Source organism: Enhydrobacter aerosaccus, assembly GCF_900167455.1.
Taxonomy (GTDB): domain Bacteria; phylum Pseudomonadota; class Alphaproteobacteria; order Reyranellales; family Reyranellaceae; genus Reyranella; species Reyranella aerosaccus.
This window is the reverse complement of sequence record NZ_FUWJ01000001.1, coordinates 1-56,835: the sequence shown is the minus strand read 5'-3', so window position 1 is coordinate 56,835 and position 56,835 is coordinate 1. Positions and strand designations below refer to the sequence as shown.

Sequence of the window (56,835 nt, the reverse complement as noted above, 5' to 3'; positions counted from 1 at the left end):
GAGATCGCCGACATAGTCGCGGTCCGTGGTGCCGATCAGCGTGAAGTCGCGCTCGAAAGGGATTGCGAAGACGATGCGGCCGTCGGCGTTCTGGAGAATGTAGCACTTGTCGTGGTCGAACAGGCGGCGCACCACGATATGCGAGCCCTGCACCAGCCTGACCTTCACGGGCGCCTCGCTGGGTAGCGTGCCGGCGAGGATGCTGCCAACCCACGGACCGGCGGCATTGATCAAGGTGCGGGCGCGAATGTCGCTGCGCGCCCGGCTGTGGCGATCCTCGACCACCACGCGCCAGCCGCCTGGCCCACGCTCCGCCGACACGCAGCGGGTCCGCGTGCGCACGACGGCACCGTGCCTGGCAGCATCGAGGGCGATCAGGACCACGAGGCGGGCATCGTCGACCCAGCAGTCGGAATATTCGAACGCACGCGTGAACGAAGGCTTCAACGCAGCACCTGACACATCACGCGTCAGATTCAAGGTCTCGGTCGCCGGCAACAGCGCCCTCCCCCCTAGATGGTCGTAGAGGAAGAGGCCGAGCCGCAACATCCAGCCCGGCCGCAATCCCGAATGAAGCGGCAGCACGAAGCGGAGCGGCCTCACTATATGCGGCGCCATGCGCCACAGCACCTCACGTTCACGCAGAGCTTCTCGCACCAATCGGAACTCGTAGTGCTCCAGATAGCGCAGGCCGCCGTGGATCAGCTTGGTCGAGGCCGACGAGGTGCCCGACGCGAGGTCGTCCTGCTCACACAGGAAAACCGACAGGCCGCGGCGCGCGGCTTCGCGGGCGATGCCGCAGCCGTTGACGCCGCCGCCGACGATGGCGAGGTCGAACTCGGCCGACACGAGCGTTTCCTCTTCTTTCGTTATTATTTCTTTTTCGTATGAAAACGAACTCTAAATGAATGTTTTCGCACTCGCAATGCGGGCACCGCGCGGCTCGGTGAATATTTTGTGCTGGATGGAAAAGGGTTCGGACCGCCCTGCCCTGCCGGGTTGGCTTGTCACCCCAAGCAGAGCCCGGGATTTGGGCGCCACTCGGAATGACAGCGGTACTGCTTAGGATGATGAGGCCGCCGCTCGATGACAGCGAAACGCAGGCCTACTGTCCGACAGCCTCGGCGGCAGAGGTCTCGATAACGTCGACGGCGTGCTCGGCACACACCGCACGCAGGCGGGCCGAGGGCAGACGGTCGGTCACGAAGACCTGGATCTGCGAGATGTGGCCGATGCGGACCGGCGCCGTACGCTCGAGCTTCAGGCGGTCGGCCACCAGCACGACGCGGCGGGCGTTCTCCATGATGGCCTGGCTGACCCGGACCTCGCGGTAGTCGAAGTCGAGCAGGGCGCCGTCTTCGTCGATCGCCGAGGCGCCGATCACCGCGGTATCGACCTTGAACTGGCGGATGAGATCGACGGCGGCGGCGCCGACGATCGCGCCGTCGCTGCGCCGTACTGGGCCGCCCGCCACGATGACCTCGAAGCTGGGAAACGGGTAGAGGGTGCGCGCCACGTTGAGATTGTTGGTGATGACCAGCAGGTCCTCATGGGCGGTGAGCGCGCGCGCCACCTCCTCAGTCGTCGTGCCGATGTTGATGAACAGCGAGCTCTGGTTCGGAATCAGAGCCGCGGCCCGTGCGCCGATCGCCCGCTTCTCCAGAGCGGCGATCAGCCGGCGCGCCTCGTAGGCGGTGTTTTCGACTGCCGACGCGATGATGGCGCCGCCATGGATACGGTTCAGCAGCCGCCGCTCGCAGAGGTCGTTGAGGTCCTTGCGGATGGTTTGCGGCGTGACGTCAAATTTCCCGGCAAGGCCCTCGACGCTGACCCGTCCCTGCACCCGGGCGAGCGCCATGATCTCCTTCTGTCGGGCCGATGTCGTCTGCATGCCGGGCAATTCTAGGCACCGACCGGCACGGAACAAGCCCGGGCGCTTCCGATCCCGAAGCGAATGGTGGCGAAGGCCTTGGACCGGTGCCTCAAGGCGCTCGTCGAAACTCGACCTCCCGGCCGGGAAAGCCTGGAAAGCTGCTCGATCGGCATACGGCAACATTGTCGCCGACTCGGCGGGGGAAGTCGAAAATCAAGCTCATACCGCACCGGGCTTCGCCTTCGGATGGCCGGAGCGGCGCGGCCTCGATCGGCAGGAGCACTCGCGGCGCGAAGTCCTGGCGATGCTCCGGTTCCGTTAGCGGTCGCCTAAACCCGAGTGGTCCAGATCCCTGATCGCCTCGTGACAGTGTTGCGTCACGGATGGAAATTCGCATGCCACCATTTCGCGATATCCACTCGCCTTTGGAAGCTTACACCCGGTGTCTTGTGGCAGTACTCGAGAAACCTGGCCAGAGCCGTGCTGCGCCCGGGGCGTCCAATGATGCGACCGTGTAGTCCGATGCTGAGCATTTTCGGCACCGTGCGGCCTTCCTTCAGCAGACAGTCCACGCTGTCGCGCAGATACTCCCAGAACTCTCCGGCGCCAGACCATCCCGGCCCTCTGAAGAACTTCGCGTCGTTGGCATCGAGCTGATAAGGCACGACCAGGTGATGCCTGTCATCGACCTTCACCCAGTAGGGAATCTCGTCGGCATAGGAATCGCAATCGTAGAGGAAGCCGCCCTCTTCGATCAGGAGGCGCCGCGTATTCACGCTGGGAGCGTATCGGCAATACCAGCCAACGGGACGCTCGCCAGTCGTCGCCGCAATCGATGCTACAGCGAGGTTGATTTGCTCGCGCTCCTGGTCGGGATCCATTCGGAAATGGTCGACCCAGCGATAGCCGTGTCCTGCCACCTCATGTCCGCGCGCCGTGAAGGCGCGGGCGACCAGTGGATTGCGCTCGAGCGCTCTCCCGCAGCCAAATATCGTGGACTTGACCCCATACTCCGCCATCAGGTCCAGTACGCGCCACGTGCCGACGCGAGAGCCATACTCGAACGTCGATTCGACGCCGAGGTCCCGGGTCTTCGAATCCATCGTCGGATAGACAAATTCGCCGACGCGCTCGCCATCAGGATCGCCGTCGCCGACGCAAAGCTCCGATCCCTCCTCGTAATTGAGAACCAGCGAGACGACCACGCGCGCATCGTCTGGCCACCGGACCTTGGGATAGTTCCAGCCGTAGCCAACCAGATCCCGCATCACTCTCCTCCCTCCCCTACAAGTCTTCGAAGGTATCGCCGCTGTCTCCGGGCAAGGCATAGCTGGACTCGGAGAGCGCCTTTGCGATCACATCATGAGCGCGCCTCATGAGCTGCTCTGCCCTGCGCCGTGCCAGAGGCACATCCCCCGCCAGGACCGCATCTGCAACACCGCTATGACCTTCAAGCGTCATCGACAGCATCTCGCTCGACTGCAGATGAGCCAGGTAACGGTAGCGCATCGCCTGCTTCTCGATGCCAGCCACGATGCGGATGAGGGTCTGGTTTTGCGAGGCCGTATGGATCGCCCTCGTGAAGCTGACATTGTGATTGAAGAAGGTCGGAACATCCTTCGCCTTGAAGGCCTGTCCCATGCCGGCAATCAAGGCCTTGACCTGCTTTCGGCCTTCGTCGTCGATGTGGCGCGCGGCCTCCGCTGCGGCCAGCCCCTCGAGACCAACGCGGCAGGCGTAGACCTCGTCGAGATCGCGCCGGCTCATGGGCGTCACCCTTACTCCTTTGCGTGCCGTGCGAACGACGAGCCCGTCCGCTTCGAGCATTCGAAAGACTTCGCGAATGGGCGATCGGCTGACGCCAAAGCTTGCTCCGACCTCCTCTTCGAGAATGCGGGTATCCGGGGCGAGTTCGAGGAACACGATCCGATCCGACAGCACTCGCGCCACCTCGATCGCAATCACGGACGGAAGTTGGAATCCGGCAGGTGCTGTAGCGGGCTTCGTGGACCAAGGGGCCACGGAAGAGCCTTTCTTAGCCAATGACATAGCCACCATCGGCAATGACGGTTTCGCCGGTCACATAAGAGGCCGCATCCGACACCAGGAACATTGCCAGCTTGGCGATCTCCTCTGCAGTTCCCCATCGCCCAAGGGGAACACGCGCCAGCCCCCTGTCGCCCGACTGCCCCTCCTTCACGGTCTGACGGGAAAGTCGTGTTAGCGATCGTCCTGGGGCCAGACACAGAACCCGAACGCCATGGGGGCCCCATTCCACGGCAGCGGCCTTCGTCACCTGCGAAATCGCGGCCTTGGCGGCGGCATATATGGCTCGATTCTCTCCGCCCGAAAAGGCGGTCTGCGACCCGATCGAGAGGATCACCCCCTGACGACGCCTGACCATGCCGGCACCGACGAGCTGCATCAGCCGCACCGCACCGATCAGATCGACATCGATCACCCGTCGCATCTCCTCGAGGCCTGTATCGAGCAGCGGCTTTGCCACCAGGACACCAGCATTGTTGATCAGGATATCTACGGCTCCAGCCGCCTCGGCAAGCGACCCGACGGAAGCAGGATCCGCCTGATCGTAAACATGGACCTCGGCATTACCGCAACGCTGCGCGACCTCAGCGAGTGGCTGATCTTCGATGTCAGCCAATACCAGGTCGGCACCGGCGGCATGGAAAAGACCGGCCATTGCCGCACCGAAGCCGTTGGCCGCACCGGTTATAAGTATGCGGCGGCTATGGAAATCGAGATCGTCAGCGAGCGTCATGATCCAGTGCGCTCCAGAACCCAGTTACGCGTCGCAATCGCTCCTTGGGCGAGCGGCACCGTCGGCACGAAGCCGAAATCGCGGCGTGCGGCATCGATCGCGAGAGGGCCAAGGCCGAAGGTGTTCCAAGCAAGTCCCTTGGGATCGATTTCGATCGTCGCCGTCGGCACGGCCTCGCGCACCTGCTCCAATATCTCCTGCAGGTCTTGCGAAATCCCCGGACCAATATTGTAGATACGCCGATCGAGTGTCTCCGCATCCAGTGCGGCGCGGACAGCCGCCACGACGTCCCCGACGAAGATATGCTGCCGAGTCACCCCTACGGCAGGAGCAACGATGGTCGGTCGGCCGGCGAGACCGTCCTCGACAAGGGTGCGGATGAGGCACGAAGTCGTACGTCCGGGGCCGTAACAGGAGGCGACCCTGAAAGCGACGGCATCGACGCCATGCTCCAGATGATACGCGTGGATCAGGGCCTCCCCCGCAGCTTTGGTCGCACCATAGACCGTATGCGGGCGCAGCGGTTCATCCTCGACGACCGGCAGCAGGTCGGACCGCTGCCCATAAGCCATGATCGAGGAGAACCAGACGATGCGACCCAGCCGGTGCAGGCGCGCGGCTTCCAGCAGTGCGGCCAGCCCGGATAAGTTCACATCGCAGACGCGACTCGGATTGTCAGGCAAGACCATGGGCCCCGAAATCCCGCCGGCATGCACGACGCGGCGAATGCCAAACCGCAAGATCGCCTCATGCCAGCGCGCGGGATCCGGCAGGTCGTGAGTCAAGAACGGTATGCCGTGTCCCTCGAGGTCGATGCCGGGTGGCGGCGATCGATCCGAGGCGACGACGGAAACACCTTCTGCCACCAGCCTGCGAAGGACCGCCGCACCGATGAGGCCGCCCACGCCGGTGACAAGTACAGCGCCGTCCTTCATTCGGCTGCCTCGGCGAGACGGATCTGGGGCATGACGACGGTTGCGATACTCCGAATCTCCAACCGATCCCCCGGGGTCGCTTTCAATATCGCCAGGCCGGCGTCATCAATCGGCACGGTCCCCGGGGCAGTCGACGGATCGATGCGCAGCCACGCCCTAAGGGGTGCAGCGCGACGGGAATCAATCTCGACCAGGTCGTCGGCCTGAAGGCCCGCCGCGGCTGCGTCTTTCGGATGCAGGCGACAAACCCGCCGCTTGCTGACGGCGCCGCTCTCATACGAATCAGCGGTCAGGACCGCCGGCAGGGAGAAGCGTGCTTCGCCCAATCGCTTTCTCAGGGCATTGGTCGTACGCCGATCAACCTCGCCCTTCGGCCCGAGTACCACTCCGTAAAGGTCATGAGCGGCCTGTCGGGAGACATAGCCTTCGCTTACGTCCTCGGCGACGTGAGCTGGATCGCGCTGCAGCGGATCGCCATAGCCACCGCCGCCCGCCGACCGAATCACCACGACACTGCCGTCGCCCACCGGATGTCCGGCGACCTTGCCCGGTGTATCGAAACTCTCGATGGTCCCGTCACTTTCGAGCCAGGCCCCGACCTGTACGCCGGAAAGCCCTCCCAGAACGCCAAACGCCGGGACAACGGCTCCATCGGACAGCAGCGAATAGCGCGCGCCGCTCGCGAGGACCTTGATCGAGCGCTGCATGGAGAGCCCTCCTCGGGTTGTGCCGGCTCCGCCCGAGTCGATGGCGAGCCGCGATGTCTCGACCATGAGGGGCATGCGCGTCTCGATGACTTCCGTTGATTGCACCGTTACGAGATCGCCCCAGTCGATGGTTGCCATCGCGCTTGGCCCGTCGCTTTCACGGAATGCGCCATTGCCGCCGGCCGACCATTCGTAGTGGACCCATTCGCGTTGACGCTTTGCGTCGTATCCGCCGATCAGGTTGTGAAAGGATGTTCGGCAAAGATCACCGGCCACAAGATCAGGGACCACTTGCGACAGGGCGCCGACCATCGTGGCGATGACACGCTTGCGAATCTCGCCGTGGGACCCTGCCGGAGCGGGTCGCTGTACGTTTACGATCGACGCGGGAGGTGCGATGACCTCGATGGGTCGGAAGGAACCCTGGTTCAGGGGTGCGGCGGGATCGAAGATCGACTTCACGGCGATGAAGACCGATGCAGCCGTGACGGCTGCCGTCGAGTTGACGGGGAAAGGCACCTGCGGTGATGCGCCGGTGAAATCGGCCAGCATTCGATCGCCCGTGACGGTGAGCGCGAGCGGCAGAAGCAACGGCTCGAAAGTGCCGTCCATGTAGGTTTCCAGATAGTCCTCGTAGCGATAGGTCCCATCCGGAAGGTCGGCGATGCAGGCACGCATCCGCGCCTCGGAGCGATCGAGGTCCAAACGCACGGCCTCGAGCAGCGTATCCACACCCCAGCGCGCGCAGATCTCGTGGATTCTCTTCTCGGCAACACGGCAGGACGCCAGGCTCGCTTCCAGGTCACCAAGGCGCTCCTCCGGCACCCGCATGTTCGAAAGCAGAATATCCAACGCGGCCTGATTGAAGCGGCCGCGCTCCTGGATCTTGATTGGCGGGATACGGACTCCCTCCTGATAGATCTCCGTCGCCTTGCCGGACATGCTTCCCGGCACCATGCCCCCGACATCGGCCCAGTGCGCACGAACCGCCGGAAAGAAGATCAGCCGATCGCCTGCGAATACCGGGAAGATGATGGTCACGTCATTGAGATGGGTACCGCCGGTGTAGGGATCGTTCGACAGGATAACGTCCCCTGGCGCGATATCGCCGCCCAACTTGTCCATCGCCGATCGTACGGACCACGGCAGCGGCACGACATGCGATCCAATATCTTCCGACTGCGCCACGACCTGGCTGTCCGGCGCGAAGAGGCCGCATGAGAAATCCTTCGCATCATAGATCGCAACCGAGCTCGCCGTCCGGCAAACGGTCGCACGCATCTCACGCACAATGGAGATGAGCCCCTGCGTCAGGACTTCGAGAGTAATCGGATCGATGCTCATTGGAGGTCTCCTCCGCGCCGCCGCAGCACGAGGCATCCCACCCGGTCACGCTCGGCGGACCAGCCTGGCGGGACCACCGTCGATGACCCGGCCTCTTCGATGACAGCCGGACCATCGATCGCCAGGTTGGGCGGCATTCGCTCACGATCCACAATCGGAGCGACATGCGCCACGTCGTCAAATATCACAGGGCGCACTCCCCGCCGGGCGCCGTCCATCGTCGTGCCGCATGCTTCCACCGGCGGCAGACCGGGTTTGTCAGCCAGTCCCCAAGCAGCCACGCGGTAGCTCACGATTTCGATGGGCGCTCCGGTCGTGCCGCCATAGCGAGTCCGGTACACGGTCTCAAAGCTCGTCACGAGCTTCGCCATGTCGGTAAAGTCCACCTCGACAGGAACCGAGAGTTCGAAGGACTGTCCCGAATAGCGCATGTCGAGAGTTGCGGCGAAGCGTCGTTTGTCCGAAGGGAAGCCGGCGGCTTCCAGTTCCTCATCGCCCAGGGCCACCAGGCCGGCGAGCATCTCCCGCACCTCCGCCGGATCGAGCCTGTCGATCGTCGCCACCCTGGTACGGACGAAGTCGCGGCGCACGTCGGCCACCAACAGCCCGAAGGCCGAGAAGTTGCCGGGCATGGGCGGCACCACCACTGTGCGCATGCCCAGTTCGTCGGCTATTGCCGCTGCTTGCAGCGGCCCGGCTCCGCCATAGGCCAAGAGCGCAAAATCGCGCGGATCGATTCCGCGCAATACCGACACTTCCTTGATCGCCCCCGCCATCGAGGCAACGGCAATGCGCAGGATTCCCTCTGCCATCCGCTCTGCCGGAAGCCCGAGCTTGGCGCCAAGACGTTCCACCGCCGCCACCGCGGCCGCGCGATCGAGGCGGATCTCACCGCCCAGAAGCTGATCGACGCCGAGCCGCCCAAGGGCGACGTTGGCATCCGTTACGGTCGGTTCGGTGCCGCCGCGGTCGAAGCAGACCGGCCCTGGATATGCCTTTGCCGAACGCGGTCCGACAGTCAGGAAGCCGCCGGAGACAGCGGCGATGCTTCCGCCCCCGGCGCCGACGGTATTGATGTCGATCTGTCGGATCTTCACCGGAAATGCCGCGACACGGCCTTCGGTCGTCATACCGAATTCACCGCCGCGCACCATGCAGACATCAGTCGATGTACCGCCCATGTCGCAGGTAATGATGTCGGGGAAACCTGCGGCATGCCCGATGAAACCGGCAGCGATTACCCCCGCGGCCGGCCCGGACAACATCGACAGTACCGGCATCGATTCCACGCGCTCGGCGGGCAGTGTTCCGCCGTTCGACGTCATGATGGAAAGAGGTGCCGCAATACCGGCGCTGCCCAACCGGTTGCGTAACTCGCCAAGATACCGGCGCATGCGCGGCGCGACATAGGCGTTGAGCGCCGTGGTCGAGAAGCGCTCGTATTCCCGATATTCCGGCAACACCTCCGACGAGGTTGTAATCACCGCATCCGGCAGGTGACGGGCCAGGATCTCGGCCGCCTTCCGCTCGTGATCGGCATTGGCATAGGAATGAAGAAAGCAAACCGCGACGGCTTCGACGCCGCTCTCGGCCAGGCGACGACCGATCTCGGCAACGTCGTTCTCGTCGAGTGCGGTAACGACACTGCCGTCGGCTCTTAGTCGTTCGCGCACTTCGAAGCATCGGGAGCGCGCGACCAGCGGCCGGTTTGGCGGCGCCTTTATATTATAGATGATCATGCGATTGCCTCGGCCGACGACAAGCACGTCGCCATGGCCCCGGGTCGCCAGCACGGCCAGATTGGCGCCATCGCTCTCCAGTGCCGTATTGGTCGCGACCGTCGTCCCGTGAACGATGCGCTCCAGATCATCCGGCTCGAGCGACAGTTTCTCGATACCGGCCAATATGCCTTCCGACTGATCCGCAGGCGTCGAAGGCGTTTTCAGGATCTGAAGACGGCCACTCCCTCGATCCATGAGGACCAGATCGGTGAACGTGCCGCCAACGTCGACGCCCAGCCAGTTCATCGTTTTGCCACTCCCAAATTCTGCATTCATCAGCGCCCCAGGAATCGGGGTGACCGCTTTTCGGTGAAGGCCGATGCACCCTCGCGATAATCTTCACTGTCCATGGCGCGGGCGATCGCAGTTTCGATCTCGCCAGCACGCCCTTCAGCCGTTCCAGAGGACAGCGCCTCAAGGACAAGCTTTGCGCCGGCAAGCGACAGGGGAGCGTTCTTGGACAGATCGCTTGCGAAGGCATGCGCTGCCTCCAGTGCACTACCCTGCTCTGACACCATGTCGAGCAGGCCGAGTTGACGACAGTCTTCGACGTCGAAGGCCCGGCCGGAAAACAGTATGCGCTTGGCATTGGAGAGCCCGACCTGCCGCAGCAGGAGCGAGCAGTCCAGGGGACCATAGACAATGCCAAGCCGGGCCGCAGGAATGCCCATCCGCGCGCTTGCATCTCCGATCCGGAAGTCGCAAGCGAGCGCGAGGCCGCATCCGCCGCCCATCGCATAGCCAGAGATGGCCGCAATTGTTGGAACCGGGCAATCACGTACGGCGCGTGTCGCGGCGTCTGCAGCCTCCTCATATATCTTGCCCATAGCTGCATTGGCGCGAACCGTCGGGAACTCCGAGATATCGGCGCCAGCGCAGAAGTGGCCACCCGCTCCGGTCAATATCGCGGCCCGAGGTCCATCTTGTCGCCCGAAGTCGGAGAAGATCTCCGCGAGGCGACTCCACATCGCCAGCGAAACCGCGTTGCGCTTTGCGGGACGGTTGAGCGTTACGGTGGCAATCCCTTCGACGGTCTTGACCAAAATCTCTGCGGCAAGATTGGCCACGTATTCACCCTGTCTGCATGGTTGATAGGTTGGCGAACTTGTGTACTGTATACACGACTGGCTGCCGACAAGGGAATGGAAGTTGCTTCAGGCCTTCCAGGGATGTCTGCAGACCTTGAGCGGAGGGGGTTATGGCAGTGAAACAAGGGGTTCAGCTCGCGGTCATCAGCCTGCTGGCGTCCGTCGCTATCGCACAGACCAGTGCGGCACAGGTTCCGGGCGTGACCGCAGATACGATCCGGATCGGCTCGTTCGGAGCCCTCACCGGCCCGGGCTACCTTTACGGCAAGCTGCCAATGAACGGCATCGAGGCGGTCTTCGACGAGGTCAATGCTGCCGGGGGTGTCAACGGCCGTAAACTTCAGCTGGTTCGAGAAGACGACCGCTGCGATCCGGCAGCTGCAATCGGCGCGGTGAAGAAGCTGATCTCCGAAGACAATGTCTTTGCCCTGATCGGCGGCGGCTGCAGCAACGCCACATTTGCTGCCCGGGATGCTCTCGACGAGGCAAAAATCCCGCTGGTCGTGATGGCGTCTGTACATGATGGAATCACGACACCGGTTTCTCCCACGATCTTCAGCGCAGCGCTTACCTCGACCATCGAAAGCGAAGCGCAGCTCCTCTACGCGATTTCGCAGAAGGCCAAGCGTATTGCCGTCATTTCCATGCGCGATGCTTGGGGTCGGGCTCGCTATACCCCGTTGATGGAAGCCTTCAAGAAAAGAGGCATAACACCGGTTGCAGATGAGGAGATGGCGCCCGACGCCAATGACGCGACGGCTCAGGTCCTGCGACTCAAGGCGGCCAATGCGGATGCAGTCCTCATCGTCCTCTACCCCAAGCCCGCCGCCATCTTCATGCGCGATGCGCAGAAATTGGGCTACAAGCCGCTGGCCATTGGCCAGACCGGCATCGCCGACCCCGCCGCCTTCGAAGAACAGGTTGGTTCACCTGGAGCCACCGCGCTTTTCAGAACCATTTCGATGGTGCGCTACACGCCGGAAGATCCTGCCATGGACAAGTGGCGCAAGGCGATCGAGACCAAGTTTTCGGGCGACCGTCTGTCGGTGTTCAACCTGTTTGGGATCGGCAGTGCGCAGGTCATGGTCGAGGCACTCAAGCGTGCTGGCCGAGATCTCACTCGTGAAAAACTGGTGGCCGCCCTCAATCACCTGACGAACTTCCCAACCGACGTGTATGGGGCAGGCATCACCTGCACCGAGACGGATCACCGCTGCAACAAAGCCCCCGTCTGGATCGCGAAGGAGCCCGGCAAACCGGTGCGAGTCCTGGAAGTCACCAAGGTCGAGTAGAGGTCCTTGATCCTTCTTACGTATCTGCTGTTGAGCGGGCTGACGACGGGCTCGCTCTATGCGCTGATCGCCCTCGGCATTGTCGTCGTCAACAAATCCACGGGCGTCATCAATTTCGCCCACGGCGAGCTCTTCATGTTCTCCGGACTGCTCGCCTGGACGCTGCACGTCCAGCTTGGCGTCAGCTATCTTCCGTCGCTGGCGATCGCGGTAGTGCTTGGCTTCGCCCTGGGCGTCGCCACCAACCTGATCGCCTTTCGGCCGATCAAGAACGCAGACGTCGTCAGCCTTGTGCTGGCCACGATTGGCCTGGCCTTCGTGGTTCGGGGCGCAGCGCGGGTCATCTGGGGCGGCAAAGGCGACTATCTATCCTTCCCGCCCATCACCTCCCCGGACCCGATCTCCTTTGGTGAGATCATGGTGATTCCGCAACAGATCGCGGTCCTCGCCGGTGCCATCGTTATCATGCTTGTCTTCGCAGCATTCTTCAGGCTCACCCGTGCCGGCAAGATGATGCAAGCGGCCGCCGACAACGCCAAGGCATCGAAGCTCGTCGGGATCCGTGTCGACCGGATCTACATGCTGTCATTCGGTACCGGAGCCGCCATCGCCGCAGCGGCGGCAGTGCTTATGGCTCCCCTCACCTTGCTCTATCCCGACATGGGCTTTTCATTCTTCATCAAGGGCTTCGCGGCCGCGGTTCTGGGCGGTCTCACGAGCCTGCCCGGCGCCGTCCTGGGCGGCTTCTGCATCGGCGTCATCGAGGCGCTCGCGGGTGGCTACATCAACTCGAGCTTCATGGAAGTCTCGGCCTTTATCGTCATCATGTTCGTTCTGGTAGTGCGCCCGACCGGTTTGCTTGGGCTTAAAGGGATGCGGCGGATCTAGACATGACGCTTTTCGGTCGGCGTAACGTCCTCATGGTCCTGGCCCTGACTGCCGCCATAGCGCCCTCTTTCGTCAACGACTACTATCTCTTCGTCGCCAACACGATCCTGATCTACGTTCTGTTGTCGATCGGACTCAATATACTGCTCGGCTACACGGGACAGTTGGCCTTCGCCAACGCCGCCATGTTCGGCATTGGCGCCTATGCCACCGGCCTGCTGCAGGTTCGCGTTGGCTGGCCTTTCTGGCTGGCCTTCCCGTCCGGCGCCCTGATCGCGACAGCCGTCGGTCTTGCGATCTCGTTACCGGCTCTTCGCCTTCGAGGGCTGTATCTCGCGGTCTCCACGCTGGCCTTCGCGCAGTTCACGCAATGGGTGTTCCTGAACTGGGAATCGGTGACCTACGGCGCGGGAGGTTTCAAGACGCCGCCGATCTCCTTCGCACCGCTGCCGGTGTCGAAGCAGGCTGGCCTTTACTATCTCACCCTGATCCTGGTGGTCGTGCTCTATGTCCTGGCGCAAAATGCCGTCCGCTCTCGAATTGGGCGCGCCTTCATTGCTGTACGGGACAGCGAAATAGCCGCTCAGTCCCTGGGCGTCGATCTCTTGCGCTACAAGGCCCTCGCCTTCGGGATCAGCGGATTTTATGCCGGCGTAGCCGGCGGTCTCTATTCGGCATTGCTCAACTTCGTATCCCCCGAGGGCTACGACCTGTTCCAGATGGTCCTGCAGAAGGCAATGGTGGTCGTGGGCGGGCTCGGCTCGATCGTCGGATCGCTCCTGGGCGCGGGCGCCATCATCACGGCCCTGGAGGCCTTACGCACCGTGAAAGGGCTGCAGGAGATCGCCTTCGGTGCAATTCTTCTCGGCTTCATCCTGTTCATGCCGAACGGGATCATTGGCGCGCTGAAGGCAAAAGTCCGGGGCTGGGAAGAGCCCGTGCACAGATCACGACGCCGGAATTCCCCTCCCGGCCCTGCAGCCGTGACGACGCCACGCAGCGAGGTCCGGCCATGACCGCGCCTTTGCTGTCCGTTCGCAACGTTTCCGTGAGTTTCGGCGGCGTGAAGGTCCTTGATGGCGTCAATCTCGATGTCCAACCGGGCGAAATTCGTGGCCTTATCGGACCGAACGGTGCCGGCAAGACGACGATGCTCAATGTCATCTCGGGCATCCATGCTCCGAATATCGGGGACATTCTGCTCGACGGCGTTTCCATCGTCGGCCGCAAGCCCAATGAGATTGCGCGACTGGGCCTCGGTCGCACGTTCCAGACCTCCCAGCTGTTCCGCGGCATGACGGTGCTCGAGAACCTGATGACCGGATTGCACCACCGGACGTCGGCGGGCCTGGTGGCAGCAGCGTTCAACCTGCGAGGCTATCGGGAAGAAGAGGAAGCGGCCGAAGAGGAAGCCCGACTGGCACTCGAGTTCGTCGGCATGTCTGCCTTTGCGGATCGGCCTGGCTCTGCCCTGTCGTTCGGTCAGCAACGCGTGATCGAGATCGCGCGTACCCTGATCGGAGCGCCCAAAGTGGTACTGCTGGACGAACCCGCCGTAGGTCTCAGCCTGAACCGCCTGGCCGAGTTCGACACGCTTCTCCGGCGAATTCGCGACGAGAAAGGTGTCACGCTGATCTTGATCGAACACGTGATCCGTCTCGTCATGGATGTCTGCGACCAGGTAACGGTGCTGAGCTCAGGGCGGCAGATAGCCGAGGGCCCACCCGACGCCGTCCGCAACGACAGTCAGGTCATCGAGGCCTATCTCGGGAAAGAACTCCGTGCTCGCCATTCGGCATCTTAAAGTCTCCTACGGCATCACGCAGGTCTTGCGCGACGTGACCTTCGACGTGCCCGCTGGGAAAGTGGTCGCACTGCTGGGCGGCAATGGTTCCGGCAAGACGACAATGCTGAACACCTTGTCCGGTTTGGTGCGGCCCAGTGACGGTTCGATCGTGTTCGAAGGCCATGAATGCGCCGGACTCTCTCCAGACAGCATCGTGCGGCATGGCATTGCCCAGGTACCGCAAGGCCGCGAGGTATGGCCGAGCATGTCGGTTCAGGACAATCTCGAACTCGGTGCCGCGACGCGACGCGACTGGGCCGGCATTCGGTCGGACATGGACGAGATCTACACGATGTTTCCCAAGCTGGCTGAAGGCCGCAGGCGCCGAGCCGGCAGTCTGAGCGGTGGTGAGCAGCAGATGGTCGCGATCGCGCGGGCGCTGATGGCGCGGCCTCGCTGCCTGCTGATGGATGAACCTTCTGCCGGTCTCGCCCCCTCGATCGTGGGCGATATGGTCGATGTCATCCTCGCCCTCAACAAGCGGGGTCTCACCATTCTGCTGGTCGAGCAGAACATCGGTGTCGCTGCCGCCGTCGCGGAGCAGGCACACATCCTGCAGGGGGGCGAAATCACCTTCTCCGGTCCAGCTGCGGGCCTGGTCGACAATCCCGAGGTGCTGCGGTCCTATCTGGGGCGTTAGCGTTCCTGAGCGCTTCGCACCCACACGGCGGTATCATGGAAGGCGGCACCGCCGTTCGGCGGCACTGCGTCGGATCCGATCAGCACATTGACACCCACGCCGTCGAGAAAGGCATTGCTTGGCCAGTTGCCTTCGACGATGACGACGCCGGTCCGGGCTGTCTGCTCTATCCGGGCACGCACTCTGATCTGGCCGCGGTCATTACCGACTTGCACCAATGATCCCTCGACAATACCGAGCCTGTCGGCGTCGGCAGGATTCACCAAGGCCCGCGGCTGGCCCTCGCGGGCGACGGAACTCGACGTCTCGGTGAAGGTCGTATTCAGGAACGTTCGAGCCGGGGGCACGACCAGTCGGAACGGAAAGGCCGCAGTAGGACGTTCGAAGTTCTCGCAATGCTGCGGCAACGCCACCATGCCTGCGTGATATGGGCCGATGGCGGCCCAGTCGGGCTTGAAATGGAAACGGCCATCCGGGGTCGGAAAGCCCTTCAAGAAGTGCGATTCTTCGAACTCCTGCGCGCAATCCATCCAGCCCCGTCGTGCCAGATCCTCCCACGTTCCTTTCCCGGACGCTCGAAGTGTGGCGTCCAGTAGTTCGACCGCTGTCATCTCGAAGCTCGGGTGGTTGGCGCCCAGCCGACGGCCAAGCTGACACACGACCTCGTGATTGCTGCGGCATTCTTCATACCGATCCAGCACACGCGGACCAGCGCTCAGGTGCGTTTGTCCGAAGCCGTAGTAGATATCATCGTACTCGAGAAACATTGCCGCCGGCAGGACGATATCGGCGTATCTTGCCGTTGCGGTCATGAACTGCTCGTGTACGCACAGGAACAGGTCGCTGCGCGATAAGCCTCTCGCGACAACGCCGCTGTCCGGGGCGACATTGGCGGAGTTCGCATTCTGCATCAGCATGGCCGTGACGGGCGGCCCGCCGGCAAGAGCAGCCGGCTCACCGCACAGCACCGGACCGATGCGCGATTGATCGAGGATGCGCGTCGCCGGATTCACCCAGTCAAGTCCATGGGCAAGCGCTAGATCCAACGACCAGATGTCCCAGTTGATGAAGAAGGCTCCGCCGCCGGCATACCTCCAGGCGCCCGTGATGGCCGGCAGACAACTGACGGCGTGCATAGCGGAGGCGCCATTGCGCGAACGCGTAAAGCCAAAGCCAAGCCTGAGAAAGGACTTGGGTGTGCGGCCGTAGAGCCGCGCAAACTCGACGATCTCGTCCACGGAAAGACCGGTCAGCTGCGCCGCCCAATCGGGCGTCTTGTCAGCGAGATGCGCTTCGACATCGGCGTCGAAATCAGTGTACTGCGTGAGGTAGTCGCGATCGGCCAAGCCCTCGGCGAGCAAGACATGCATCATCGCCAACGCAAGGGCTCCGTCCGTACCCGGCCTCAAGACCAGGCCGATGTCCGCGGCCTCTACCGTCGGCGTGCGGTAGACGTCGATCACGGCGAGTTTGGCCTGGCGCTGCTTCCGGGCCTTGGCGATATGCGTCATCGCATTCACCTGCGTCGAGACCGGATTACCACCCCATACGACGATCAGGTCCGACTGAGCCATTTCACGAGGGTCCGCGCCGGTAAGCTTGCCGACACCAGCGCGCCAGCCGGACTCGGCTGGCGTCATGCAAATGGTGCTGTGTTGCCGCGAATAGCCGAACGCGTGGCGCAGACGCTCGATGCCGTAGCGCTGCACGACGCCCATCGTCCCTCCGGAGTGATAGGGCCAAACCGCCTCGGGTCCGTACTGCTCCGTTGCCTTGGCGAACGCGCCGGCGATCTCGTCCAAGGCCGCGTCCCAGGAGATCGGACGAAACTCCCCGCTTCCCTTCTCGCCAATGCGCTGCAAGGGCCGCTTGAGACGGTCAGGATGGTGCACCCGCTCGGCGTAGCGAGCGACCTTCGCGCAGACGACGCCATCCGTGTAATCATTCGCTGCGGCACCCCGTATACGTCCGATGCGACTTGAGGAGAGTCTTTCCACCTCGAGCGCGCAGCCGCTCGGGCAGTCGTGGGGACAGGCCGACTTCCAGAACTCCTTGCCCATTGCCTCGCCTCCCGGTTCTCCGCTGGAAGATCAGACGCAGAGCGTCATTTGGACATTATCCAGCGTCTGCGCTTCGCGATGACTCTGGACGAACGCGACTCGTATTTTCACAAGGATGCACGTGGTGTTCAACAATGGAAGTCTGCGGATTTCGCGCCGACACATCACACATCGGTCTGGTCAGTCCGAACAGTCCGCCCGCGCATGAGGCATTTTATGTAAAGGAAGCGAAGGCCTTCAAAGGCGCCCGCATCACGCCAACGATGGGCCCTCCCCTCGTAAGGGCGAGCTCGACAGTTCAATCCTGTCCGACAGCCACTCCCGCAACGCCAGCCAAACCGGGCTGTTGCAGATGGCAAGCTACGAAGTGATCCTTGTCCGATAGCCTCAACTCGGGGTCCTCCACGCGACAGCGATCGAAGGCATAAGGACAGCGGGTGTGGAAGCGGCAACCAGAGGGAAGATTGATCGGGCTCGGAACGTCGCCTTTGAGAACAACGCGCCGACGGTCGGTCGCAGGCTCCGGCACCGGCACCGCTGAAAGCAGCGCGCTCGTATAGGGATGCCTCGGTGCGGCGAATATTTCGCGCTTGGGTGCCATCTCAACGATACGCCCCAGATACATGACCGCGACGCGATGCGTCATGTGCTCGACCACGGCCAGATCGTGGCTGATGAAGAGAAGTGCCAATCCCAACTGCTTCTGCAGCTCTTGCAGCAAATTGACGATCTGCGCCTTCACCGAAACGTCGAGGGCGGACACCGCTTCATCGCAAATGATCAGATCCGGTTCCGCCGCCAAAGCCCGGGCGATGCCGATGCGCTGACGCTGGCCTCCCGAGAACTCGTGCGGCCACCGACCCAGGGCGTCCTGAGGCAAGCGAACCAATTCCGCCACGGCCCGGATCTTGTGCTCCAAATCCGCTTTGCTCGTGGCCAAGCCGAAATTCCGAACAGGCTCGGCGATGATGTCGCGAACCTTCATGCGCGGATTGAGACTTGAGAACGGATCCTGGAACACCACCTGCATTCGCCGCCGAAGAGGGCGGAGCACGCGCGCCGAGAGCTGATCGATGCGCTTGCCGTCCAGCACCACCTGGCCAGCCGTGATGTCAAACAATCCCAGGATCGCACGACCGACTGTCGACTTGCCACAGCCGGACTCGCCGACAAGGGAAAGCGTCTCCCCTCGGGAGACATGGAACGAGACGCCATCGACGGCGTGCACCTGGGCCTTGATCCCGCCGAGCAAGCCACCCTTGATCGGGAAATACTTCTTGAGGTCGTTGACCTCCAGTAACGGCCTGCTCATGCAGCCGCCGGTTCTGTCGCCGCATGGTGACAAGCCGCGATATGGTTCGGCGCCTTGACGTCAAGGGCAGGCATCGCCTCCCGGCAGATATCGGTTGCGTGAGGGCAGCGCCCCGCGAAGACGCAGCCCACGATTCGTTGCTTAAGGCTGGGAACGACTCCTGGAATTTCCAGTAGCTTACTTTCGGCGTCCAACAACGAGGCGCCGAGCCTCGGCACCGCTCCTAGAAGGCCCTGCGTATAAGGATGCTTGGGCGCGCGAAACAGGTCGGCAACCGGTGCTTCCTCGACCTTGCGGCCCGCATACATCACCATCACGCGCTCTGCGACCTCCGCCACGACGCCGAGATCATGCGTGATCAGAACGATCGCGGCTCCGATGCGTCGCTTCAAGTCTGTCATCAAATCGAGAATCTGCGCCTGGATGGTGACGTCGAGGGCCGTCGTAGGCTCATCGGCGATAAGCAGCTTTGGTGAACACGCCAGCGCAATAGCGATCATCACGCGCTGGCGCATTCCGCCAGAAAGTTGGTGCGGATACTCGGACATTCGCCGGCGCGACTCTGGAATGCCCACGAGATCCAGTAGCTCGATGGCGCGACGTTCCGCAGTCCTGCGATCGACCTTCTCGTGCAAGCGCAACGTTTCCCGCAGCTGGAAGCCAATGGTGAGCACCGGATTGAGGCTCGTCATCGGCTCCTGGAAGATCATCGAGAGCTCTTTGCCACGGATCGCTTTCATTTCCCTTTCGGTCAGGGCTAGCAGGTCTCTGCCCTGGAACAGGATGCGACCCGCGATCTTTCCCGGCGGCTCCGGAACCAGGCGCAGCAACGACATCGCGGTGACCGACTTACCGCAGCCAGATTCGCCTACCACAGCGAGGGTCTCCCCCGCCTTGACGGTGAACGAAACGCCATCCACGGCTCGATTGATACCGTCGGGGGTACGAAAATGCGTTTGCAGGTCCACCACCTCCAGCAACGGCAAGCTATCGGGCATGGGAGTCACGCCGCTTTCGTCATCCGCGGGTCAAGGGCATCGCGCAATCCATCGCCGAGCAGATTGACCGCCAGCACCGTCATCGAGAGAAAGATCGCTGGAAAAAGCACGATGTAGAACTTGACCTGCCAGAGCGCCCGCCCCTCGGCCATGATGTTTCCCCACGACGGAATGAAAGGCGGAGTGCCTGCTCCGATGAACGACAGGATCGCTTCGGTAATCATGGCGCTGGCGCAGACGTACGTGGCCTGGACGATAATGGAAGCGAGCGCGTTCGGCAGGATGTGCTTGAGCACGATCACGGGAGTGCGTGTGCCACAGGTGATCGCCGCATCGACATAAGCTTGCTCGCGCAGGGACAGCACCACCCCGCGCACCAGTCGAGACACCCGCGGCGTTTCCGCGATTGTAATCGCAATGATGACGTTGCCCACGGAGCCACGCGTCAGGGCCATCAGCGCTACCGCAAGCAGGATGGAGGGAATCGACATGATGCCATCCATCACCCGCATCACGACCGCATCCATCGCACGGAAGAATCCCGAGAACAGACCGATGGCGAGGCCCCCGATGGACGATAAGGCCGCGACCGAAAAGCCTACGATCAGTGAAACTCGCGCACCGTAGAGCACACGCGAATAAAGATCGCGCCCAAGCATGTCGGTCCCGAACCAGTGCAATGCCGACGGTTCCCGCGTCCGAAGACGCGCGGCAATAGCGGTCGGATCCACGGTCCCCAGTATGGGCGCGAAGAGCGCCACGAATATCATCACGCCAAGCAAACCGCCGCCTACGGCGATCGCCGGATATCGGCGCAGAAATCCGATCGCGCCTGTGGGGCGCCTGACATCCGGGAGGATATCTGGAAGCGGAGTGGCAATCGCCAACCCATTCGTTGGCCCGAGGCGAGGAGCGTTCAATATCTGATCCTCGGGTCAACGACTGTGTAGAGAAGGTCAACGGCGAGGTTCACGAGCACGTACACAAGTGAGAACAGCAGCACGAGGCTCTGAATGACGGGATAGTCACGCCGGAGAATGGCATCGACGGTCAATCGTCCCAACCCTGGGATAGCGAACACACTTTCGGTCACCACCGCTCCGCCGATCAGCAGAGCAACACCGATGCCAATCACGGTGACGACTGGAACCGCAGCGTTCTTCAGGGCATGCAGGAAGAGGGTAGCAATCTGCCCCACCCCCTTCGCGCGCGCGGTTCGAATGTAATCCTGGCGAAGCACTTCGAGCACGGCAGTGCGCGTCGTGCGGGCGATCAGGGCAATGTAGACACAGCCGAGTGTGGCGGCCGGAAGCAACAGCCCCTCGAGCCAGTGGCCTATGCCCTGAGCGATGGGCGAATAGCCCTGCACGGGCAACCAGTCGAGTTCGAGGGCAAAGACGTAGGCAAGGACATAGCCGACGACAAAGACCGGCACCGAGAATCCGAAAACGGCGAAGGTCATGATAATTCTGTCTAGCCAGGCCCCCGCTTTCCAGGCAGCGAGAATGCCCAGCGGTATCGAGGTGATGACGGCAAACAGCAGCGTTATGACCATCAGCGACAGCGTTGGCTCGATACGTTGGGCAATCAGCGTCGACACCGGCTGCCCGGTGAATATCGATGTCCCCAGGTCGAAATGCACGATCTGCCAGATCCACTCGGCGAAGCGGACGAAGAACGGACGGTCCAAGCCCAGGCCCTGCCTGATCTTCTCGACATCTTCTGGCGTAGCCTGGTCACCGGCGATAACAACCGCTGGATCGCCCGGTGACAAATAAAGCAACAAAAAGACAAACATCGCCACCACGGCCATGACAGGAATGATGGCTAGGACGCGTCGGGCGATGTAAGCGACCAAGATCTCCTCCTACCGGTGTTGACCGAGGCGCTGACGGTGACGATGGCTTGCTCGGGACGGCATGGTCAGGAGCCCTTTGCCGGCATGGTGCATGCCTGGTCCGTCACGACCCGAGTGCCGATTCCTCTCCCGCACTCCTAGGCACGCTTCACATTGTAGAAGAGAGGAAATCCCTTCAGAACGCCCTGCAAACTCGTCCTGTAGGCCGTCGGCTGGTAGAACACTCCCAACGGGATGTAGGGCAGATCCTGGAATGCCTGAACCTGCATCTGTTTGCAGATCTCGACCCTGGCGCTTTCGTCGCCAGCGTCCAGCCATCCAGAACGCAGCTGTTCAAGCGTCGGGCTCGTCGGCCAGCCAAATGTGCCGCTGCGGCCCAGCCCGCGAAGATAGGTGTGCGCTGCCGGGTTCACGGCGCTGATACCTGTTGAATAGTTGCACCAGATATTCCATCCGCCCTTATCGACGGGCTGCTGCGACGCCACCCGCTGAAGCACCGTTCCCCAATCCAGCGCCTGATAGTCGAGATTGATTCCAGCCCGCCGCATCATGTCACCGGCGACTTCGCTCATGGCGTTGAGGGCAGGAAAGTCAGTCGGTACGGGAAAGACGATACGCTCCCCTGAGTAACCTGCAGCCCGGAGCGCCTGCTTCACGCGATCGACATCAGGACGCGACGGCAAAGCATCCAGTCGCGCATCGTTCGCCATCGAGGAGCCAGGCGCAAAGAACCCGACGCCATCCTTCCAGTAGGCACGATCCTCTCCTGCCACCGCGATCATGTACTCGTCCTGCTTGATGGCCCCGAGCAGGGCTTGTCGCATCTCCGGCCGGTCGAATGGAGGCAACAGGTGATTGAAGCGGATCATCGCTACCGCACCAAACCTGTCGAGCACCTCTACCTTGAGGTTCCGGTTGGACTTCAAGCGCGGGATCAGATCGGAAATCGGTTGCTCCCACCAATCGACCTCGCCTGTCTGGAGCGCGGCAGCGGCAGTCGCAGCGTCGGGAATGGTGCGCCATTCGACGCGATCGAAGTTCGCGATCTTCGGCCCCGCCAGGAAGCTGGTTTCTCCGGAAGATCTGGGGACATAGTCCGTAAACTTCGCGTAAACATTCAGCGATCCTGGAACGCGTTCGCTCGCGACGAAGCGAAAAGGCCCGCTGCCGACCATCTCGTTCACACGCTGCATCGGATCGGTTTGCGCCAGACGCTCCGGCATGACGACGCAGATATTGGTTCCTGCCTTACCAAGGACATCCGGCAATAGCGGGAACGGGCGTTTGAGGCGGAACTGGATCTCGTTGTCGGAGACGGCGGAGAGGTCATCCACGACCGCCATCAAGGAAAGCCCGTAGGAATCGCGCACGCCCCAGCGCTTGATGGAGGCGACGCAATCTCGCGCCAGCACTTTTTGTCCGTCGTGGAACTTCAACCCCTCCCGCAAAGTGAGTCGCCACAGCAGTCCGTCGTTCTCCACGACATGCCCCTGCACCATCTGTGGCTGGGCCCGTTGCTGCTCGTCCACCCCGTAGAGCGTATCAAAGACCAGCAATGCATGATGACGAATGACCAGGCCCGTTGATTGAACCGGGTCCAGCAGCGCCAGATCCGCCTGCGGGACAAATCGCAGGGTCTTGGAGGATTGGGCGGAAGCGAGATTTGGAGCAGCCAGGGTGGCCGCTGCCATGGAAGCGACCTGACTCATCAACCTTCGGCGTGAAAGCATTCGGTCCCCCTAATCTCGAGTTTCTGCAATTGGCGGGCGATGGTGCTGCCACGGTCGCGCTTCCTCAAAAGCGGCAGAGGCCTGCAGCACCCCGAGATCATCGAAGCGTCGGCCGACAATCTGCAACCCGACGGGCAACCCCGAAGAATTGAAGCCGCAGGGAATGCTCGCGGCGGGATTGCCAGAGAAATTGAACGGATAGGAGAACTCGGCCCACATCAGCCAATCCCAAGGATGCTGTGGCCAGGTCGGTGGCTGGAGCAGATGCGCCGGAAAGGCCGCCGTGCTGACGGCAGGGGTGATAAGCAGATCCCAATTCTCGAAGAATCGATGGATCTCTTCCACATAGGCCAGCTTGCGAGCACGCATGACATGGAATTCCACGCCAGTGATGCTTTGTCCTTCATCGAGCATTGCGACGAGGCCTGGATCCATCTTCTCGCGCCATTCAGGGAGATAGAGCGCACCCCGCGCCAGATACCCTGCTTTCCAGAAAAAGCGAGCAAGTTCCGGGCCGAGCGTTCCCCAGCTGGGCGTGACGACCTCAACAACGGCGCCCAGCTCCTCAAAGGTGAGCACCGCGCGATCGACGAGGTCTTTGACATCGAGGTCGACGCGGGCATGACCAAGGTCAGCGCTGAAGGCAATCCGCTTTCCTTTGAGACTTGCCTTGAGGCGCTCCACATAAGGCTCTGGCGGCGATTCGCAGCTCGTATGATCCCAAGCATGAGGACCCGCCATGGCCTCGAGCATCAAGGCGCTATCGGCGACAGTTCGCGTGAGGGTCCCCATGTGGGTGGCGTAGTCGTTGTTCGGGACAGGCCAATAGGGAATCCGGCCATATGTGGGCTTGAGGCCATAAACACCGGAAAAATGTGCCGGCATCCGGACAGAGCCGCCGCCATCGGATCCCAGATGAAGCGGCCCAAAACCAACAGCCGCTGCCACGGCAGCGCCCGCAGACGATGCGCCGGCATTGTATCCGCGCTTCCAAGGATTGTGCGTAATGCCGGTGAGCGGGCTTTTACTCACTCCCTTCCAGCCGAACTCCGGCACGCTCGTCTTGCCGATGACGGCGCCACCGGCCCGATAGAGCCGCGAGATGCAGGGAGCGTCCGTGTCCGGTATCCATTCTGCACTTGCCCACGATCCTTGCGCCGTCTTGAGACCAGCGGTGGGGTGCATATCCTTGAGAGTTACCGGAATGCCTTCGAGTAATCTTGGAGTCCGCGCGCCCCTATAGGCCTGTTCTGCCTTCGTTGCCGCCTCGAGAGCCAGTTCAGGAGTGACCATCGTCATCGCATTCAATAACGGGTCGATGGCCTCCACGCGCTGAAGGAGCGATCTGACAACCTCAACGGGAGAAACCTCGCCTTTCGCATAGAGGTCTTTCAGTGAGGTCGCGCTCAGAAATGCCAGTTCAGCGTGATTCATCGATATCGTCTCTTCGGGGATGCGAATGCCAGAGAATGGATTGAGGCTTGGGACTCCAGCCTGTAGAGGTCATTCAGTGACAGCAATTCCAATACGGTGCGTCTCGTATGTCAATACCTAAACCGGGCCCCGTTGCTCCAGCCTCGAATGCCGCCCGACTCGGACGGCCCCGAAATCCGCTCGTGCAGCAACGGATCCTTGATGCAGCTCAGGCGATCATTCGTGAGAGCGGCAGCACAGCCCTATCGATGGAGGGGGTAGCGGCGCGTGCGGGTGTGTCCAAACAATCCGTCTATCGCCGCTGGTCTTCGCGCGGCGATCTGCTCGTGGACCTCTATATCGGCACGAGTACGGACGAGAACCCGAGTTTCTCCGGCGCGCGCTTCAAGGATCGTTTCGAAAGTTATCTGCGGTGGAGTGTCCAGCGTCTTTTCGATCCTGCACGGGCGAACATCCTGCGCGCCCTGGCAATGGAAGGACAGGCCGATGCCGCTGTTCGCGACGCACTGATGACGCGTATTGTTCAGCCTCGGCTTGCCCAAGGCCGCGAGTTGATCTTGCATGGCCAGAAGCATGAAGAGGTGCGCCGAGACCTGGACGTCGACACGGCGCTCGAACTCCTCTTCGGATCGGTCTGGTTCAATCTCCTCATTACGGGAAATCTCATCGACCCGACGTGGGAGAAGCGCACTCTCAAGCTGTTTTTTCGACTGACGGAGAATTCCCCTAAACGCCGCTAGAACAGTCTGGAGATTTGCGCCGAGGCCGGAACAAAGGTCAGGGCGCACAGCATCGGGTTACCGGCCTGGAGCACGTCATCGCCATCGACGATCGTCAGCGATGGCGGATGATGTCGTGACTGATCCCTTGCTCGATCTCGTGCGCCACACGCCGAGGCGCGGTCCCAGCGCACAGCCCCGCCTCCATGGCAAGCGCTGTCAAGCTGGATCGGCTCAAAGTTCTTGGGCAACGCTGGGGGCAGTAGCCAACAAACCGCTTGAAGTCTCACAGGCGCGCCGTCCATATCCGCGGCCCGACCGCTGTCCCTCCCATTCGCTCGAAGAGGTGTTTCTCGATGGTTTCCATCCAGGCACGCATTGCCCAGGAACTCGGCGTCAGGGAACAGCAGGTCCAAGCGGCGGTCGAGCTGCTCGATGGCGGAGCGACCGTCCCCTTCGTCGCGCGCTATCGCAAGGAAGTCACGGGATCGTTGGACGACGCGCAGCTTCGCACGCTCGAGGAGCGGCTGAGGTATCTGCGCGAGCTGGAAGCGCGACGCAAGGTCATCCTCGATTCGGTCCGCGAGCAGGGAAAGCTCGATGCGACGCTCGAAGCGGCGATCATGGCCGCGGACAGCAAGGGACGCCTGGAGGACATCTACCTCCCCTACAAGCCCAAGCGCCGCACCAAGTCCGAGATCGCCAAGGAAGCGGGGCTGGAGCCGCTGGCGGACCTGCTGTTGCGAGAGCCGCACATCGTACCCGCCATCGCCGCCGAACCCTATGTATCGGCGGACAGGAATGTCGCGGATGTGGCCGCGGCGCTCGATGGAGCGCGCGCCATCCTGACCGAACGCTTCGCCGAGAACGCCGACCTGATCGGTTCTCTTCGCGAGGAATTCTGGGCGAACGGGCGCCTGGTTTCCAAAGTTCGCGAGGGCAAGAACGAGGCAGGCGCCAAGTTCAGCGACTACTTCGACTTCTCGGAAGCCCTTGCCAAGATGCCGTCCCACCGGGTGCTGGCACTGTTCCGCGGCGAGCGCGAAGAGATCCTTGGCCTGACGATAGAACCGGACGATCCTGCGGCCCGTCCCGCCGTCAGCGCCTACGAACTGCGCATCATGCAGGCCTACGGCATCTCCGACCAGGGACGGCCGGCGGACAAATGGCTGGCCGACACCGTGCGCTGGGCATGGCGTACGAAGATCATTGTCCTGCTGTCGATCGACCTGCGGCTGCGGCTATGGACGGCCGCCGAGGAAGAAGCGGTGCGGGTATTCGCCTCCAACCTGCGTGACCTGCTGCTCGCGGCGCCGGCCGGCGCGCGGCCGACGCTCGGGCTCGACCCCGGCTATCGTACCGGCGTCAAGGTTGCGGTGGTCGATGCCACCGGCAAGGTGGTGGCCACCAGCACGATCTATCCGCATGAACCGCAGCGGCGCTGGGACGAGGCGCTGGCCATCCTGGCCAGGCTCGTGCGCGAGCATAAGGTCGAGCTGATCGCGATCGGCAACGGCACCGCCTCGCGCGAGACCGACAAGCTCGCGGTCGAGCTGGTGAAGGGGCTGCCGGAGCTGAAGCTGCACAAGGTCGTGGTGTCGGAAGCCGGTGCGTCGGTCTATTCGGCCTCGGCCTATGCGTCGGAGGAGTTGCCTGGCCTCGACGTTACGCTGCGCGGCGCGGTGTCGATCGCGCGCCGGCTGCAGGATCCGCTGGCCGAGCTGGTGAAGATCGATCCCAAGTCGATCGGCGTCGGCCAGTACCAGCACGATCTCAGCGAGTACAAGCTGTCGCGCTCGCTCGATGCCGTCGTCGAGGATTGCGTGAACGGGGTGGGCGTCGACCTGAATACCGCGTCGGCGCCCCTGTTGGCTCGAGTCTCGGGCATCGGCCAGGCGCTGGCCCAGAGCATCGTGTCCCACCGCGACACGAACGGCGCCTTTCGATCCCGCAAGGCCCTGAAAGAAGTGCCGCGGCTCGGCCCCAAGGCATTCGAGCAGTGCGCGGGCTTCCTGCGCATCGCCCACGGCGACGACCCGTTGGACGCGTCGGCCGTGCATCCCGAGTCCTATCCGGTGGTGCATCGGATCATCGCGGCGACCCAAAGCAAGATCGACGCCCTGATCGGCAACGCGCCCGTCCTGCGAGCGCTGTCGCCGACATCGTTCGTCGACGACAGATTCGGTCTACCCACCGTGACGGACATCCTGCGCGAACTCGAGAAGCCCGGACGCGATCCGCGGCCCGCCTTCAAGACGGCGGAGTTCAAGGCCGGTATCGAGACGCTCAACGATCTCGAGCCGGGCATGGTGCTCGAGGGCGTCGTCACCAATGTCGCCGCGTTCGGAGCGTTCGTCGATGTCGGCGTCCACCAGGACGGGCTGGTCCATGTGTCGGCAATGTCGAGGAGCTTCGTGAAGGATCCGCGCGCGGTGGTGAAGCCCGGCGATATCGTGCGCGTGAAAGTCCTGGAGGTGGACAAGCCGCGCAAGCGCATCAGCCTGTCGCTGCGACTCGACGACCAGGCCGGCAGCCAACCCGCCCGGTCTGCTCGCGCCGACGGTGGCGGTGCGCCGAAGCGGGGTCAGGCCAGCGTGCCCTCCGGCAAGGCCAGTTCGCCGGCAAACGCCATGGCCGATGCGTTGCGGCGAGCCGGCCTCGGCCCGCGCTGAGCCCGACTTGAAGATTGCGAAGTCTCAGCCCGACCGTTCCGCGTCACTGCTGGCCCATGTAGACGAAGTGGTCGACTGACCTTCACGCTCCGCCCTCGAAGGTGACGATCGCCTCGCGACCGACCATCTGCGGCATCTGGCTGGGATCGTTCAGTTCGATCTTGACCGGTATGCTGCGCACTTTGGTCGTCGAACTACCGAAGCTCCCTTGATTCGGAGTGCGCCGGATCTCGGAGCCTACCAGGACGATCCTGCCCTCGTGGCTGGTCTTCTCGCCCCGGAACGTCACATTGACCTTGGCGCCGACCTTCATGCGATCGAGCAGGACCTCGTCGACATCGGCCACGATGCGCAGCCGCTGCATGTCGACGATCTGCGCGATGCCGCGGCGGATCCTTTCGCCAGGATGCGTCCATATCTGGAGGACGACGCCATCGAGTGGCGAGCGGACCAGCGCCTGCTCCCGGATCAGCTGCGCATCCTCCAGCTTCGCCTTCTTGAGGGCGATTTCGGCATCGCTCTTGGCGAGATCGTCGGCCAGTGTCTCCTTCAGAACGCGCAGCCTCGCCTGCTCGTGCTCCACATTCTGATTGGAGACGGTGATCTCGAGCTCTCGCTGGTCGGGAGGCAGGCCGGACCGTTGCATATTGAGCGTCTTGAGCTTGGCTTCCTCGGCCGACAGCTTGACCATGACTTCCTGCTCGGCCACGCCCCGCTTGGGAGGGCCCGCACTCTTGGTCTTCGATTTCGGCGCGTCTTCGGAAGTATCGTTTGCCACCTCGGCCACCGGAATGCCGCCCATCAGGCTCTTCCGGCGCGCCTGCGCCTTCTCGAGCTCCGCCTCCGCCGAGCGCACGGCGATGTCTGCCAACGGATAATTCGCCAGTACCGCGACGACATCGCCGCGTTTCACCTGCTGCCCCTCGACAACGCGGAGCTCGAGCACCGTGTCGCTGCCCACGCCGTCCAGAACGACCTCGGCCATGGTGGCATCGGTGAATCCCCTGACCATCAACGGCTTACGCGTGGGACGCGCGCCCTCCAGGTCCTTGTCAATTCGCGGACCGGCCACGGAAAATGAGATGGCGCCGACGACCAGCAGGGCCGCTATCCACCATCCGAACTTTTGTCTCTGCGTCATGTCTGTCGAGAGTCGCTCGAGGTCACGATATTTGCCTCGCCATCGTAGTGGCCAGACCCAGTCGGGGAAAGCGCGCTTCCGGCGTCGATTCATCGCTGCCCAGCCGTCCGGCGCAACGTCGACCTTTCAAGCGGGCCGGAAAGCGGCTATCGCTCGAACGTCGTAACCGTGGGCGGAATTTGTCGACATGAAGTTGCTCCGTGCAGATCGTTATCCGCGGCTCGTCAAGGTGGCATCGGCACGCTGGCAGCGGCGGATCGTCTTCCTGCTCGGAGGCATCACGGTCGGCGCCAGCGCCGTGGGCCTCACCCTGCTGGCCGACCGCGCGCAGATTTACTTCGCCGAGCTGCTGGGCTGGTCGCGGTACGCGGCGCTGCTGGTGACACCAGTAGGATTTGCCCTCTCCGTCTTCCTGACAAATCGCTACTTCCAGAATTCCCAGGGCAGCGGCATCCCGCAGGCGATCGCCGCGCGGGAGCTGGAGGACCAGGCCGCCCGCAGCCGACTGGTGTCGATCCGCATCGCCATCGGCAAGGTCCTGCTGACCTTGCTGGGCCTGCTCTGCGGCGCGTCAGTGGGCCGCGAGGGACCGACGGTCCAGGTCGGGGCCTCCATCATGTTCGCCATCGGCCGCCTGTCGCCCCGGCGCCAGCCCGGCTTGATCCTGGCCGGTGCTGCGGCGGGGGTTGCCGCGGCCTTCAATACGCCGCTGGCCGGCATCGTGTTCGGCATCGAAGAGATGAGCCGGAAGTTCGAGATCCGCACCAGCGGACTGGTCATCGCCTGTGTGATCGCCGCCGGCCTGACCTCGCTCGCGCTGGTCGGCAACTACAGCTATTTCGGCAGCAGCCCCACCATGCTGCATCGCGGCCTCGATTGGCTCGCGGTGCCGGTGTGCGGCGTCGCCGGCGGATTGGCCGGTGGCGTGTTCAGCCGGATCGTGATCGTCGTCGCCCAGGGACTGCCCGGTCTGCTCGGACGCCTGACCAAGGAGTACCGGATCAGCTTCGCCGCGATCTGCGGCCTTGGCGTGGCGCTGTGCGGTATCGCCTCGGCCGACACCGTCTACGGCACCGGCTATTCGCAGGTAAAGGACGCGTTGGAGCATGGCATGGCGCTGCCGACAACCTTTGCCGTCCTGAAATTCGCCGCCACCACACTCTCCGCCATCAGCGGCATTCCCGGCGGCATCTTCGCCCCCTCACTGGCTGTCGGCGCCGGCCTGGGCACCAACCTTGCGCCCCTGTTCCCTTCGGCCCCGCTTGAAGCGATCATGCTCCTCGGCATGGTGGCCTACTTCGCCGGCGTCGTGCAGGCGCCGATCACCGCCTTCGTCATCGTGACCGAGATGACGGAGAATCACGCGATGGTGATACCGCTCATGACGGCATCGCTCATTGCCTACATGACGTCGCGGCTCGTCTGCCCCGAAGGCATCTACCATGCGCTGGCCAAGGGCTTCCTTGGCCACGGTCCAGAATCGACGCCCGCCCGCCGATCGGTTTAGGTGCAACCCTTGCGGAAGACGGGCGTTGTGCAGGTCATGAAAGCCTTCCCGTCCTCGCCAGTCGCCTTCGAGAAGGGCCGTCCGTCGCCTTTGCTGCCGGTCGAGCCCGGTCCCTCCGCGCGGTTGTTCCTGCACCGGGAGAGCGGCGCCAGCCTCTCCGAGGACATGACGCGGTGGGTGCGCGCCCGTAGACGCCATCGGCCTTTGGAGCGCTCCTGGGATTGCCTGAGGCGATCCGGCGTTCGCGCCGGCGGATCGGGACCGGCCGAGCGATAATCACCAGTACGGCTTGATCAGGCGCGCAACCGGAGCGCTTCCGGTGGCGCTTGGTTTGTCGTTGTCGACATCCCGGACCGTCCGCTAGGTTGCCCGTGTCGCAAGTGGGGATGCGGGGATGGCGGAAGAAGACGGCAAGCAGAAACTGCATTCGGCGGTGCTCGACCTCACGCCGGAAGAGTTCGAGCGCTATAAGTGGCAGGTAGAGCGGGAAGCGCACGAGCGGGAGCTCATCCTCAAGGAACGGGAAGATCGGCGCTCGTTCTTCAAGAGTCCGCTGATCCTGTCGATCGTCGGCGCGATCGTGGCCTTCCTGGCCAACATCGCCAACGATGCCTACACGAAGACGCGACACCTGCAGGAAGCGGCCCGCGAAGCCGAATCGTCGCTGATCCTGAAGGCCATGGACCAGGACGACCCGATGCGCATCGTCGCCAAGCTGCGCCTGCTCGATGCGGCCGGCATGATCCCGGGTCATCGCAATCAGCTCATGGCGCTGTGGACGAACGAGAACGCCGCCGAACTGCTCTTGAGCGCCGCTGCTCCGCCCGCAGACGGCAAGTCCGCGGCCGCGGGTCCGGAACAACCCTGCGAGACCGCATCGGTAGCCGCGAATGGCGGCGGCGGATGGCTTTATCTAGGGCGCGCCGGCAAGACGGCGTGGATACCGAGCGAGAAAGGCAGCAACCTCATCCGTTACGAGAAGCCGCCGCCGCACGGGGCGGGCTATCTGGAAAAGATGAAAGGCCTGTGCCTGCACGTCGCCAAGACCAAATTCCTCCACGACGACGGCCCTCCCGGCGAGAAGCTCAAGGCCCCGGTCAAGATGCCGGTGTCGCCAGCCATGCGCCTGCGCATCGTCGAACTCGACGACGGGGCGCCGGACTCCAAGGAGGAGCACAAGCCGGTGTGGGCGCGCGTCGAGGTCCTGGCGAACTGAGCGCGTCCATTCCTCACAGCGGACCGAACTCACAGCGGACCGGCCTCACAGTGGGCGGGATCGATCGATCAGTCGCGCCCGTGTCGGTTGCTGTAGAACACCAGCGACATCAGCCCGATCCCGAGGCCCAGCGTCGCCAGGATGCCGAGCACCATCGCCACATAGCCGCTCACCGACATCGGCGTGCCCTGCTCGCCCTCCAGCGGCATCATTCCGACATAAAGGATGGCAAGCGCGAGCAGCAGCAGTCCTCCGAGAACGATAATCGTCAGCCAGGTTCCGCTTCGACGCCTCTTCACGGTGTTCTCCACATCGTCTGCACCATGAAAGGCAAAGCCTTGTTAGCGCAAAGGTTGCGTGCGGCCCGGGTGTTGTCATAGCCTGCCGCCATGCCGATAAAATGGACGATTTCCCATCCCGACCGAATGGTCTTGGCCCTGTGCGAAGGCGTCATCGCGCGTTGCGATCTGGAGGCCTATCTTGACGGTGTGCTGGTCGAAGGGGCGCTCCCCTATCGCAAGCTGTTCGACCTGGCCAATGCGGAGTCGGGTCTGGTCGACGGCGATATGATGGCGCTGGCTGCTCGTATCCAAGCCTATGCCAGCGTCGATCCTGGCGGGATGGGTCCACTCGCGATAGTTGCATCGGGGCAGACACAGCAGGAATACGCGCAGCTTTTTGCGGCACTCACCGTCAGCCGGCGCCGCTTGAAGATCTTCCGCTCCGCCGGCGCCGCTGAAAAATGGCTCGCAGCGCCCGAGTGACGAACCGCGCGGGTTCGCTTCGATAAGCCGACCGCCGTCAGGAGATGGCAAGCGGATCCGGGCCGTACTGGTTGGGTCCGGCGGTGCCCTTGAGGAAGCCGCACTCGATCAGGTACCAGAGGCCGCCGATCACCGGCACCAGATTGATCAGCACCCACCAGCCGCTCTTGTTGCGGTCGTGAAAGCGCTTCACGCCCATGGCGAGGCCGATCCAGGTCGAGAGAATGAAGAGGATCAGTGCGCCGATGCTGACACCGAGGCTCGGCGGCGGCAGGTTGCCGTCGGCATCCGGCATCACCGACGCGCCGCCCACGATGCCGAGGACTCCGAGCAGGATCACCACCACGATATCGACCGAGATCAAGGTGAGCCAGAACGTGGCCCGGTTGACACGACCGTCGAAGCTGAACAGCAGGCTTTGCATCGTCGCCTCTCCCCCGAAAACCCAAAACCAGACGGAGCGACATCGTGCGCAGGCGTGCATGGATCGACCTGACGCTCGTGGCGCTCCCATCGACAGTGTACACTGCCTATAGTCATGCGTATGACGTTGCAGCGAGCCGCCCTGTGGGCAATCGTGATTGCAGCCACGATGTATCTGCTTGTGGCGGCGCGTGGACTGATCCTTCCGTTCGTGCTGGCGATGGCGCTCTGGTACATGGTCGATGCCGTCGCCGACGCCATCGAACGTCCGCGCCTCGGCCGATTGCGCGTGCCACGCCCCCTGGCTCTGCTCGCGGCGGTTCTGATCATGAGCGGCCTCGTCGGCGTGGTGGGCCGGACGCTTGGCCACAATGTCAGCGCCGTTGCCGCCGCAGCTCCGGCCTATGAGGGCCGACTGCAGAAGCTCCTCGACCAGCTCGCGGCCCTCGCGGGGATGGAGCAGGCGCCGACTCTCGGCCAGCTCTTCGACCGTATCAGCCTTGCCGATACATTGGGCGGTGTTGCCACCTTCGCGGCATCGCTGGTGAGCGTCGCCGGCATCGTCCTGATCTATGCGGGCTTCCTGTTCGTCGAGCAGGTCCGCTTCCGCCGCAAGCTCGCGATAATCTTCGGACCGGGCGAACAACAGGCCCGCGTGCTGTCCGTGCTGGAGCAGATCGACCGGGACATCCGCGTCTATCTGCGCATCAAGACCGTCCTGGCCGTCGCCACTTCCATTCTCGCTTACGCGGTCATGGCCTGGGTCGGAGTCGACTTCGCCGGCTTCTGGGCGACGATGATATTCTTCTTCTATTACATCCCGACCGTGGGCTCGATCCTGGCGATCGTGGCGCCGGCCGTCCTGACCCTGGTCCAGTTCGACCATCTGACGCCGTTCCTGATCGTGCTGTTCGTGATCGGCACGATCCAGATCGTCATGGCCAACGTGATCGAGCCCGCCATCATGGGCCGCTCCCTGAACCTCTCACCGCTCGTCGTCATCGTATCCCTGATGGTGTGGGGCACGATGTGGGGCGTGATCGGCATGTTCCTGTGCGTGCCTATCATGGTGGTGCTGCTGATCGTGCTGGCGCACTTCGAATCGACGCGGCCTGTCGCGATCCTGCTGTCGGCCGATGGCAGGATTCCCGAAGCGCCGCATGAACCGGGATCCTGATCCCTCCCGAGAGCAAAAGCCAATGGGCTTAGGGTTCGGCGGACGGATCGGCGCGGAGGATGAGTGACTTGCCGTCGCGATCGCGGCTGACCCTGAGGAAGGGAATGCCGTCGGGCAGCGCGGCGGCGCCCGTCAGGGGTTGATCGAATTCGCGATTGATCTCCCCCAGCAGGCGCAGATAGAGCCGCCACTCGATGGCCGACGAGTCGAGCGGCACGCGCACGGCTTCATGCCAGTCCAACGCCCGCACACCGCTCTTCACAGCCGTGTCCTCGGCCCGTTCCCGCACCAGGGTCGCCTCGAAGCGGCCGATCGTGGCGGCGCGTGCATCCTTGTTCACAGGCTTGGCCGTGACGACGATACAGATCTGGTTCGGACCTTCGTTGGCTGCGAACTCGACCTTGCCATCGTTCAGGGTCGGATCGCTGACATCTTCCAGCCATCCCAGCCGCTGTACCTCGACGACACGCCTCTGGCTCTTGTCGAAATGCGTGCCGGGCGGCGGATCGAAGCAATGACGCACCGTCTTGGTCTCGCCGACATCGCCGCGCGCGAGGATCTCTGGCGATACCAGTGTGTTTGCCTCCGGCACCATCGTCCGGATCTTCTGGTCGAGCGCAAAGGCGCCGGGCTGGTCCGGCAGGACAACGAACAGAAGATCGACGGTCTCGGTGTGCGCGGCATGACGGAACGAGAGCCGGCCGGTGACGAAGCGAGTGCGAACGGCATCGTTGGCAAAGGCGCTGCGCGGCACAGAAAAATGCAGGCGCAGTGGGGAGACCCGCGCAGCGCCGCGCCAATCGCCGATCGTCAGCATCGGCGGGACGGCATCGTCATCGAGGCCAACGGCGGCGATCTCGATCTCGACCGGCGGATCGTCCGTTGCAGTAGCCGCGAACGCCGGCATATAGATCGGCACCAGTGGATCGGTCGTCCCGGCGGCCAGCTTGGTGCCGGGCCCCAACAGGAGCGCCGGCGCCCCGTCAGACCGCACAACAGGCGGCCGACGCGAGGGCGGAACCAGCCGCAGTTCACCGCCGCCGCGGCGCGGCGGGACAAAGCGCGGACTGAATTGCAGGACCAAAGGCTGTCCGTCCCCCGCCAGGCTGTCGAGCGCCCCCTGGGCAAGCTGGGCAGCGGCGCGGGCCGCCCGGCGACTGCCTTCGCCGGGAAAGGTGATGCTTTCCCGCAGGGCCGTGTCGACATCGTCGACCTGCGCGAACAGACGTTGCTGGCTGGGCGGAAGAGCGGCGAACGGCCGTCCCCGATCCCGGACGTGACGGATCGAAAGCGCATCGGTCAGGAGGCTGGCGACACGGAAGACCCCGACCAGATCGATGCGCGTCTCGGCGTCGGCCTGCGCCTGCAGCGTCGCGCGGGCCGCCACCAGCTCCGAGAGCTTCTCGGCGACGGTCGGCCCTTGCGGCACGGGAGTGCTGGCGGCGAACAGATAGGCGAAGGCGAGAATCGCCACCGCAGCCACCGCCGCACCGGCTGCGATCCAGCCTCGGCGCCCCACGCCGGCAAACAAGCCCGGACCGATCGTCATGGGCGACGTCTTAGCATACTCGCAACGGCTGTCGGCGCGGCCAAGCGCGCAGCGACGTCAGTAGGAGAACAGCACCGGCAAAGGTGAGTTCAGGATCAGGTGACGCGTCATGCCGCCGAAGATCATCTGTCTCAACCGGCTTTGCGTGTATGCGCCCTTGACGATCAGGTCCGCCCCGCCCGCGACCGCCGTATCGACGATCGTCTGACCGGCCGAGCGCGTTCCCGGCTTCACATGCTGGCTGGTCACCTTCAGGCCATGCGCAGCCAGCGATTGAGCGATCTCGGCCGAGGTCGGGCCAGGAACCATCGCCCCGTCCACGCTCATGACATCGATCGACTCCGCGCGGCTGAGCACCGGCATCGCCAGAGAGATCGCCCGCGCACTTTCGGTCGACCCGTTCCAGGCGAACAGGATGCGCTTGCCGACCATGCCGTTGTATCCGGGCGGAACGATGAGCACTGGCCGCCCGGTGTCGAACAGCGCCGTCTCGAACACGCTTTCTGGCATCTTCGGCAGCGGCCCGGGTTGCGGCATCACGATCAGATCGTAGACGCGACCGATGATGCCGATCGCGGTTGGGCCACTATCGTCGGCCGAGCGCCATTCCGATGCCAGGCCCGTCGCGCGCTGCTCGAACGCCTGACGAACGGCGGCAACGCGCTGCCGCTCCTCGGCATCCTCCGCCAGGCCGCCGCCGATCGGCGCCCCCATGCCGGCATCCGCCCAGGCCATGCTCATCACGCCATAAGACGGTGGTTCAAGTCCCACCAGGCGCGCGTCGAAGGCACGCGCCAACTTCGCTGCAAGATCGAATGCGGACGGATCTTCTGCCGTCCAGGCCATTGTCAGAATTGACTTCATGACACGCCCTCCCTGTCACCCCGACGATAACACGACCCTTCTGCGGGCCGCAGGCAAGAAGCAGTTGATACAATAGGTGTATTGAGACTGTCGTTTATTTCAATATCTTAGCATCCATGCCTCAGTTGATCACTGAGGTATAGGCGCAATTTCAGGCGCCAGCGTTCCTGCCCGGCCGCCGCCGAGCCCCAGACCCGGCGTCACGGAAGGACAGAACCGCCTCGTCAACGTTGACTTCTTTTGGAGATAAACATGCTGTCCATTTTCCGTCGCCTGATGAAGAACGAGCAGGGTGCCACGGCCATCGAATACACCCTCATCGCCTCGCTGATCGCCGTCGCCGCCATCACCGCCATGACCTCGGTCGGCACCAAGGTGAGCAGCGTGCTGAGCAGCGTCTCGAACGCACTGTAGTCATCAGGATCTCGTGATCCTGGAAGATGGGCGAGCTGCAAGGCTCGCCCATTTTCTTTGCTGCAGACGAAAGACAAGCTTTACCAACGTTACAAGTCGATTGTTGTCCCGACACACGCAAAGACTAACCTTATCCGCTCAATCATGGAGTGGCGAAATGTCGGCGATCTTCCGGCGTCTGGTCGTGGACGATCAAGCTTCGACCGCGATCGAATACAGCTTGATTGCGGGCCTGATTTCGATCGCCGCCGTAAGCGCCTTTACTAGCATCGGGCAGAAAGTCATGAACTTCCTCGCCCCGATCACGAGCGCGCTCTAACATGAAGACAGCGCTCGTTCGGCTCAGGCATCTGCTTGTCCGTTCTCGTGGCTCATCGTTCGTGCAATTCAGCTCGCTTGCACTCTTGATCGCCGTCGCAGCCATTGTGGTCGCTCACTTCGGCGTGACGCGGCACTAGAGTCCGCGACGACACCAATTCAGGCGATCGCAGCGGCCTTCGGCACGATCCAGGCAAACCGATCGGAGAGCGCGGCCAGCGTGATCCTGTTGATCGCATCGGCCGTAATCGTCGCGTCACCGGTGGCGTCCGGCAGATCGCGCGTGGCAACCGTGTCGGCGGCAATCGTGCTCATGAAGCCGTGATCTGTCGCCGACCGGACGGTGGCCGAAACGCACATGTGGGTCATGAAGCCGCCCACGATGAGGTTCTTGCGGCCGACGTTGGCGAGCTGCTGGGCAAGGTCCGTGCCGGTAAAGGCATTCGGCAGGCCCTTGTCGATGACCGCCTCGCCGTCGCGCGGTGTCAATTCCTTCACGATCTCGAAACCGCTCGATGCCGGGTTGAACGCCTTGCCTTTGCTCTGATGGCGGACATGGACAATCGGCGCGCCGGCGCTACGCGCCTTCTCGAGCAGGCCGGCGAGCGCCTGCACCGCTGTCGCCACGCCGGGCAACGGCAGCAGGCCGTCGGTGTATTCCCGCTGCGCGTCGATGATAAGCAGCACACCGTCGGCAAAAGTCGCCGGCGTCGGCGCCATCCCAGACATCTGCAGCATGGTCATTGCCATATGAAGCCCCTGTTCCCCGGATTGGTTGTGTAAACGTATGCGCTATCAACGCTGAAGGCCGGCGCTTTTGCAAGCCCCTACGCATGCACATTAGGCCGCCCATTGCGCGACAGAAAACGAGCCGCATTCTTGCATCGGGCCAAGCATGCTTGACCCGATTTGACCTCTCATAGAGTGTGAGGAGGAATGAAGGCGATCATCATTGGCGGCGGCATCATGGGCCTGGCGACCGGCTGGGCGCTCGCTCGCGCGGGCTGCCGTGTCGACCTGTTCGAGCAGGGCGCGCTGCCCAATCCCCTTTCGTCGTCCTTCGATGAACATCGGCTGATCCGCCACCCTTATGGCGACCATGCCGGCTACGCGCGGATGATCGACGACGCATATGCCGCCTGGGACACGCTTTGGCACGATCTGGGCCAACGCCTCTATGCGCCGACGGGAACGCTGGCGCTCAGCGGCAACGGCACCGACTGGGCACAGCGTTCGGCCGCGACCCTTGCCGCCATCGGCCGGCCGATGGAGGAGCTCGCTGTCGCCGATCTGCCGCACCGTTTTCCGATGTTGAATACCGGCGGTGTCGAGCGAGCCTTCTGGATCGATACGGGCGGCGTTCTCTTCGCGCAGGATATCGTAACGGCCCTCGTCCAGCATCTCGGCAAGAGCCGCGGCGTGACGCTTCGCGCCGAGACGCCTGTGCGCAGCGTCGATCTCGACCGCGCCCGGATCGTCACCGGAGCCGGCGCCATCCATGACGCCGACGTCGTCATCGTCGCGGCCGGCGCCTGGGCTGGTCGGCTGATGCCGAGCCTCGCCGCCCGTCTCGTGCCGTCGCGCCAGATCGTGATCTATCTCGACATGCCCGCCGAACAACGTGCCGCCTGGGCCAAGGGACCGATGATCATCGAGAAGACCGGCGATGTCGGGCTCTACCTGGTGCCGCCGATGGAAGGTCGCGGCTTCAAGGTCGGCGATCATGAGTTCAGTCGCGCCGGCGATCCCGATGCTGGTCGCGACGCCACGGAAGACGAGATCCGCCCGCTGCTGGAACGCTGCCGCAGCCTGCTGCGCGGCTTCGAGCAATGGCGCACCGAGCGGCTGAAGGTCTGCTTCTATACGGTGACCGAAGACGAACGATTCGTGGTGGAGAAGCAGGGCACCGCCGGCTGGATCATGTCGCCCTGCTCGGGCCATGGCTTCAAGTTCGGCGCCCTGATGGGACGTGAGTTGGCGCGCACGATCGTCTCGGAGCGCGATCCTGGCGCACATACCCGCTGGGCGGCCGGCCTGGAAGGCGATAAACCGTCCTGACAGACAGCCGTCCTCAGGGAGTAGATCGACATGGCATCCCGCAAGCGGCGCGCCCCGCCCGCGCCGAAGGCCACTGGATTGCGCCAGGGCCTGGCCACGTATGGCGACGCCGGCTTTTCCCTCTTCCTGCGCAAGGCCTTCATCAAGGCCGGCGGCTATTCCGATGATGCGCTGGACCGGCCGATCGTCGGCATCACCAACACCTTCAGCGACTACAATCCCTGCCACGGCAACGTGCCGGATCTGATCGAGGCGGTGAAGCGGGGTGTCATGCTGGCGGGCGCCCTGCCCATGGTCTTTCCGACCGTCTCCATCCACGAGAGCTTCTCTCATCCCACGAGCATGTTCCTGCGCAACCTCATGGCGATGGACACCGAGGAGATGGTGCGTGCGCAGCCGATGGATTCGGTGGTGCTGATCGGAGGCTGCGACAAGACGTTGCCGGCCCAGCTCATGGCGGCGGCCAGCGCCGATCGGCCGGCGATCGTGCTGCCGGTCGGGCCGATGCTCGTCGGCCATTACAAGGGCGAAGTGCTGGGCGCCTGCACCGATTGCCGGCGCCTGTGGGGCCAGTATCGCGCCGGCACCTTTTCCGACGCCGACATCGAGAAGGTCAGCGAGCGGCTGGCGCCGACCAAGGGCACCTGCATGGTGATGGGCACGGCCAGCACCATGGGCTGCATGGTCGAAACGCTCGGCATGGGCCTGCCCGGCAGCGGCTCGATCCCCGCCACCCATTCCGACCGCCTGCGCGTCGCCGAGCAGACAGGCAAACTCGCGGCTGAAATGGCGATCAGGCAGGGGCCGAAGCCCAGCGAGATCATGACGGCGGCGGCATTCCGCAACGCCCTCACCGTCTTGCAGGCGATCGGCGGCTCGACCAACGCGCTGGTGCATCTCACCGCGGTGGCGCGCCGGCTCGGCATCGCCATCGAGCTGGAGGAATTCGACGCCATCGGCCGCAAGGTGCCGGTGCTGGTCGATCTCAAGCCGTCAGGCGACCACTACATGGAGCATTTCCACTGGGCCGGCGGCAACTCGCGGCTCATGAAGGAAATCCGCGGCCACCTCGACGAGAAATGCCGAACCGTCGCGGGCCGGACACTGAAGCAGGTGATCGACGCCGCCGAGATCGTGCCCAACCAGACCGTGATCCGCACGCCGAAGGATCCGATCAAGCCGACCGGCGGCATGGCCGTGCTGCGCGGCAACCTGGCGCCGCGCGGCGCCGTCATCAAGCATGCGGCCGCCTCGCCCGCGCTGCTGACGCATACCGGCCGCGCCGTGGTATTCGAATCGCTCGAGGATCTCGCCGCCCGGGGCGACGATCCCAAGCTCGACGTGAAGCCGGACGATATCCTGGTGTTGCGCAATGCCGGACCGAAAGGCGCGCCGGGCATGCCGGAGGCCGGTTCCTTCCCCATCCCGATGAAGCTCGCCCGCGCCGGCGTGAAGGACATGATCCGCATCTCCGACGCCCGCATGAGTGGCACTGCCTTCGGCACCATCGTGCTGCATGTCGCGCCCGAGGCCGCCGTTGGCGGTCCGCTCGCGCTGGTCAGGACCGGCGACCGCATCACGCTCGACGTGCCCAATCGCAAACTCGAGTTGCTGGTCGCGGCGGCCGAGCTCGCCAAGAGACGCAAGGCCTGGACGGCACCGCCGCCGCATCCCGGCAGCGGCCGCGGCTACAACGGCCTCTTCCACAAGACCGTGCTGCAGGCCGACGAAGGCGTCGACTTCGACTTCCTCGGTCCGGAGAAGAAGTGAACACGATGCGGAGAGTCTCCGGTCGCCGGGAGAGCGTCACTCCAGCGGCCTTCATCACGACAACGAGCGACATTGGAGCATTGCGCTCTCAGCCATGACCGATCTCAAGCTTCCCCGAATTTCCGTCGTCGTCACCTGCTACAACTGCCCGGACTATATCGGTGCTGCGATCCGCTCGGTGGCGCGGCAGACGCTGACCGATTTCGAATGCGTGATCGTCGACGACGCTTCGACCGACAATTCGGCGGCCATCATCGAGCAGACGTTGGCGGAACTGGCCGACTCCCGCTTCCGGCTTGTCCGTTTGCAGAAGAATGTCGGACAGACCGGCGCGACACGCGCGGGTCTTGCGCACACCAACGCGCCGTTCGTCTGCTTCCTCGACTCGGACGATCTGTGGAACGAGGACTTCCTCGAACGCCACCTCGCGGCACATCTCAACGAGACCTATGCCGTGGGCTTCACCGCCTGCAATGCGCGCCTGATCGACGGCAACGATGTCGTGGTTGCCGGCGCGGTCTACTGGTTCGGCAAGGACCGCGCGGTCGCCGATCGCGGACGCGCTTTCGCCCCCATCGATCCGGCGCGGGTACCCAAATTGGATCACGCATCGCGGTCCGCTCATTGGCAGACGCAGACTCCTTATTGTCTCTATACGAAGCGGCTGGTTCACTGGGTCTGGGTCAGCACCTCGTCGATGATGTTCCGGCGCTCGCTGATCGATCTCGTCTTCCCGGACGACGACGAGACGTTTCGCCTCCATATGGACTACTACATCGTCGTCATGGCGCAGATGGTTGCAGGTTCGCTGCTGATAGACGAACCGCTGTACGCGTACCGTCTCCATGGACGTAATTTTGCAGCGAACAATCCAATACTTGGAGGACGACTCCATCTCTCGGCGCGTAATTGGGGCGATACCCATTCGCGCATGTTGGATCGAATGCTCGCCGCGATGATCCGCGACAGCGAGCGTTTCATCACCGCGCTCGGCGATCGGCAGTATCAGAGAATGCTGCTTCGCATGCGTGCAGCTCGCACAAGCTTTCCAATGTCTTGGGTATATGTTTTGCGGAGTTGGTTGATTTAGCAACCAGCGTGCGTCATCCTTGCGGCGGGGTACGGTTCTGCCGTTGGGGATATACGGGGTTGCGACAGTCAAGCTGCTCCATCCTGAGTCTTTGCGTAACAATCGGAGCTTCAATCACCTGGTTCGTGCTGGCAGGGTTCGCCAACGCACAAACCAATACACCGACACCCACCGCGCCAATTGATGCGAAGCGCGAGTACGACGCTGCCTTCGAAGAGATGATGAAGCAGCCGGCGAATCTCGACGTGCTGTTTCGCTTCGCCACCATCGCGAGTCAGACCGGCGATCTCGAAGGCGCGGTCTCCGCCCTCGAGCGCATGCTGCTGATCAGTCCCGATCTGCCGCGCGTACGACTCGAACTTGGCGTTCTCTATTATCGCCTGGGCTCGTTCGAAGTGGCGCGTACCTATCTCGAAGGCGCGCTCAAGTCTCCGAACCTGCCGCCCGACGTGCGCAAGCGCGCCGAAGAATTCATGACCCAGGTCGTGAACCAGGAACGTCCATCGCAATTCTCCGGCGAGGCCTTCTTCGGCTGGCGCTATCAGTCCAATGCCAATCTTGGTCCGGCCACGTCATCGGTGATGCTGTTCGGCCAGGCGGCCAACCTCAACCAGCAGGCGGTGGGGGCGTCGGACTGGGGCGTCGTCGGCTCGCTGCAGCTGCGTCACACCTACGACTTCGGCCGTCAGGATCGATCGGCGCTCGAGACGCTGTTCACCGCCTACGCCAATCGCCAGTTCACGCTGAGCACGGCGAACGTGTCGCTGCTCGATCTCACCAGCGGCCCGCGATTCCAGATCTTCAGCGGCACGTTCCAGGACGTCACCTTGAAGCCCTTCGCGGCCGTCGGCGCCATCTGGGTCAACGACACGCCCTATTACGCGAGCTACGGCGCCGGCCTCGAGGGCAACGCGCTGCTCGCCGACGACCTGCGCAACGTCACGACCTTCACCTGGCGCAAGCAGGACTATCCAAACACCTGGTACCTGCCGACCAACAACCTGCTCACGGGCACGCTGTTCACGCTCAATACGAGTTTCCAGTACCAGCTCACCAACATCATAACGCTCTACGCCAACGGCAGCGGGCAGCGCTACGAGACGGTCCAGACCGCCTCACAGAACTACATGCTGCTGGGCGTCGGCGGCGGCATGGCATTCCGCTTCCCCGATCCGTTGCTCAGGACCGGCTTGCCGTGGAGCATCAATCTCAGCGTCAACGAGCAGTGGTGGACCTACGACGCGCCCGATCCGACCGTGTCTCCGACCATCATGCGCTATCAGAGCGACACCATCCTCAATCTCGTCCTGAGCGTGCCGTTCGACGATCTCACCACATTCTCCGTTTCCGGCGGCCGCTTCGTGCGCGCCGCCACGCTGCCCAACTACGCGTTCGAGAACAACAGTTTCATGTTTGGCATAAGCAGACGCTTCTAGCGTCGTGAGGAGACTGACATGGCCCGTCCTGTTCCGTGTGGCGTTTCCCTTCTGCGTGCGGCCCTGCTGAGCACGGCCGCCCTCTCTCTGTTGGCCGCTCCCGCTGCCCTGGCGCGCGTCGGCGTCACCTCGGCCACCGACGGCGACCCGCTCGGCAAGCCGCCGACCCAGCCCGAACGCGTCCTGCGTATCGGCATCGACGTGCAGGCCAACGAAGCCATCACGACGGGCAGCAACGACCGTGCCCATCTCGTCTTCCTCGATGGCACGTCCCTGACCGTGGGGCCCAATGCCCGCGTCATCATCGACAAGTTCGTGTTCGACCCGGCGACCAAGACCGGTGAGCTTGCCGTCAATGCCAGCAAGGGCGTGTTCCGCCTCGTCGGCGGCAAGATCAGCAAGACACAGCCGATCACCATCACGACGCCGTCGAGCACCATCGGCATCCGCGGCGGCATCACGGTCTTTGCCGTCGAACAGACGGCCACCAGCTCGACCTTCGTCTTCGGCGACAAGATGACAGTCACCGGGCAGGGGCAGACACAGACAGCGACGCGACCCGGCTCGCAGATCGTCACGAACTTCGGCTCTCAGCCGGGCCAACCTTCCTTGATTGCCCAGGGCGCCCTGGCGGGTCTGCTCGGCCAGCTCGAAGGCAAGAGCGGCAGCAACACGCAGGGCACCAACAACATTCCGGCCGGCAGCGGTTCCGGAGCCGGCCAGAACAGCATCAAGACCGCCGAACAGGGCGCGCAGAACTTCTCGCAGCAGAACAACGGGCAGCCGCCGACGCAGAATCCGATCCTGCTCAATCAGACGGCGGTCGCCTTCAATCAGCAATTGAACAATGCCCTGTCGACGGCCATCTCGACCGCGACTTCCAACAGTCCGCAACAACAGGTGCAGCAGGCGCTGCAGGACAGGAACTCGCAACCCAACAACAATCCGCAGCCGGACCCGCCGGCCAACACCCAGGTCATCGTCACCCTGGGCCGCTTCATCGGCGCCACGCCCTACACCAACTTCAACTACAGCGAAAACGGACTGGTGGTGACGCCCGTGGCATCCGCCAATAAGCCTCTACAGCCGACGGGTGTCGTCACGGACCGCAACCGCGTGGAGATCACGACGGGCGACGGCCATTCGATTGTCGTTCCCTGGCATCCGACCGGAAGTCCATTTCCGATCGCGCCCATCGTTGATCAGCAACTCGGTGTGCTCGTGGGCACGGGCTATGTCTCGCCGGATGGAAAGTTCTTCGCCTACGTTTTCAACAATGGCGCCAATCAGAAAGTGGGCTTCTTCGGCGGCGAGCCGACCACGCTGCGCTCGCATCTCCCGACCTCCGGCATCGTCGCCTATGACGTGACGAATCTCGCCGGCAGCACCCGTCTGCCGTTTGCAAATGGCACGGTAGGCGACGATCCGAACCTGCAGGCGGTGAAGGATGTCTCCAAGCTGCTGGCCGTCTTCGCGCCCCAGACGCTCGCGCTCAATCAGCCGGCCGGTAATCAGAAGTCGGCGGCGATGCAGGCGTCCATCGCCATCTCCGGCACGGGCGCGGCCCAGAAATCCTACATGGGCGTGATGGTCGGCTATTACTTCCCCGACCTCAGCACGGTCTCGGTCGGCTTCGGCGGCAACTATGTCGGCACCTATCGGCTCGACAGCCACAGCGGTCCCAATCTGCTGGTCTCGGCGATCTCCACGCCATCCACGGGCGCGAGCAACGCGATCTACGGTGACAACGCCGACTACATGGTGATGACGCCCGACAAGCTCGCCACGACCTACACGACACGCGGCGGCGTGGTGAACTCGATCTCCACCACCCGCACCTCACAGGCCTCCGCCGATGTCGGGCTTCAGAATTCGACCGCCAATGACTATTTCGGCGTCAACGCGGCGGGCCGGACCTCGACGCCCGAGTCCGTCGGCCAGTCGCGGACGACCCGGACTCTCACCGGCTTCATCGCCGGGCTGATCGACCAGCGCCGCGACACCGGCGACGGCTCGATCTTCAATACCAAGGCCTTCGGCACTGGCAGCTCGCGGCCGAACCTCACGCTCACGACCGACGCCTCGACCAATCAGGCCACCGCCACCATCCGTCGCGTGGCTCTGGGTGCTGGCAACAGCGACCGGGCCACCATCCGGCTGGGCAACCCCGACACGGGCGGCCAGAGCGCCTTCATCGACGACAACACCTATGCCATGACCGGCGGTAACGTGACCGTTCGGCGGGGCGGCGGCATCTCGCCGACCGCGTCGACGGCGCTGGTGAGCGCCAACACCAATCCAACGGCGCTGAACGGGCTCTACAATGCCGCCGAGGTCACGCCCTGCACCTGCGCCTTCCTGAGCTGGGGGTTCTGGGGCGGCGACATCCGCTACGGCGCGCATGGCTCCAATGTCACCGATCGCATCAACCTCGCCACCTATGTCGCCGGCACCCTTACCTCCGCGGTGCAGATGCCCAACACCGGCACCGCGACGTATGTCGGCGATATGGTCGGCAATGTGCGCAATGGCGGCGCCTCGTACGTCGCCGTCGGCGGCTATACCAACCAGTGGAACTTCGCGACCCGGACAGGCGCCGTCAGCATCAGCAACTTCGATGGCACCAGCTATCGTGGTGGCACGGCAATGGTCGGCAACACGCCGCAATTCACCGGCGGCTTCGCGGCCACGAACAGCACCGGCCGCGTCGGAACGCTGAATGGCGCCTTCTTCAACAACGGCGCGGTTCCGGCGGCGGGTCAGGCCGGCAGCTTCGGCGTCACCGGTCCGAACTATACGGCCGCCGGCACGTTCAAGGCGCAGCGATAGCCAGCCGGGCGCCGATGAAGTCGGCGATGGCCGCGACGTCATCGCGCCGGAACCAGGGCAGATGCGTCTCGGCCGGAGCCGCATCGGCGGCGATGGCCACGATGGTCGGATCGCCCGCCGCAAGAGCGGGCCGATCTCCGCCCGCGGCAGCCCGGACCTCGATCTTGGGATGCCGGTCGCGCTTGAAGCCCTCGATCAGGACAAGGTCCGCCGGCGCCAGACGCGCCAGCACCTCGCCAAGGGTAGGCTCCTCCTGCTCGCGCATGATAGCGTAGCGCAGGCCGCCAACCAGCGCGACCTCCGTCGCCCCGGCCGCGCGATGCCGGTACGAATCAGTGCCGGCCCGGTCGATATCGACATCGTGATGGGCATGCTTGACGGTCGACACCGACCATCCGCGCCGGACGAACTCGGCCACCAGCCGCTCGACCAGCGTGGTCTTGCCGGCATTCTTCCAGCCGGTGACACCGAAGACGCGGTGCGGGATCACGCGATGATCCGCTCCGAATGCGCATAGACGGTAAGGCGGCCCTCGCGGACGAAGGCGACCAGCGCCAGCCCCGCCTGCTCCGCCGTCGCGATGGCGAGCGAGGTCGGCGCCGAAACCGCGGCGATCGCGATCGCGCCAATGGCGGCCGCCTTCTGCACCATCTCGTAGGAGCAGCGGCTGGTCACGACGACGAACCCGTCGTCCGTCGGCGCTGTCCGCATCAAAGCGCCCGCCAACTTGTCGAGCGCGTTGTGACGCCCGACATCTTCCCGCACAGCGATCAGGGTCCCGTCCGTCGACGCCCAGCCCGCCGCATGGCTGGCACCGTTTTCGCGATTGAGCCTTTGCGCCGCGGGCAGAGCCGCCATTGCGCGGGCAATGGCGTCGCGCGAGAGTTGGCCGGCTGCCCGGATCGACGGCACGGGTCGCAGGGCGGCGTCGAGGCTGTCCACGCCGCACAGACCGCAGCCGGTCCGTCCCGTGAGAGTGCGCCGTCGCTCCCGCAGTGCCGTCAGCCGCTCGCTCGCGATCTCGATCCGAACCTCGATCCCGCGCCGGCCCTTCTCCAGATCGAGTCCTTCGACCTCGATGTCGTAGATCTGCGCCGGCTTGTCGACGATGCCTTCGGTCAACGAAAAGCCGCGCGCCAGATCCTCGAGGTCGCACGGCGTCGCCATCATCACCGCATGGCTGATGCCGTTGTAGACGAGCGCCACGGCGATCTCCTCCGCCACGACCTCGTCCAGCGCCTCGACGCCGGAAGCGGTAAGGCGCTGCGCCGGAAGATGGACCGATCCACGGTCTGTGATGCTGTCCACTGTTCGTCAGCTGCCGTGCTGCAGTGTCAGGTCCGCGACACCTTCGGCGATGTTGATTCCGGCTCTGCCGGCCACGCGCGCCGGCCGAAGGGCGATGCGCTTGCCCTTGCCATCGACCAGCGAAGCGGCCGTTGCCGGATCGGGCGCATGCGCGCTTCCACCGGCTTTGCCGAAATCACCGTCCAGGGCGCCGGGAGCAAGCGTCCCGGCGGCGAAAACCTGCCAGACGATCGGCGCCTTGTCGCCCAACACCTCGTTCCTTCCGAAGCGCTTGATGTCGCCGAGATAGGGCTCGGCCGTGCCGTCGCTGCGCGCGAACAGACAGTCGAGATGATGTTCGGAGCCCGGAACGATCCGATCGCCCGCGGCAACGGTGCAAACGAGAGATCCGACATTCACGCGCGTGGATCCGGAGGTCTGGGCGTGGGTCTGGGCGTAGAATGCCGCGCCGGCCACAAGGGCGCTCGCGCCAAACAAGGCAAAGATCGATCGTCGCATAGAGCCTCCCGCCTTCCGACGGCCCGTCCTCCCATGTGATCAAGGTACGCCGAACTGCGCTGCGCTCCAACCCCTCAGCGCAGCAGCCCCTCGGTCACGCCGTCGAACACGAACTGCATGGCCATTGCGGCGAGAAGGAGGCCGGAAATGCGGCCGACGACATCCGTGCCGGTGACGCCCAGGATGCGGCGCAACGAGTCGACCATGATGAAGGCGACAAGGGTTATCGCCAGGCATAGGACGAGCACCGCCAGGATCCCGGCCTGAAGGACCAGATCTCCCTGGGCCTTGCTCATCAGGAGAATGACGGCCATCAGCGATCCCGGTCCGGCAATCAGCGGAAAAGCCAAGGGAAAGACCGTGATATCGCGCGGCGGCCGGGCCTCGTCACGCTCCTCGGGATTGATCGCCGACGTGCCGGGATTGGCAGTCATCAGGTTGATCGCCTCGAGAAAGAGCAGCACGCCGCCCGCCGTGCGCAAGGCCGGCAACGACACGTGGAGGATCGACAGGAGCCGCTCGCCGCCTAGGGCGAACGCGATCAGCACGATTCCCGCGATTCCCACCGCCTGCCGGGCGATGCGAAGGCGTTCGCCGCGCGTGACATCGCGCGTCAGCGTGCCGAAGACCGGTGCCGTCTCGAACGGACCGATCGTGACCAGCAACGTGACGAAGGCGGAAAGGAGCGTGGCGAATTCGGGCATGAGCCTGTGCCGGTACTTTACGTGCCTGCGCATAGCGGCGTTCTTCCGTTCGCGCTGAGCCCCCTGCAGGACTGTCTGATTACCCGACACGCGTCGCAACGACAAGGCAAGACACCGGAAATCCTTCGCTTGCTCCTGCAACCATATGGCGTCGACGACGTTACCGACGCGCGCGATGCGCGCAAGCGACAACAGGAGTGGTAATCGATGCGTTTGTCAAAGTTTGCTCTGGCTGCGGTTTGCGGAGTCGTGCTTTCATCGCCTGGTTTGGCTTCGGCCTGCGATCAGCAGGAAGCCATGGCCAAGGGCACCAAGCTCAGCCAGCTCGTTCAGGCAAAGATGGCGGCCGATCCCAACGCCGGGCAGGCGATGATGGCGAAGATGCAGCCGGTGATGCAGTCGTATCAGGGCAAGCTGTCTTCCGGACAAACCGTCGACTGGGATGCAGTCTGCAGCCAGTACGACGATCTCATCAAGCAGGCACAATAAAACCGGAGTGATGATCCGAGGACCAGGCGCCGCGCCGATGCCGCGGCGAACGGCGTCAGGTGATGTCCCTTGCCTTGCCGTTGTGGCCATCACGCCACATCCTCTCAATGATTCAAGGTGCTCGAAAGAGGAAGGCAATGCGGACATCCCTCTACGACCTTAGCGTGCCGACCTTCCTGCAAACCGTAAGAGCCGTCGGAGGCTTCCTCGACCGTGCGGCGACCCATTTTTCAAACACCGGTGTCGATCCCGACACGTTCGTGAATACCCGCCTCTTCGACGACATGGCACCGTTCCATTTCCAGATCGAGGCGGCATGGCATCATTCCGTGTGGGGGGTCGAGGCTCTCAGGACGGGCGCGTTCACCCCTCCCGCCTTGGTCGGACCTGTCCCCTTCACGGACCTGCAGGCGATGATCGATAAGGCAGAAACGGCTCTGGAGGCGTTCGTCCCCGACGAGATCAACGACTGCGCGGACAAGCACCTGGACCTCCAGATCGGCCCGCGACGGCTTGCTTTCACGCCGGAGACCTTCATTCTCTCATTCTCTCTGCCGAATTTCCATTTCCACGCCGTCACCGCATACAACATCCTGCGCTCGCGAGGCGTGCCGCTGGGCAAGCGTGATTATGAGGGTCGGCTGCGCATTCGTTCGTTCTGAGCCGAAGCCGACGGCCTAGTTTGCTCCGGCAAGCTGGACGGTACACATCATCTCGTTCGGTCCGTCCTGGTTCTTGAAGTCCGCCCGGATGACCACCTGCGTGCTGATCTGGTTGCCGGAGATCGTCCCCGAGAACCTGCCGGTGAGTTCCTTGCTGTGGTTCTTGTTGTAGCTGACGATCGAGCCTGAATAGCTGTTGCCACTGATCGTGATGGTGGCGCTCGAATCGTTTCGCCCGCTGGCGCTTGCCGTCCCTTTGCCGCCGGCCATGACAACGTTGAGGCCGAGGGTGCCGCCCCATCGCTCGCAGTGCGCGGTGCCGAACCACCGACTGATGGCGCCCGCCGCCGATGGCGCGGATTGTGATGCAGCGGGTGGCGGCACGGCTTGCGGCGCCGCGGGGGACGGCGCGGCCGCTGGGGGCGGCGGAGCCGGCGCTGGCGCCACGGCGGCCGCGGCCTTGGCCTTGGCGTCCTCGTCCGCCTTGCGCTTGGCCTCCTCCTCGGCCTTCTTCTTGTCGTCCTCGATCTTCCTCTGATCGGCATCGAACTTGGCGACCGCTGGCGAGGCGTCGCGCAGCAATGCCTGGTTCTGGGCGGCCGTGAGGAAGCTCGTCGCCGGCTCGTTGCGCGACTTCTGATAGGCGGCAATCGCCTCCCGCGAGCGCGGGCCAAAGGCGCCGTCGCTGCCACGCGTGTCGAAGCCGAGCGCCGTCAACGCGACCTGGACATGCTGGCGATCGAGTGGCGTCAGGCGCAACGCGGTCTCCGCGGCTTCGGCTGCTTTCTTGTCGGCCTCGGCATCGGCCTTGGCCTTCGCTTCGGCGTCCGCCTTGGCCTTTGCGTCAGCATCGGCCTGCGCCTTGGCCGCCGCCGCCTGATCGCGCGCCTGCGCTTCGGCCACCTGCTTGGCGTCGGCGTCCGCTTTCCGCTTCGCTTCGGCATCGGCCTTGGCTTTCGCGTCGGCATCGGCGGCGGCGCGTGCCGCCTGAGCCTTGGCCAGCGCCTCGTCGGCCTGCCGCTTGCTTTCGGCCTCGGCGGCCGCCTTCTTCTTGGCGTCTTCCTCCGCCTGGCGTAGCGCCGCCATTTCGGCCTCCGCCTTGCGGGCCGCCTCTTCCTCGGCCGCCACGCGCGCCGCCGCCTCACTCTGTTGGCGTTGGCCGGCTTCCGCCCGGCGCCGCACGTCCATCTCGGCCTTCATCTGCGCCAGTTGGGCCTCGGCCCGTTCGCGATCCTGCCGCGCCTTCTCGAGTTCGGCATCGGCCGCCTGCTTGGCTGCCGTATCGGCTGCCGCCTTGCGCGCGGCCTCCTCTTCCATGCGCTTCTTCTCGGCCGCCGCCGCGTCCGCCGCGCGCCGCTCGGCCAGCACGCGCTCCAGATCCTCGACCTTCAGGTCCTGCAGGGAGTTCTGCGACGGCGTCTTGGGCGCGAGGGCGAAATACCCGCCGCCGCCCAGGAGAGCGAGAGCGAGCGCTGCGGCGCCGCCATAGACGAGCCCACGACTGCGCGGCGCACTGCCGCGAGGCGACGGGGCTGCGATCGACGGTCCGGATTCCGGCGCAGGCGCTGCGGCTGCCCCTCCGGACGGTTGGGCGGGCGGCGATTGAGTGGGCGGCGACTGGGTCGGCGGCGAGGGGGCGGGCGCCGGTTGAACCGGAGGCGCCTCGACCCGCGCAGTTGGCGGACCGGCACGGCGGCCAGCCGTCGCGACGATGGTCGCATCGGCTTCGGCGCCTCGACCGGACATGAGAGCGGTCGCGTCGGCCGACTGGCCTTGCGCCAGCGAGAGGATGGCCCGCCAGCCGGCGATGGACTGCGGCCGATCGCTGGCCCGGACCGCGAGGCCGGCATCGATGCCGGCCAGCAGGCCGGGCGCGAAGCCCGGCGGTGCGGTCCGCGCGATCGGTTCGTACTCATCGTCCAGCATACGGTCGAAGGCGCTGGGCGGCGGCGCGCCGGTAATCGCGTGATAGAGCGTGGCCGCAAGACCGTAGATGTCCGTCCACGGCCCCTGCTTGGCCGAGGTGAACTGCTCGGCGGCGGCATAGCCGGGCGTGAAGATTGCCGTCATCGCCACGGTCCGGCCAACCATCGCGGCGCGTGAGGCGCCGAAGTCGATCAGCGTAGGATGGCCCTTGGCGTTGAGAAGGATGTTGGCCGGCTTGATATCGCGATGGAGAAAGCCGGCATTGTGGACCTGCTCCAGACCGTCGAGCAGTGGCCATACGATCTGGTCGATCGCCTCGGGGTCCATGCGCCCGTGCTTCTTGAGATGCCCTTCGAGCGTATCGCCCTTGAGCATTTCCATGACGATGTAAGCGGTGCCGTTGATTTCGAGGAAATCGAACACCTTCACGATGCCAGGCGCGTCGTGCAGCGTCGCCATCGTACGGCCCTCGGCGACAAAGCGCTCGCGGCCCCAGGTGAAGTCCTCGGCGACCTTGGTCGAACGCGGCAGCACCGTCGATCCATCCTTGCGCACGGCAAGCGATGTCGGGAGATATTCCTTGATCGCGACTTCGCGGCCGAGCTGGATGTCGCGCGCCCGATAGGTGATGCCGAAGCCGCCCTGCCCCAGCACAGCGACGACTTCGTAGCGCCCGATCTTGGCGCCAGCCGGCAGGGCGACGAAATCCGTCTCGTTTGAAACAGTGGCCTTGCTGTCGGTGCCAGGATCCATATCCCTCACACCCTCTGCAACGTGCGCAGGCCGACCGGCGCCAGGCGCCGGTTCAATGACGGTAGAGAATCAGAGTCCCCCAAAATCTCCCCTCCCCCTGCATCTATTATTTTCACTTTCCGGGGCGAGGTAAAGGTCTTGGTTTCAGTATCGCTGCGTCGGCGACAGGTTTTTCGAGCCCGCCACTGCTTGGTCAGGGGGCCACCCTAGCGATTCTCCTTCTGCCACGGCCATCGGCCGCTGACCTCGAGTTCGAGGGCGAAGCTCAAGAGCGTCCGGATCGTCACGATAACCGCGAGGACGCCAAGGTTTTGCAGGGTCGGTTCGACGGCGACGGTCCCGATGATGTCGGCGATGACCAGAAACTCGAGCCCCAGCAGGATGGCGCGTCCCAGATCGGCCCGCAGATCGTGATAGCAATCCCGCGGATTACCGCCCCGCACCAGCCGCAGCCCGGCCATCACCGTCGCCGCCAGGGCACCGACGATGAGCACGACAATGCCGATCAGCTCGACGACCCGGCCAGCGCCGGAAGCGAATTCACCGAAGGTCATGACTCTTCATAAACCATCTCCTCCTGCGTAGGGGCGAGCAGAACGATCGACGTTGATGCAAGTCAAGGAGCGGAGCGGGCATGACGGTTTGCAGCGCGTGCCGAGCGATGGCGAAATTTTGATTGCGGACACTGCAACCGAAAGCCGGCCAGCCCGCGTTTATCAGCCGGTTAGCAGAGGAGTGTCGCAATGACCTATCTGGAACTTGCTCCGGCGATTACAGCCCTTCGTTCGAGACCCGAAGAATTCGAGTTCACCGACGGTTGCCTTCATCACTTGAACAGTCGGCACAGGTTCCATTTCCGCAGCGACAACGAGGTGGAGATACACGCCTTGTGTGATTGCTCGCTGCTGCGCGCTCGTCCGGAGCAGGCCAAGGATTTTCACGCGGCGTATCGTGAATGGCACGCATCCTATTGGCGGCCCATGGAAATCAATCGCGAGTTCGCCTCCCATTTCGCCCCGCCACCGCTGTGGCGCCGGGCGGCGATCTGGCTCCTTCGGCGGCTCCTGGCCTGGCAGCATGCGCCATCGCCGACCGTGAAGGCCGCGGCCCCTCTGCAGCCGGTCGGCTGACGAGACAATAGAGACTGCAGTCCATCGTCGAGACGCGGCGCGAACGGGGATCGCGCCGTATCGAGAGAACCTGTCGGCGCGCTCGACAGCGGCCGGAAGCGATGGTGTAGTGCAGACGGCGTTGGGGACCGCGCTGGAATTGGGGGCCTTTGCTCAGCAGACTTCACCGGAAGGCCGAGGCTTTGGATGCTGCCTGCCTGCGCGCGTGGGGCCATCCCAATGATCCTGCGATCCGGCAGGAGTTGTTGAGTGCCCTGGAATGGGACAGCGCCGATCACCCCGAGCACGCCCGTCCCGTGATTCGCGAGCTGTTCATCCAGGTCCACGATCGGTCGTACGACCTGGCAATCCGCATCCGGACCGCCAGCACCGACGGTTCCGACGGCGTCGCCCATCTGATCGCGCATGGCGTCCAGGGCCTCCGCCTGAGCCTGACCTCGTTGATCCAGGTTCTCGAGGCGCGGCGTTCGGAGACGCGCCCGGACTGACACGCCTCACCGCTGGACCCGTCACCACGAGCCGTCACCACTTGGGATCATCGATCTCCAGGGTATGAATCGTGATGAGGCGCCCGACGGAGCCGGCCGGCGTGGCAAGCGGGTAATCCACCGGCGCATCGACGCTGACGGCAGCGGCGGGAACGACGGCAAACACGATCTCGAGGCAGTTAGCGTTGGCGAGTCCGTCGTGAATGTAGTCGCGGATATCCTTGCCGATCCGGTTGCCGGTGTTGGGATTGTTGCTCTGTTCCAGCTTTGTGAGCCAGCTCCTCCAGCGCCTGCGAATGGCCCCTCCTGGATCCGAGCCGAGCGGATAGTCGGCACCGTGAGCACCATGCATATCCGCGATCTGCGGCAAGGTGTGATTCTGCAGGTCCGCCCTGTTGTTCCGCCAATGAGCGATGTCACCGCCATTGACATCGTTGGCGAAGTGACTGTTGACCACCTGGGCCATCAGCATGGTCTGCGCCGTGTTGAAATACATCCCCATTCGTCCCTCCCTCTCAAGTCGTTACATCAGACGCCCCTCGAATCCTTTCCAACTGCCGACCGCCCTGCCCGGCGATGCGGCGTGCCGTGCGCTCGCCGAACACGCGTTGAAGGCCAACCGTCGTCCCCCATTCGGTCGCCCGCTCCTCGCTGCTCAGCCAGCGATGGAACGGCAGGAACGGCGGTCCTCCGAGATGATGTCCGGTCTCGTGCGCCAGAGTCAGGGCCAGCGCCGCGGACGTCATCTCGCGATGCCGGACGAGGCCGCCATACAGCCGCACCCGCTTCAGGTCCCCATCGAGGAAGGCCTGGCCGTTGGCGAGTTCGACCGCCAGATCGGTGTCGTAGACCACGTCCGGAAAGCAGGCTTGAAACCGCCGCAGCAATCGACCCACCCTGCGCCGCGGCCAGGGGGCATCGATCGGCCACAGCAGGTGCCTCGGAACAGGCGCATCGAACAAAGGCATTCGTCGACCATCTCGGCCCGGCTTCCTCCTGGCGCCGCGATTGCGCAACGCCAGGAGACCGATCGCCTACTGCACGACGATCTGAACCCGCCGGTTCTTCTCCTGCTTGGTCTGGTTCGGCGTCTGCACCAGAAGGCTCTGCTCGCCGACGCCGGTGACGGTGATGGCCGTGGCGTCGATGCCATCGCGCACCAGCTCGGCCTTGACCGCGTTTGCGCGACGAACCGACAGCGCCTGGTTATAGGCCGGCGAACCATCGGTATCGGTGTAGCCCGTGACCGTCACCTTGGCGTTCGGCATGGACTTCGCCACGCCGGCCGCCTCGTTCACGGTCGCGGTGCCCTGCTGGGACAGCTTGCTGCTGTTGGTATCGAAGAAGACCATCCAGGCCTTGGTCGGCGGCGGCGCCGGCGGCGTGGCTGTCTCCTGCGCGGCCTGATCGCAGGCCGCCAGCACGAATGCGATCCCAAGGATCGCCGATACAGTCTTCAGCATTGGTCTCCCCCCTCGATAACGACAGGAGCCAAGCGACAAGGCCGGGCTCACCCCATACCCCGCGGAAATCTTCGGGGACGGCTTCCGGGCTTGCAAGGGGATTCACACCGGGCGAGCGTCAGAGGTTGTGCAACGACGACCGTTATGTACAGTCCCTGCATGCATCAAGTGGATGTAGGTGTTCACGCTAAAGAAATGCGACGAACACCTAGACGCGTCGAGAAGCGCCAATCTTGGCCTTCCAAGGCTTCCATGGGCCTGCCCGCTTGACCAGAGCGAGGGCCCAGTGCTTCAACCGGCCTCCTCAAAGTGACGAGAGCAGCCTCGAACAAAGCTGCCTCACTCTCCGATCTTCGAGATGCGACCGGTAATGTCTTTCTCATTCAGGCGCTTGGTTTGCAGGTCTTCAACTCGAAGAAGGAGCAAGACCAACATTTGTCCTGCCAAAAGTGATCGCATAACTTGGTCCCTAGATCGAGCGAGTTGAGGATGTATCGTTCTGGCTGTCTAATCCAAGACCTGCAAATAATTGGCGTGCTGGCTGGATAGGAGGCCAGTATCGATGAGCCGACCTCTGTCGAACGATCTGCGAGAACGGGTTGTACGGGCAGTTTCAGGAGGGGAGAGCTGCCGCGCGGTGGCGGCGCGGTTCGGTGTTGCGGTGTCCTCGGTGGTGAAGTGGTCGCAGCGCTGGCGGTCGACCGGCTCTGTGGCGCCCGGGAAGATGGGGGGACATCGCAAGCGGACGCTGGAGCCGCATCGCGCCTTCATCGAGGAGAGGATCAGACAGACGCCGCACCTGACGCTGCACAAGCTGAAGGACGAGTTGGCGGCACGCGGCGTGATCGTCTCGCACAATGCGGTCTGGATGTTCCTGCGGCGCGAAGGGCTGCGGTTCAAAA

At 63.8% G+C, this 56,835-nt stretch carries 54 protein-coding genes (1 of these 54 only partly in view); 23 read left to right on the top strand and 31 right to left on the bottom strand.

What is annotated here, in order from left to right:
* The 9 genes from glpD to B5D62_RS00225 form a co-directional block, all read right to left on the bottom strand.
* Positions 1 to 849, bottom strand: the 5' portion of a protein-coding gene (gene glpD, locus B5D62_RS00265) for a glycerol-3-phosphate dehydrogenase (protein ID WP_085931830.1). The gene continues 684 nt to the left of window position 1, outside the view; 849 of the gene's 1,533 nt are visible here — the first part of the coding sequence; it begins with the start codon at positions 847 to 849; the stop codon falls past the left edge of the window.
* Positions 850 to 1,105: 256 nt separating this feature from the next.
* Positions 1,106 to 1,891: a DeoR/GlpR family DNA-binding transcription regulator gene (locus tag B5D62_RS00260; RefSeq protein WP_085931829.1), complete on the bottom strand. Its 786-nt coding sequence runs from the start codon at positions 1,889 to 1,891 to the stop codon at positions 1,106 to 1,108.
* A 359-nt stretch (positions 1,892 to 2,250) separates the two neighbouring features.
* On the bottom strand, positions 2,251 to 3,141 hold the full coding sequence (locus B5D62_RS00255; protein ID WP_085931827.1) for an allantoinase PuuE: 891 nt from the start codon (positions 3,139 to 3,141) through the stop codon (positions 2,251 to 2,253).
* A 16-nt stretch (positions 3,142 to 3,157) separates the two neighbouring features.
* Positions 3,158 to 3,838, bottom strand: a complete 681-nt coding sequence (locus B5D62_RS00250) for a GntR family transcriptional regulator (RefSeq protein WP_170920715.1) — start codon at positions 3,836 to 3,838, stop codon at positions 3,158 to 3,160.
* A 70-nt stretch (positions 3,839 to 3,908) separates the two neighbouring features.
* A complete protein-coding gene (locus B5D62_RS00245; protein WP_085931825.1) occupies positions 3,909 to 4,652 on the bottom strand; it encodes an SDR family NAD(P)-dependent oxidoreductase in 744 nt (247 codons plus the stop codon).
* On the bottom strand, positions 4,649 to 5,587 hold the full coding sequence (locus B5D62_RS00240; protein WP_085931823.1) for an NAD-dependent epimerase/dehydratase family protein: 939 nt from the start codon (positions 5,585 to 5,587) through the stop codon (positions 4,649 to 4,651). The genes B5D62_RS00245 and B5D62_RS00240 overlap by 4 nt, the downstream gene beginning before the upstream one ends.
* Positions 5,584 to 7,638, bottom strand: coding sequence for a hydantoinase B/oxoprolinase family protein (locus B5D62_RS00235; protein ID WP_085931822.1), 2,055 nt, complete (start codon positions 7,636 to 7,638; stop codon positions 5,584 to 5,586). Before B5D62_RS00235 ends, B5D62_RS00240 begins: the two co-directional genes overlap by 4 nt.
* On the bottom strand, positions 7,635 to 9,665 hold the full coding sequence (locus B5D62_RS00230; protein WP_170920714.1) for a hydantoinase/oxoprolinase family protein: 2,031 nt from the start codon (positions 9,663 to 9,665) through the stop codon (positions 7,635 to 7,637). Before B5D62_RS00230 ends, B5D62_RS00235 begins: the two co-directional genes overlap by 4 nt.
* A 29-nt stretch (positions 9,666 to 9,694) precedes the next feature.
* On the bottom strand, positions 9,695 to 10,486 hold the full coding sequence (locus B5D62_RS00225; protein WP_170920713.1) for an enoyl-CoA hydratase/isomerase family protein: 792 nt from the start codon (positions 10,484 to 10,486) through the stop codon (positions 9,695 to 9,697).
* Positions 10,487 to 10,617: 131 nt separating this feature from the next.
* Here B5D62_RS00225 and B5D62_RS00220 point away from each other — a divergent pair, with 131 nt between their 5' ends.
* The 5 genes from B5D62_RS00220 to B5D62_RS00200 are packed head-to-tail and all read left to right on the top strand — an operon-like array spanning position 10,618 to position 15,173.
* Complete coding sequence (locus B5D62_RS00220) at positions 10,618 to 11,799, top strand: ABC transporter substrate-binding protein (protein ID WP_085931818.1); 1,182 nt, start codon at positions 10,618 to 10,620, stop codon at positions 11,797 to 11,799.
* Between the two features lie 6 nt (positions 11,800 to 11,805).
* Positions 11,806 to 12,687, top strand: a complete 882-nt coding sequence (locus tag B5D62_RS00215) for a branched-chain amino acid ABC transporter permease (protein WP_085931817.1) — start codon at positions 11,806 to 11,808, stop codon at positions 12,685 to 12,687.
* 2 nt (positions 12,688 to 12,689) lie between these two features.
* Positions 12,690 to 13,703: a branched-chain amino acid ABC transporter permease gene (locus tag B5D62_RS00210; protein ID WP_085931815.1), complete on the top strand. Its 1,014-nt coding sequence runs from the start codon at positions 12,690 to 12,692 to the stop codon at positions 13,701 to 13,703.
* A complete protein-coding gene (locus B5D62_RS00205) occupies positions 13,700 to 14,491 on the top strand; it encodes an ABC transporter ATP-binding protein (protein WP_085931813.1) in 792 nt (263 codons plus the stop codon). The genes B5D62_RS00210 and B5D62_RS00205 overlap by 4 nt, the downstream gene beginning before the upstream one ends.
* Positions 14,469 to 15,173: an ABC transporter ATP-binding protein gene (locus B5D62_RS00200; protein WP_085931812.1), complete on the top strand. Its 705-nt coding sequence runs from the start codon at positions 14,469 to 14,471 to the stop codon at positions 15,171 to 15,173. Before B5D62_RS00205 ends, B5D62_RS00200 begins: the two co-directional genes overlap by 23 nt.
* Here B5D62_RS00200 and B5D62_RS00195 read toward each other — a convergent pair.
* The 7 genes from B5D62_RS00195 to B5D62_RS00165 all read right to left on the bottom strand — a co-directional run bounded on the left by B5D62_RS00195 (position 15,170) and on the right by B5D62_RS00165 (position 24,565).
* A complete protein-coding gene (locus tag B5D62_RS00195) occupies positions 15,170 to 17,233 on the bottom strand; it encodes a molybdopterin-containing oxidoreductase family protein (RefSeq protein WP_085931810.1) in 2,064 nt (687 codons plus the stop codon). The two genes, B5D62_RS00200 and B5D62_RS00195, sit on opposite strands and share 4 nt — an antisense overlap.
* Positions 17,234 to 17,531: 298 nt before the next feature.
* Positions 17,532 to 18,545 carry an ABC transporter ATP-binding protein gene (locus B5D62_RS00190; RefSeq protein ID WP_085931809.1) on the bottom strand — a complete coding sequence of 338 codons (1,014 nt, stop codon included), beginning with the start codon at positions 18,543 to 18,545 and terminating at the stop codon, positions 17,532 to 17,534.
* Positions 18,542 to 19,531, bottom strand: coding sequence for an ABC transporter ATP-binding protein (locus B5D62_RS00185; RefSeq protein ID WP_085933443.1), 990 nt, complete (start codon positions 19,529 to 19,531; stop codon positions 18,542 to 18,544). Before B5D62_RS00185 ends, B5D62_RS00190 begins: the two co-directional genes overlap by 4 nt.
* A 17-nt stretch (positions 19,532 to 19,548) precedes the next feature.
* A complete protein-coding gene (locus B5D62_RS00180) occupies positions 19,549 to 20,463 on the bottom strand; it encodes an ABC transporter permease (protein ID WP_231714679.1) in 915 nt (304 codons plus the stop codon).
* Entirely contained in the window at positions 20,460 to 21,401 is a 942-nt protein-coding gene (locus B5D62_RS00175) for an ABC transporter permease (RefSeq protein WP_085931806.1), read from the bottom strand. The genes B5D62_RS00180 and B5D62_RS00175 overlap by 4 nt, the downstream gene beginning before the upstream one ends.
* 137 nt (positions 21,402 to 21,538) lie before the next feature.
* Positions 21,539 to 23,131, bottom strand: coding sequence for an ABC transporter substrate-binding protein (locus tag B5D62_RS00170; protein ID WP_085931805.1), 1,593 nt, complete (start codon positions 23,129 to 23,131; stop codon positions 21,539 to 21,541).
* A gap of 9 nt (positions 23,132 to 23,140) precedes the next feature.
* Positions 23,141 to 24,565, bottom strand: a complete 1,425-nt coding sequence (locus B5D62_RS00165) for an amidase family protein (RefSeq protein WP_085931804.1) — start codon at positions 24,563 to 24,565, stop codon at positions 23,141 to 23,143.
* Between the two features lie 182 nt (positions 24,566 to 24,747).
* On the opposite strand from B5D62_RS00165, the gene B5D62_RS00160 reads away from it, so the two are divergent.
* Both B5D62_RS00160 and B5D62_RS00155 read left to right on the top strand, forming a co-directional pair.
* Positions 24,748 to 25,305 carry a TetR/AcrR family transcriptional regulator gene (locus B5D62_RS00160; RefSeq protein WP_170920712.1) on the top strand — a complete coding sequence of 186 codons (558 nt, stop codon included), beginning with the start codon at positions 24,748 to 24,750 and terminating at the stop codon, positions 25,303 to 25,305.
* Positions 25,306 to 25,640: 335 nt separating this feature from the next.
* Complete coding sequence (locus tag B5D62_RS00155; RefSeq protein ID WP_085931801.1) at positions 25,641 to 27,956, top strand: Tex family protein; 2,316 nt, start codon at positions 25,641 to 25,643, stop codon at positions 27,954 to 27,956.
* An 82-nt stretch (positions 27,957 to 28,038) separates the two neighbouring features.
* Here B5D62_RS00155 and B5D62_RS00150 read toward each other — a convergent pair whose 3' ends face one another.
* A complete protein-coding gene (locus tag B5D62_RS00150; RefSeq protein WP_170920711.1) occupies positions 28,039 to 29,097 on the bottom strand; it encodes an HlyD family secretion protein in 1,059 nt (352 codons plus the stop codon).
* 187 nt (positions 29,098 to 29,284) lie between these two features.
* On the opposite strand from B5D62_RS00150, the gene B5D62_RS00145 reads away from it, so the two are divergent.
* The gene (locus tag B5D62_RS00145; protein WP_085931799.1) at positions 29,285 to 30,604 is read left to right on the top strand and encodes a chloride channel protein; all 1,320 of its coding nucleotides are present in this window, start codon (positions 29,285 to 29,287) and stop codon (positions 30,602 to 30,604) included.
* A 394-nt stretch (positions 30,605 to 30,998) separates the two neighbouring features.
* The gene (locus B5D62_RS00140) at positions 30,999 to 31,820 is read left to right on the top strand and encodes a hypothetical protein (RefSeq protein ID WP_085931797.1); all 822 of its coding nucleotides are present in this window, start codon (positions 30,999 to 31,001) and stop codon (positions 31,818 to 31,820) included.
* A 68-nt stretch (positions 31,821 to 31,888) separates the two neighbouring features.
* On the opposite strand, the gene B5D62_RS00135 is transcribed toward B5D62_RS00140, so the two are convergent.
* Positions 31,889 to 32,119 (bottom strand): hypothetical protein, encoded by a 231-nt coding sequence (locus tag B5D62_RS00135; RefSeq protein ID WP_085931795.1) that lies wholly within the window; start codon positions 32,117 to 32,119, stop codon positions 31,889 to 31,891.
* Positions 32,120 to 32,251: 132 nt separating this feature from the next.
* Between B5D62_RS00135 and B5D62_RS00130 the strand changes: the two genes are divergently transcribed.
* Positions 32,252 to 32,584 (top strand): hypothetical protein, encoded by a 333-nt coding sequence (locus B5D62_RS00130; RefSeq protein ID WP_218190880.1) that lies wholly within the window; start codon positions 32,252 to 32,254, stop codon positions 32,582 to 32,584.
* Between the two features lie 37 nt (positions 32,585 to 32,621).
* Here B5D62_RS00130 and B5D62_RS00125 read toward each other — a convergent pair whose 3' ends face one another.
* The gene (locus B5D62_RS00125; protein ID WP_085931793.1) at positions 32,622 to 33,008 is read right to left on the bottom strand and encodes a DUF805 domain-containing protein; all 387 of its coding nucleotides are present in this window, start codon (positions 33,006 to 33,008) and stop codon (positions 32,622 to 32,624) included.
* A gap of 120 nt (positions 33,009 to 33,128) precedes the next feature.
* Here B5D62_RS00125 and B5D62_RS00120 point away from each other — a divergent pair, with 120 nt between their 5' ends.
* Positions 33,129 to 34,184, top strand: coding sequence for an AI-2E family transporter (locus B5D62_RS00120; RefSeq protein WP_170920710.1), 1,056 nt, complete (start codon positions 33,129 to 33,131; stop codon positions 34,182 to 34,184).
* Positions 34,185 to 34,212: 28 nt separating this feature from the next.
* On the opposite strand, the gene B5D62_RS00115 is transcribed toward B5D62_RS00120, so the two are convergent.
* On the bottom strand, positions 34,213 to 35,733 hold the full coding sequence (locus B5D62_RS00115; protein WP_085931790.1) for a hypothetical protein: 1,521 nt from the start codon (positions 35,731 to 35,733) through the stop codon (positions 34,213 to 34,215).
* A 57-nt stretch (positions 35,734 to 35,790) separates the two neighbouring features.
* Positions 35,791 to 36,597: a universal stress protein gene (locus B5D62_RS00110; RefSeq protein WP_085931789.1), complete on the bottom strand. Its 807-nt coding sequence runs from the start codon at positions 36,595 to 36,597 to the stop codon at positions 35,791 to 35,793.
* Positions 36,598 to 36,849: 252 nt separating this feature from the next.
* On the opposite strand from B5D62_RS00110, the gene B5D62_RS00105 reads away from it, so the two are divergent.
* Complete coding sequence (locus B5D62_RS00105; protein WP_085931787.1) at positions 36,850 to 37,011, top strand: Flp family type IVb pilin; 162 nt, start codon at positions 36,850 to 36,852, stop codon at positions 37,009 to 37,011.
* A gap of 157 nt (positions 37,012 to 37,168) precedes the next feature.
* Positions 37,169 to 37,330, top strand: a complete 162-nt coding sequence (locus B5D62_RS32770) for a Flp family type IVb pilin (protein ID WP_139373673.1) — start codon at positions 37,169 to 37,171, stop codon at positions 37,328 to 37,330.
* A gap of 158 nt (positions 37,331 to 37,488) precedes the next feature.
* Here B5D62_RS32770 and B5D62_RS00100 read toward each other — a convergent pair whose 3' ends face one another.
* Positions 37,489 to 38,067, bottom strand: coding sequence for a cysteine hydrolase family protein (locus B5D62_RS00100; RefSeq protein ID WP_231714677.1), 579 nt, complete (start codon positions 38,065 to 38,067; stop codon positions 37,489 to 37,491).
* A gap of 198 nt (positions 38,068 to 38,265) precedes the next feature.
* On the opposite strand from B5D62_RS00100, the gene B5D62_RS00095 reads away from it, so the two are divergent.
* The 5 genes from B5D62_RS00095 to B5D62_RS00075 all read left to right on the top strand — a co-directional run bounded on the left by B5D62_RS00095 (position 38,266) and on the right by B5D62_RS00075 (position 46,512).
* Positions 38,266 to 39,387 carry an FAD-dependent oxidoreductase gene (locus B5D62_RS00095; RefSeq protein ID WP_085931785.1) on the top strand — a complete coding sequence of 374 codons (1,122 nt, stop codon included), beginning with the start codon at positions 38,266 to 38,268 and terminating at the stop codon, positions 39,385 to 39,387.
* A 30-nt stretch (positions 39,388 to 39,417) separates the two neighbouring features.
* Complete coding sequence (locus tag B5D62_RS00090; protein WP_085931784.1) at positions 39,418 to 41,157, top strand: IlvD/Edd family dehydratase; 1,740 nt, start codon at positions 39,418 to 39,420, stop codon at positions 41,155 to 41,157.
* Between the two features lie 94 nt (positions 41,158 to 41,251).
* Positions 41,252 to 42,247, top strand: coding sequence for a glycosyltransferase family 2 protein (locus tag B5D62_RS00085; RefSeq protein ID WP_085931782.1), 996 nt, complete (start codon positions 41,252 to 41,254; stop codon positions 42,245 to 42,247).
* Between the two features lie 221 nt (positions 42,248 to 42,468).
* Positions 42,469 to 43,683, top strand: a complete 1,215-nt coding sequence (locus tag B5D62_RS00080; protein WP_170920709.1) for a surface lipoprotein assembly modifier — start codon at positions 42,469 to 42,471, stop codon at positions 43,681 to 43,683.
* Positions 43,684 to 43,701: 18 nt separating this feature from the next.
* The gene (locus B5D62_RS00075) at positions 43,702 to 46,512 is read left to right on the top strand and encodes a FecR domain-containing protein (RefSeq protein WP_085931777.1); all 2,811 of its coding nucleotides are present in this window, start codon (positions 43,702 to 43,704) and stop codon (positions 46,510 to 46,512) included.
* On the opposite strand, the gene mobB is transcribed toward B5D62_RS00075, so the two are convergent.
* The 4 genes from mobB to B5D62_RS00055 form a co-directional block, all read right to left on the bottom strand.
* Positions 46,496 to 47,002, bottom strand: a complete 507-nt coding sequence (gene mobB / locus B5D62_RS00070) for a molybdopterin-guanine dinucleotide biosynthesis protein B (protein ID WP_085931775.1) — start codon at positions 47,000 to 47,002, stop codon at positions 46,496 to 46,498. The two genes, B5D62_RS00075 and mobB, sit on opposite strands and share 17 nt — an antisense overlap.
* Positions 46,999 to 47,820 (bottom strand): formate dehydrogenase accessory sulfurtransferase FdhD, encoded by an 822-nt coding sequence (fdhD, locus tag B5D62_RS00065; protein ID WP_218190879.1) that lies wholly within the window; start codon positions 47,818 to 47,820, stop codon positions 46,999 to 47,001. Before fdhD ends, mobB begins: the two co-directional genes overlap by 4 nt.
* Positions 47,821 to 47,826: 6 nt before the next feature.
* On the bottom strand, positions 47,827 to 48,318 hold the full coding sequence (locus B5D62_RS00060) for a DUF992 domain-containing protein (protein WP_085931773.1): 492 nt from the start codon (positions 48,316 to 48,318) through the stop codon (positions 47,827 to 47,829).
* Positions 48,319 to 48,392: 74 nt separating this feature from the next.
* Positions 48,393 to 49,055, bottom strand: a complete 663-nt coding sequence (locus tag B5D62_RS00055) for a MarC family protein (protein ID WP_218190878.1) — start codon at positions 49,053 to 49,055, stop codon at positions 48,393 to 48,395.
* A gap of 264 nt (positions 49,056 to 49,319) precedes the next feature.
* Here B5D62_RS00055 and B5D62_RS00050 point away from each other — a divergent pair, with 264 nt between their 5' ends.
* Both B5D62_RS00050 and B5D62_RS00045 read left to right on the top strand, forming a co-directional pair.
* On the top strand, positions 49,320 to 49,511 hold the full coding sequence (locus B5D62_RS00050; RefSeq protein ID WP_139373671.1) for a hypothetical protein: 192 nt from the start codon (positions 49,320 to 49,322) through the stop codon (positions 49,509 to 49,511).
* Positions 49,512 to 49,618: 107 nt separating this feature from the next.
* Positions 49,619 to 50,173, top strand: coding sequence for a DUF1993 domain-containing protein (locus B5D62_RS00045; protein WP_336470155.1), 555 nt, complete (start codon positions 49,619 to 49,621; stop codon positions 50,171 to 50,173).
* A gap of 15 nt (positions 50,174 to 50,188) precedes the next feature.
* Here the strand turns inward: B5D62_RS00045 and B5D62_RS00040 are convergent, their stop codons facing one another.
* Both B5D62_RS00040 and B5D62_RS00035 read right to left on the bottom strand, forming a co-directional pair.
* Positions 50,189 to 52,852, bottom strand: coding sequence for a serine/threonine-protein kinase (locus tag B5D62_RS00040; RefSeq protein ID WP_085931767.1), 2,664 nt, complete (start codon positions 52,850 to 52,852; stop codon positions 50,189 to 50,191).
* A 206-nt stretch (positions 52,853 to 53,058) separates the two neighbouring features.
* On the bottom strand, positions 53,059 to 53,406 hold the full coding sequence (locus B5D62_RS00035) for a DUF1622 domain-containing protein (RefSeq protein WP_085931766.1): 348 nt from the start codon (positions 53,404 to 53,406) through the stop codon (positions 53,059 to 53,061).
* Between the two features lie 189 nt (positions 53,407 to 53,595).
* Between B5D62_RS00035 and B5D62_RS00030 the strand changes: the two genes are divergently transcribed.
* Together B5D62_RS00030 and B5D62_RS00025 are read left to right on the top strand one after the other, a co-directional pair.
* Positions 53,596 to 53,982: a hypothetical protein gene (locus B5D62_RS00030; protein ID WP_085931765.1), complete on the top strand. Its 387-nt coding sequence runs from the start codon at positions 53,596 to 53,598 to the stop codon at positions 53,980 to 53,982.
* Between the two features lie 182 nt (positions 53,983 to 54,164).
* Positions 54,165 to 54,470, top strand: a complete 306-nt coding sequence (locus B5D62_RS00025; protein ID WP_085931764.1) for a hypothetical protein — start codon at positions 54,165 to 54,167, stop codon at positions 54,468 to 54,470.
* A gap of 34 nt (positions 54,471 to 54,504) precedes the next feature.
* Here the strand turns inward: B5D62_RS00025 and B5D62_RS00020 are convergent, their stop codons facing one another.
* The 3 genes from B5D62_RS00020 to B5D62_RS00010 all read right to left on the bottom strand — a co-directional run bounded on the left by B5D62_RS00020 (position 54,505) and on the right by B5D62_RS00010 (position 55,933).
* Positions 54,505 to 54,972: a hypothetical protein gene (locus B5D62_RS00020; RefSeq protein ID WP_139373670.1), complete on the bottom strand. Its 468-nt coding sequence runs from the start codon at positions 54,970 to 54,972 to the stop codon at positions 54,505 to 54,507.
* Positions 54,973 to 54,985: 13 nt separating this feature from the next.
* Positions 54,986 to 55,438 carry a hypothetical protein gene (locus B5D62_RS00015; protein WP_085931762.1) on the bottom strand — a complete coding sequence of 151 codons (453 nt, stop codon included), beginning with the start codon at positions 55,436 to 55,438 and terminating at the stop codon, positions 54,986 to 54,988.
* A gap of 66 nt (positions 55,439 to 55,504) precedes the next feature.
* Positions 55,505 to 55,933, bottom strand: coding sequence for an OmpA family protein (locus B5D62_RS00010; protein ID WP_085931761.1), 429 nt, complete (start codon positions 55,931 to 55,933; stop codon positions 55,505 to 55,507).
* Between the two features lie 562 nt (positions 55,934 to 56,495).
* Here B5D62_RS00010 and B5D62_RS00005 point away from each other — a divergent pair.
* A partial coding sequence (locus B5D62_RS00005; protein WP_139373669.1) for a helix-turn-helix domain-containing protein occupies positions 56,496 to 56,835 on the top strand: 340 nt, incomplete at its 3' end.

Excerpts from the sequence above, each read along its gene's own strand:
- B5D62_RS00260 (WP_085931829.1), bottom strand. The coding sequence starts at position 1,891 with ATGCAGACGACATCGGCCCGACAGAAGGAGATCATGGCGCTCGCCCGG.
- B5D62_RS00255 (WP_085931827.1), bottom strand. The coding sequence starts at position 3,141 with ATGCGGGATCTGGTTGGCTACGGCTGGAACTATCCCAAGGTCCGGTGG.
- B5D62_RS00245 (WP_085931825.1), bottom strand. The coding sequence starts at position 4,652 with ATGACGCTCGCTGACGATCTCGATTTCCATAGCCGCCGCATACTTATA.
- B5D62_RS00240 (WP_085931823.1), bottom strand. The coding sequence starts at position 5,587 with ATGAAGGACGGCGCTGTACTTGTCACCGGCGTGGGCGGCCTCATCGGT.
- B5D62_RS00235 (WP_085931822.1), bottom strand. The coding sequence starts at position 7,638 with ATGAGCATCGATCCGATTACTCTCGAAGTCCTGACGCAGGGGCTCATC.
- B5D62_RS00230 (WP_170920714.1), bottom strand. The coding sequence starts at position 9,665 with ATGAACTGGCTGGGCGTCGACGTTGGCGGCACGTTCACCGATCTGGTC.
- B5D62_RS00220 (WP_085931818.1), top strand. The coding sequence starts at position 10,618 with ATGGCAGTGAAACAAGGGGTTCAGCTCGCGGTCATCAGCCTGCTGGCG.
- B5D62_RS00210 (WP_085931815.1), top strand. The coding sequence starts at position 12,690 with ATGACGCTTTTCGGTCGGCGTAACGTCCTCATGGTCCTGGCCCTGACT.
- B5D62_RS00205 (WP_085931813.1), top strand. The coding sequence starts at position 13,700 with ATGACCGCGCCTTTGCTGTCCGTTCGCAACGTTTCCGTGAGTTTCGGC.
- B5D62_RS00195 (WP_085931810.1), bottom strand. The coding sequence starts at position 17,233 with ATGGGCAAGGAGTTCTGGAAGTCGGCCTGTCCCCACGACTGCCCGAGC.
- B5D62_RS00190 (WP_085931809.1), bottom strand. The coding sequence starts at position 18,545 with ATGAGCAGGCCGTTACTGGAGGTCAACGACCTCAAGAAGTATTTCCCG.
- B5D62_RS00170 (WP_085931805.1), bottom strand. The coding sequence starts at position 23,131 with ATGCTTTCACGCCGAAGGTTGATGAGTCAGGTCGCTTCCATGGCAGCG.
- B5D62_RS00165 (WP_085931804.1), bottom strand. The coding sequence starts at position 24,565 with ATGAATCACGCTGAACTGGCATTTCTGAGCGCGACCTCACTGAAAGAC.
- B5D62_RS00155 (WP_085931801.1), top strand. The coding sequence starts at position 25,641 with ATGGTTTCCATCCAGGCACGCATTGCCCAGGAACTCGGCGTCAGGGAA.
- B5D62_RS00150 (WP_170920711.1), bottom strand. The coding sequence starts at position 29,097 with ATGACGCAGAGACAAAAGTTCGGATGGTGGATAGCGGCCCTGCTGGTC.
- B5D62_RS00145 (WP_085931799.1), top strand. The coding sequence starts at position 29,285 with ATGAAGTTGCTCCGTGCAGATCGTTATCCGCGGCTCGTCAAGGTGGCA.
- B5D62_RS00140 (WP_085931797.1), top strand. The coding sequence starts at position 30,999 with ATGGCGGAAGAAGACGGCAAGCAGAAACTGCATTCGGCGGTGCTCGAC.
- B5D62_RS00125 (WP_085931793.1), bottom strand. The coding sequence starts at position 33,008 with ATGCAAAGCCTGCTGTTCAGCTTCGACGGTCGTGTCAACCGGGCCACG.
- B5D62_RS00120 (WP_170920710.1), top strand. The coding sequence starts at position 33,129 with ATGACGTTGCAGCGAGCCGCCCTGTGGGCAATCGTGATTGCAGCCACG.
- B5D62_RS00115 (WP_085931790.1), bottom strand. The coding sequence starts at position 35,733 with ATGACGATCGGTCCGGGCTTGTTTGCCGGCGTGGGGCGCCGAGGCTGG.
- B5D62_RS00110 (WP_085931789.1), bottom strand. The coding sequence starts at position 36,597 with ATGAAGTCAATTCTGACAATGGCCTGGACGGCAGAAGATCCGTCCGCA.
- B5D62_RS00105 (WP_085931787.1), top strand. The coding sequence starts at position 36,850 with ATGCTGTCCATTTTCCGTCGCCTGATGAAGAACGAGCAGGGTGCCACG.
- B5D62_RS32770 (WP_139373673.1), top strand. The coding sequence starts at position 37,169 with ATGTCGGCGATCTTCCGGCGTCTGGTCGTGGACGATCAAGCTTCGACC.
- B5D62_RS00100 (WP_231714677.1), bottom strand. The coding sequence starts at position 38,067 with ATGCTGCAGATGTCTGGGATGGCGCCGACGCCGGCGACTTTTGCCGAC.
- B5D62_RS00095 (WP_085931785.1), top strand. The coding sequence starts at position 38,266 with ATGAAGGCGATCATCATTGGCGGCGGCATCATGGGCCTGGCGACCGGC.
- B5D62_RS00090 (WP_085931784.1), top strand. The coding sequence starts at position 39,418 with ATGGCATCCCGCAAGCGGCGCGCCCCGCCCGCGCCGAAGGCCACTGGA.
- B5D62_RS00085 (WP_085931782.1), top strand. The coding sequence starts at position 41,252 with ATGACCGATCTCAAGCTTCCCCGAATTTCCGTCGTCGTCACCTGCTAC.
- B5D62_RS00080 (WP_170920709.1), top strand. The coding sequence starts at position 42,469 with ATGAAGCAGCCGGCGAATCTCGACGTGCTGTTTCGCTTCGCCACCATC.
- B5D62_RS00075 (WP_085931777.1), top strand. The coding sequence starts at position 43,702 with ATGGCCCGTCCTGTTCCGTGTGGCGTTTCCCTTCTGCGTGCGGCCCTG.
- B5D62_RS00060 (WP_085931773.1), bottom strand. The coding sequence starts at position 48,318 with ATGCGACGATCGATCTTTGCCTTGTTTGGCGCGAGCGCCCTTGTGGCC.
- B5D62_RS00055 (WP_218190878.1), bottom strand. The coding sequence starts at position 49,055 with ATGCGCAGGCACGTAAAGTACCGGCACAGGCTCATGCCCGAATTCGCC.
- B5D62_RS00050 (WP_139373671.1), top strand. The coding sequence starts at position 49,320 with ATGGCCAAGGGCACCAAGCTCAGCCAGCTCGTTCAGGCAAAGATGGCG.
- B5D62_RS00045 (WP_336470155.1), top strand. The coding sequence starts at position 49,619 with ATGATTCAAGGTGCTCGAAAGAGGAAGGCAATGCGGACATCCCTCTAC.
- B5D62_RS00040 (WP_085931767.1), bottom strand. The coding sequence starts at position 52,852 with ATGGATCCTGGCACCGACAGCAAGGCCACTGTTTCAAACGAGACGGAT.
- B5D62_RS00035 (WP_085931766.1), bottom strand. The coding sequence starts at position 53,406 with ATGACCTTCGGTGAATTCGCTTCCGGCGCTGGCCGGGTCGTCGAGCTG.
- B5D62_RS00030 (WP_085931765.1), top strand. The coding sequence starts at position 53,596 with ATGACCTATCTGGAACTTGCTCCGGCGATTACAGCCCTTCGTTCGAGA.
- B5D62_RS00020 (WP_139373670.1), bottom strand. The coding sequence starts at position 54,972 with ATGGGGATGTATTTCAACACGGCGCAGACCATGCTGATGGCCCAGGTG.
- B5D62_RS00015 (WP_085931762.1), bottom strand. The coding sequence starts at position 55,438 with ATGCCTTTGTTCGATGCGCCTGTTCCGAGGCACCTGCTGTGGCCGATC.
- B5D62_RS00010 (WP_085931761.1), bottom strand. The coding sequence starts at position 55,933 with ATGCTGAAGACTGTATCGGCGATCCTTGGGATCGCATTCGTGCTGGCG.